We start from the raw sequence: 57,671 nt of genomic DNA, 5'->3' as shown, positions 1-57,671 counted from the left end.
CACTCGGATCTTGCTCATGCCTCTCTCCTGGGAACCCATGGGGGCGGGGAAAGGGGGAGGATGGCATCGCAGGCAGTGAAACCCTCGTGATAAGGCCTATCACACGGGCGCTTCGGCCTTGTGGCATGCTGGTCCCCTAGCCTTCCATACGGCTCGACGTAAATCGCGTCACCTGATCCAGCGAGGCGGGCCGCGTAGGCCCATCTCGACACAAGCAAGGACGACGCCCTGCCCGCGCCACCGGTAACGCGGGTTTCTACTCACAGGGACGACCGGATCGGCCATGAAGCTGCGCATGCCTCCAGGACAGGAGCCGTGCGAAGAAGGGGGACCGGTAATGGTTGGGGCTATCGCGACCACCGCGACGCGTGGCGTCGGGCGGATGCTGGGCATCCTCGCCCTGGCGTTGCTCGCCTTCGCGGCGCACGCCGGTACGGCCCTGACCGGTGCCTCGCGTGCCGTCGTGCCAGGCGATACTGCGCAGTCGGTGCTGGACGCCTACCGCCGGGGCGAGTTCGCCAGCTTCGATCCCAATCTACTTCAGCGTTTCTCCCGGTCTGGACTCGGTACCTGGGTGGTGCTGCAACCGCAGCCGCCGCTGGTGAGCGAAGAGCGGGTACTTTCCGTCTATCCGCCGCCGCTGGCCGCCGTCACGCTGTTCAACGCCGATGGCACCTCGCTGCGGATGTCGCTCGACGACTTCCTCGCCAGCGCCCACGGCAATGGCCGCCTCGCTTACCGAATCACCGTCGATACGCCGGCATCCGCACCGATCCTGCTGAAGATCGAGCCGGGAGCGATCACCCATGCCGTGGCGAGTTTCCACCTGCAGTCGTGGAACGAATACCTGCAGACCGATTCGCAATGGCTCGCTTTCGCCAGCGCATGTTTCGCGGTCATGGTGGCCATGGCGTTGATGGCGCTGTGCCTGGCGCTGATGCTGCGCGACAGCACCTTCGCCTGGTATGCCGGTTACGTGCTTTGCTACGCGCTGATCCAGGGTGTCCAGACGGGGTATCTGTTCCATCCGCTGGAATTGACCTGGCTATCTGGCGCCGCCGCCATGATCAGTTCGTCGGCCATGGCGCTGTCGCTCGCCTTTGCCGCCATGTTCGTTTCGCGCTTCTGCGAATTGCCGCGCTACGCACCGGTGCTACAAACCCCCATCGTTGCGCTTGCCGTCGGCATGCCGCTGGTGGTGGTGCTCGACAACAGCCAGGTCGCGGTGTTGCAGCAAACGGCGCAGGTGCTGGTGACGCCGCTGCTGGTCATTGGCACGTTGCTGCTGCTGGGTGCCGCCATCGTCGCAGCCGTGCAGGGTTCGCGGCCCGCGTGGTTCTTCCTGGTGGGCTGGACGCCCTTGCTTGCCCTCACCGCGCTGTACAGCTCGCAGATGACCGGCGTGCTGCCGGACGTCACCTGGCTGGGCGATGCCTGCCTCGCCGCGGGTGCCTTCGAAGCCGTCGTGCTGTCGCTGGGCCTCGCCGATCGTGCGTTGATGATGCGGCGCGATCGCCACATGGTGCAGGAACTGGCCGATACCGACGCCCTCACCAACGTGCTCAATCGCCGCGCGTGGACCGAAAGCATGCGCAAGGTCCTTGCCAGCGCAGGCTCGCAGCCGATCGCGCTGCTATTCCTCGACCTCGATCACTTCAAGATGCTCAATGACCGGCAAGGCCACGCCGCGGGCGATCGCGCGCTGGTGGCCGTGGCCGAAGCCTTGCGCAACGAGCTGCGCCCGCACGATCTGCTGGGGCGCTATGGCGGCGAGGAGTTCGTGGCCATGCTGTTCGGCGTGGCGCAGAACCAGGCGATGCAGGTGGCCACGCGCCTGTGCCGTCGCGTGCATCGGCTGGATATTCCGGTGAACCAGGACGGCCTGGTGCTCAGCGTGAGCATCGGTATCGCCATGCATACGCCGGAAGACACAGTCGATTCGCTGGTCGAGCGCTCGGACCTGGCCATGTACCGGGCCAAGCTGGCCGGCCGCAACCGCGCCAGGCTCGATGAAAAGCTGGAGCCCCCCATTCGCCGCAGTTGGCCCCGCGCGGTGGAAAACGACCGCACGCCCTGACTGACTCGGAAAATCGACAAGACACGGCCACGGCACGGGCTACGCTGTGAGCATCCTCGTCCACGGAGCAAAGCCATGAGCACGCCCCGGGTTTCCGGCAGCACCATCATTCCCTGTCTGCGCTATCGCGACGCGCACGCGGCCATCGACTGGCTGTGCAAGGCCTTCGGTTTCCACAAGCAAGCCGTCTATGACGATGACAAGGGCGGCGTGGCGCACGCGCAGCTCACCTATGGCAATGGCATGCTGATGCTGGGCTCGGTGAACGACAACGACTTTGGTCGCCGCATGGTGCAGCCCGACCAAGTGGATGGCCGCGAGACGCAATGCCCCTGCGTGATCGTGAAGGATTGCAGGGCGCACTACGAACAGGCCAAGGCCGCCGGCGCCACCATCATCGACGAGTACGCCGAAAAGGAATACGGCGGCGCAGGCTACAGCTGCCGGGACCTCGAAGGGCATCTGTGGTGGTTCGGCAGCTACGATCCATGGGCCGAGCAGGCGGGCTGACCTATCTGCCCATGTCGCACGGCGCGACCGGCAAATAGACGTCCGCGCGCAGGACGGCTTCCGGTACTTCTTCGGGATCATCGAAGAAACGGCGGAATGGAAGTACATCGCGCAGCACGTAGCCGCTGTCCGGCAACCACTGCTCGATCAGGCGATCGGACAACGCAGTGAGATGGTCGTACGGACCCACGTGGCGCCAGCGCGCCCACAGCCCGCCACCGAGTTGCAGGGGATAGGCGGATCCATCCACATGGCCGTCGATGGCACCCAGGTCGAGTGCGCAGTCGTAGCTGCCCTGGCCGGGCACGGCGTCCAGCGCGTCATCGTGCGGGATACCGTAGATGCCCGCCAGCCGCTCGAGCAAGGCATGATCGGCCGCCCAGGCATAAAGACGTCCATAACTTTTCGCCAGCTCGCGGTAGTCGCCTTCGTGACGCGTGGCGATCACGCGGAACGGTTCCACCGAGACCACCTCCACCTGAAATGCCGGGGCCGCCGCATCGGCATCCACGGCGGGCCGCCGAAGTCGGTGCATCGCGGCATCCAGTTGCTCCTTCTGCCCACGCAACTCGCTCGGCGTCGCGCCGAGGGCCTGGCGGAACGCGCGCGCGAAAGCCTGGGGCGTTTCGTAGCCTACCGACAGCGCGGTCTCGGTCACCCGTTCCGCCGGTTCCGCGAGCAGCCGCAGGGCGCGCAAGAGACGCAGCCGCGCCACCGTCTGGCCCACCGTCTCGCCGGACAGGGCGCGATAGATGCGGTGAAAATGGAACGGGGAAAAATGCGCGACGGCCGCAAGCTGCGACAGCTCCGGCAAGGGGCCGCCCTGCTCCACCGACGATTGCAACACCGCGACGACGCGGTCGATGCGCTGCAAATAATCCTGGCGTGTATTGGCTTTCATGGCTCGGCTTCCTGGGGGAGTGGGAGCCAGTGTGGCCGGCGAGGGCGATGGCAACAGTCCCATTCTTGCGCAATCGGGCGTATAGGCAGGAAGTCATGGTGGGAGCCCGGAGGCTGCTCGCTTACAGTCCCTTGTGAACCACCCACCCGCTTCACTCACCGGAACGGCCCATGCCTGGCCGTTTGCCTGGAGGATTCATGTCCATTCGCCGCACCTTGCTCGCCGTCGCCACCTTCAGCGCCTTCGCTGCCACGCTTGCGCACGCGCAGACGGCACCGCTCACGCCTGATGTTCCGTCCAAGGCCTTCGTTGCCGATACCGCGAGCTACGACTACGTGAAGCGCGAGGTGATGATCCCGATGCGCGATGGCGTGAAGCTGCATACGGTCATCGTGATTCCGAAGAACGCACGCAACGCGCCGATCCTGCTGACGCGCACGCCGTACGACGCGAGCGGTCGCGCCGAGCGCTTCGTGTCCCCGCACATGGATGCCACGCTGCCGCAGGGCGACGAGGTATTCGTGCACAGCGGCTACATCCGCGTGTTCCAGGACGTGCGCGGCAAGTACGGCTCCGAGGGCGACTACGTGATGACGCGGCCGCTGCACGGTCCGCTCAACTCCAGCGACGTGGATCATTCCACCGACGCCTACGACACCATCGACTGGCTGGTCAAGAACCTGCCCGAATCGAACGGCCGCGTGGGCATGCTCGGTTCCTCGTACGAAGGCTTCACCGTGGTGATGGCGCTGGTCCACCCGCATCCGGCGCTCAAGGTGGCCGCACCGGAAAGCCCGATGGTGGATGGCTGGATGGGCGACGACTGGTTCCACTACGGCGCGTTCCGCCAGACCAACTTCGACTACATCTACGGCCAGACCGCGCAGAAGGGCAAAGGCGGCAGCATGGGCCGCGCGGGCTACGACGACTACACCAACTTCCTCAACGCCGGTTCCGCAGGCGACTACGCGCGCAGCCGCGGCTTCGAGCAGCTGCCGTTCTGGCGCAAGCTCGACGAACATCCGTCCTACGATGCGTTCTGGCAAGGCCAGGCATTGGACAAGGTAATGGCCGAGCAGCCGCTCACCGTGCCCACCATGTGGCTGCAGGGCCTGTGGGACCAGGAAGACATGTGGGGCGCCATCCACAGCTACGCCGCCACCGAATCCAAGGACAAGGGCAACGACAAGAACTACCTCGTGATGGGTCCGTGGCGCCATAGCCAGGTCAACTACGACGGCCGCTCGCTGGGTCCGCTGCAATGGGATGGCGATACCTCGCTGCAGTTCCGTCGCGATGTGCTCAAGCCGTTCTTCGATCAATACCTCGTGGCCGGCGCGCCCAAGACCAACACACCGCCGGTGCTGATCTACAACACCGGCGAAAACCATTGGGATCGCTACAAGTCCTGGCCGCTCAGCTGCGACAAGGGCTGCGCGAACAAGCCCAAGTCGCTTTACCTGGGCGCCAACGGTGCGCTCTCCTTCAATGCGCCGGCGACGGATGCGCCGAAGTACGATGAGTACGTCTCCGATCCCGCCAAGCCCGTGCCCTACCAGCCGCGTCCGGTGCATTTCGCCGACCACGACGCGTGGACGCGCTGGCTGGTCAACGACCAGCGCTTCGTGGATGGACGTCCGGACGTCCTTACCTATGTGAGCGAACCGCTGACCGCGCCCGTCCACATCGGCGGTGCGCCGCAGGTGAACCTATACGCCTCCACCAGCGGCACGGACAGCGACTGGGTAGTGAAGCTGATCGACGTGTATCCGGACACGGTGCCTTCCAACCCGGAGATGGGCGGCTACGAACTGGCCGTGTCGCTGGACATCTTCCGCGGCCGCTACCGCACCAGCTTCGAACATCCGCAGGCGCTCACGCCCGACCAGCCGCTGCTCTACAGCTTCGGCTTGCCCACCACCAACCATGTGTTCCAGCCGGGCCACCGCATTATGGTGCAGGTGCAGTCCAGCCTGTTCCCGCTGTACGACCGCAACCCGCAAAAGTACGTGCCGAACATCTTCGACGCGAAACCCGGCGACTATCAGAAGGCCACGCAGCGCGTGTGGCATACACCGGGCACGGCCAGCTCCATCAGCCTGCCGGTGGTGCCTGGCGGCTGAGCTTCAACCCATCGCTTGGTTCCAAAGGCCGGCCTAGTGCCGGCCTTTTTCTTTGGCTTGTTTGTCCGTCATTCCGGCGCAGGCCGGAATAACGAGCCAGGCCCCACCTCGCACTGGCCGCAAGCGGCTCCGAATCCCACATCAATCTCTTTCACACCAACCACTTGCAAATTAATTAAAGCTATGATTAATTAAAAGACATGACGATCAAAACCACTCCCCCGAAGCCCGCCAAGCGCCGTTCCCCCGGGCGTCCCACCACGGACAGCCCCGACTTGCGCGCCCGCCTGATCGAAGCGGCGCTCGCCTGCTTCGTGCGCGACGGCATCGCCGCCACCTCGTTGCGCAGCATTGCCAAGGAAGCCGGCGTCACACCCGCCATGCTCAATTACTACTTCGGCAGCAAGCTGGCTCTACAGGACGCGGTCTTCGCGGAACGCCTGCTGCCCGCGGTAATGACCCTGCGCGAGATGGTGGCCGGCGTGGGCGACGACGTGCACGCGATGGCACGGCAATTCGTGCAGGGGGTGTTGGGGCTGGTCGATACCTTTCCCTGGTTTCCCTCGCTGTGGGTCCGCGAAGTGCTGTGCGAAGGCGGCGCGCTGCGCGAGCTTCTGCTCTCGCGCATCGGCCCCGAATTGCCGCAGATGCTGGCCGGCCGCTTTGCGCAGGCGCAGCAGAACGGGCAGCTCAATGCCGCGCTCGATCCGCGCCTGCTGGTGGTGTCGCTGATCGGACTCACGCTGTTCCCTGCCGCCAGTGCACCGATCTGGCGGCAGATATTCCAGGCGGACCTGGGCACGGAGGTCTTGGTTCGCCACGCACTTGCCCTGCTTGGACACGGCATGGAGCCCGCTCATGAAAACTGATCGCCGCTTTCGCATCGCTTTGATCGCCGCGCCGCTGCTGCTCGCGGGATGTCACAACGCGCCACCCGACGTGCTCGGCACGGTGGAATTCGACCGCATCACCCTGCCCGCGCCCGCCGCGGAGCACATCGTGAAAATCGATGTGCGCGAAGGCCAGTACGTCCCCGCCGGCACGCGCATCATGCAGCTCGAAACCACGCGCACGCAGGCGGCGCTCGACACGGCGCGCGCCGACCTGCAACAACAGCAACAGGCCTTGCTGGAACTCCAGCGCGGGCCGCGCGAGGAATTGATCCGCCAGGCACGCGCCAATCTCGTGGGCGCGCAGGCGCAATCGCGCGATGCGAATGCCTACTACCAGCGGCTTGCCGCGCTGGGCACGCAACAGTTCGTCGCCGCAGCCGACCTCGACCGCGCCAAGGCTTCGGCCGGCAATGCCGACGCGGCCGTCGCCGCCGATCGCGCCGCACTCGATCAACTGCTCAACGGATCGCGCGTGGAAGACGTGGCACAGGCACGCGCCGCGGTCGCTGCGGCCACGGCCAACGCCGCCTCCCGAGCGGTCGACCTGGACAAGCTCGACTTGACCGCACCGCGCGACGTGCGCGTGGACAGCCTTCCCTACAAGCTGGGCGACCAGGCCCAACCGGGCACGCCGCTGGTCATCCTGCTCGCCAGCGACACGCCGTATGCGCGCATCTACGTGCCGTCTTCGCTGCGCCCGTCGATCAAGGTGGGCGACAAGGCGGTCGTGCACTTGCACGACGGAACGCGGCAGTTTCACGGCACCGTGCGCATGATCCGCAGCGAACCCACCTTCACGCCCTACTACGCGTTGAACGGCGAGGACGCCACGCGACTGAGCTATCTGGCGGAGATCGCCCTTGACACCGATGCACGCGATCTTCCGCAGGGCTTCCCGGTCGCGGTGGCATTCCCGGGCAAGAGCAGCCATGACTGAGTCTGCTATCCACGTGCGCGGATTGACCAAGCGCTTTGCTGCGCTGGTCGCCGTGAACGGTGTGAACCTCGACGTGCCGCGCGCCTGCGTGTACGGCTTCCTCGGCCCGAACGGCTCGGGCAAGTCCACCACCATCCGCATGCTGTGCGGGTTGTTGACGCCGAGCGAAGGCGACATCGACGTGCTGGGCCTGCGCGTTCCCGAACAGGCCGAAGCGTTGAAGCGACGCATCGGCTACATGACGCAGAAGTTCTCGCTGTTCGACGACCTCTCGGTGCGCCAGAACCTGGAGTTCCTCGCTACCGTGCAAGGCCTCTCGCGCCACGACACGCGCACGCGCGTCGATGAGTTGTTGAAGCGCTACCACCTGGACGATCGGCAGGAACAACTGGCCGGCACCATGAGCGGCGGCCAGAAGCAGCGCCTGGCGCTCGCCGGCGCCATCGTGCACAAGCCCGAGCTGCTGTTCCTGGATGAGCCGACCAGCGCGGTCGATCCCGAATCGCGCCGCGATTTCTGGGAAAAACTGTTCGAACTTGCCGACGCCGGCACCACCATCCTCGTCTCCACGCACTACATGGACGAGGCCGAGCGCTGCCATCGCCTCGCGTTTCTCGACACCGGCAACCTCGTCGCCGACGGCACACCCAAGGAGCTCACCGACAAGCTGCGTGGCCGCACCTTCGTCATACGCGCCCAGTCGCCTCGCCAGGCCAAGGCAGCGCTCGATGGCCATCCCGACGTATTGAGCGTGGCCCAGATCGGCAACGAACTGCGCGTGCTGATGCGCAAGGACAACGTCACCGTGGATGAACTGCGCGGCGCGACGCACGACGTCGATGCCACGATGGACATCGAAAGCGTCACGCCGAATCTCGAAGACGTCTTCGTCGTCGCCACGCGCAAGCATGCGCAACGCGAGGAGCAAGCCGCATGAACCTCCGACGGCTGTGGGCCATCATGGTGAAGGAGCTGCGCCAGCTTCGGCGCGACCGCATCACGCTCGCCATGATCATGGGCATGCCGATCCTGCAATTGGTGCTGTTCGGCTACGCGATCAATCTCAACCTCCGCAACCTGCCGGCCGCCGTGGCCGACCAGGCGCAGACCACCGGGTCGCGCGCCGCCGTGCAGGACTTGCTGGCCAGCGGCGTCATCGCACTGAGCGCCAACGCGCAGTCTCCACAGGAACTGGTCGACCTGCTGCGCGAGGGCCGCATCAGCGTGGGCATCGCCGTTCCGCCGGATTTCGAACGCCGCAAGCTGGATGGACGCGAAGCCATCCAGGTGATGGTCGACGGCAGCGACAACGTCGTGCAGTCGGCGGCCGCGCAACTGGCGCAATACCCGCTCAACCAGCCGGACAATTTCCATGCGCGCGCGCAAACGCCGATCAGCGTGGTGAGCTTCTACAACCCGGAGCGACGTTCGCCGGTCAACATCGTGCCGGGACTCATCGGCGTCATCCTCACCATGACCATGGTGCTGTTCACCGCCGTGGCCATCGTGCGCGAAACCGAGCGCGGCAACATGGAGTTGCTCATCACCACGCCGCTCAGCCGCACCGAACTGATGATCGGCAAGGTGCTGCCGTATGCGGCCATCGGCCTGGTGCAGACCACGGTGGTGCTGTTGCTGGGCGTGTGGCTGTTCCGCGTGCCCATTCGCGGCAGCCTGTGGGACGTCTACATCGCCTCCAGCCTGCTGATTCTCGCCAACCTCTCGCTTGGCCTGCTCATTTCCACGCGGGCACGCTCGCAGTTCCAGGCGATGCAGATGACGTTCTTCGTCTTTCTGCCGTCGATCCTGCTCTCGGGTTTCATGTTTCCCTATGCCGGCATGCCGGAGCCGGCGCAGTGGATTTCCGAGGCGCTGCCGTTGACGCACTTCATGCGCCTGATACGCGGCATCATGCTGCGCGGCGCCGACATCAGCGATCTGTGGCACGACGGGCTCGCGCTGGTCGCCTTCATCGCGATCATGCTCACGTTGGCCATTCGCCTGTTTCATAAGCGTCTGGACTGAAGGGCAATCGCCAGAACGTGTTTACTCGCGATCCCTTCGAGCTGAAAAAAAGGCCCGCCTGAGCGGGCCTTTTTTCAGCGCAACGGCGTCCTACTGCGTACACGCCTTGCCGTGATCCGCGTGATATCCCTTGGCCTTCGCGTCGGCCTCGCTCATGTACGCGCCGGCCTTGGTCTTGCCGTACCACTTGTCACCCTGGCAGTGATAAACCTTGCTGCTGTCGTTCACCCACACCATGCCCGGACCACCGCCCGGCGCCGCATTTGCCGGCGGCTGCGGACCCGCGGGCTTGGCGGCCGCAGCCGGCGCTGCCGCCGCGCTCTTGCTGGCGGGAGCAGTGGCTGCCGCGGGAGCTGCCGCAGGCGCCGCGGCCGGTGCGGCGGTGGCTGCCGCGGTGTACCACTCCTTCACGCCCTGGTGGCCAGAGCACGCGCCCTTCTTGGTGGCGTGGTTGGTGTAGCTGCCGTCCTTGCACTGTCCCGTCGAACCGGCGGGCGCGGCGGACTGCTGTGCGTAGACGGCCGGTACGGCCAGAAGACCTGCAAGCAAGACTGCGATCAAACCATGCGATTTCATCTTCGATCCCTCCCGTGCGATTCGCCTGCCCCGTGGGGAACATGCCTGCCTGGCGGGAATGTTCCCCTTCGTGCCATCCGCATCGACGAATGCATCGCGAGTGCGTGGCACTTCCCAAGCGCCTCGGCGCCTGCGCGCACACTATGCGCCGGCCTCGTGACGCTTCATCACGCTGCCGCACGCGGCGTTTATCTGGCGTGATGCCATTTCGCAACTTTCTACGACGAGGGCCGCATCGCGCCATGCGGGCGATGCGGCCCGGGCGATCAGTGGTTGATCACCAGGTCGGCGATCACGCCGGTAGCCACGGCAACCAGCAGGAAATCGCCGGTATCGCTGCGCACCCATACGTGCTCCGGCGGCGGCGGTGCGAGGTGATAGGCGTGGTAGTCCACGTAATAGCGGCGGTCGTGGTAGTACTCCTCGGGCACGCGCCCGCCACGGTGATACCAGCCTTCGTGATTGCCGCGGTCATGCACGATCACGTAGTCGTGGTGATCGCGATCGTGATCGTAGCCGCGGTCGTGGTCATGGCCCTGATCATGATGATCGTCGCGGCGATCCTGATCGTGCTGGTCATGATGGTCGTCGTACTGAAACGGTGCCGCTGCGACGGTGGACGAAGCCATCACGGCGCCAAGCATCAGTGCGAACAAAGTCTTCTTCATGCGAACTCTCCATGGGGTAGAGCCGTAGCTGGGCGCGCCCCCTGGCGCACTTTTCCACGGCGGCGCCATGATGTGATTCGCAACGATGCACGATGAGTGAATTCCCTCGCAAAACGATGCGCTAGCCGCGCGTAAGTTCATGCGTTGATGCGGCGTTTGGTTTGGGTGATGCGATGCACCAGCCCAGCCCCATGTGCCACGCAAAGTAAAAGCCATCCCTGGCCATCCCCTGTTCCATGTTCGTCAAAGCAAGGGTTCATCCAAACACGTGGGATCAATGCACCATCTGGCTGCCAAGGCGCTCCTTGAGCGGCGCGGCATCGAGCAGCAGCAGCGTGCGCTGATCGGGCAGTTCCACCACTTCGCGCATGTCGTTGCGCAGCGCCAGGTCGAGCTGGTTGCGCAATACGCCCGGCACGCCGATCTTGTCGCCGGCGTCGATGGTCACGATGTTCTCGATGGCATCCACGATCAGCCCGAACTTTTCCTCGCCGTTCTCCACCACCAGCACCTTCGCGCCTTGCAGATCCGCGTAGCCCTTCATGCCATAGAGCGCACGCAGGTCGATGATGGTCACCAGCTTGCGGCGCAGGTTGAGGATGCCACGCACATAGTCCGGCGCACCCGGCGGCTGCATCACGTCGGGCGGAAAATCGATCACCTCGCGCAGCTGGTCGATACGCATGCCCATCAGCTGATCGAGCTTGAACGTGACATAGGTTTCGCGCACGCCACGGCGACGCTTGCCCTGGCCGCGATCCGCCACGGACTCGATCGCGTACAGCTCGCGGTGCCCCTGCGTGAGATCGGCCACAGTGGCGTCACTCAACAAGGCCGATTCGTTGATCAAGATGATGTCCGGCGCGCCTTCGCGACTGATGCAGCCGGTGAACAGCTGCGGGCGATCCGCATTGAACGACGGGATGGCCAACAATTCCTCATCGCGATAGCCGACGATGCTCTCCACATCATCCACCAGCAAACCGAAGTCCATCTCCTGCTGGCGAATGACCACGATGCGCCGCGCATCCTCGAAATCGCCGATGCACGCCGTCGTCGATGCCGTGCACGGCAAGCCGAGGAAGCGGGCGAAATCCACCACCGGCACGGTGTTGCCGCGCAGGTTCAGCATGCCCAGGCACAGGTCGCTTGCGAGCACCGACTTAAGCAATTCCGGCACGCGGATGATCTCGTGGATGGCGCCCATCGGCAGCGCAAGACGCGTGTCGCTCACGCGAAAGGATACGCCCTGGCGGCGCTGTCCCAATGCGGACCGCCGCGCGGCCGGTTCGTGCGCTTGCGCATCCACCTTCGGCACCGGCATGTCGTGCAGCCGGCGCAGCGCGTCCACGTTGAGTATCTGCAGAATGCGGTTGCCGCCATCGAGCTTGAGCGCACCACCGATCATCGAGGCGCCTTCGCTGTCGTTGAAGGTCACTCTCTGCTCGGGCTGTATGCGCAGGATCTCGCCCGTTGCATCGAACAACAGTCCGATGCGCCCCTGGCGGAATTCCACGATGGCGATCTTCGAGGCCTCGCGCGCGCCATGGTCGGGCAACTGCAGCAACTGCCCGAGATGCACAATGGGAATCAGGCGACCACGCAGGTTGAACAGACCCAGCAGATAGCTCGGCGCCAGCGGCACCTGCGTGACCACGGACGGATAGTTCACCACTTCCTGCACGGCCGTCACCGGCAAGACGAGTTCGGTGTCGCCAAGGTGAAACGAACCGAACAATTCAGCGCCATCCTGGCGCGTCGGTGTAGCGATGGGAGATGCCATGGCCTTGCTCCGGATCACGTGGCGCGGCCAATCGTCTTGACCACGAATTGGTGTTCCGCGCAATCGATCACGAGCTGGCGACCGCTGTCGCCGCCCACCTCGACGTGCACGACCTTGATGCGGGTCTGGGCAAGCAGCTGCAACGCCATGCGTGCGTTCTGTTCGCCGATCAAACCATGCCGCGGTGCCTTGGCGTGCTGCACCATGCATGCGCCGCCGGCAATCACTGCCTCCACTTCGTCCTGCCGGGCGCGGTCGAGTTCCATCATCGACAGCAACGTGGGCACGGCGTCGGTAACGTATTTCGCGCCATCGCCAGGCGCTCCCTGTGGCGATTCGGGCAGCAGGCAATGCGCCATGCCGTACAGCCCGCGTCGACGCCACAAGAGGCCGATGCCCACGCACGAGCCGAGGATCGCGCGCAGCACGTCGTCGCCGCTGCCGATCTTCACTTCGCACATGCGCACCTGGATATCCGATCCATCAGGCATGCGCGCCTTCCTGTCGTCGATAGATCAGCGGCTGCTCGAAATCGAAGCCGACGTTCAGTCGCGTCAGCGATTCGGATTCGCCGATGATGAGCACGCCGCCCGGCGACATCGCACGACGCACGTTCTCCAGCACGTTGCACTGCCCTTCCTCGTCGAAATAGATGAGGACATTGCGCAGCAAGGTGATGTCGAAGCGCGAGGCGCCATCGAGCCGCTTGTGCAGGTGATGCTCGCGGAATAGCACATGCGAACGGAGCATGGGCGACGCCAGGTAGCCATCGCTGCTCGGCTGGAAGTACTTGGCCAACCACTCGGGCCGGGTACGCTTCAGCCCTTCGATGCTCTTGCCCTGATAGAAACCCGCCTTGCCCACCGCCAGCACCTGGCTGGCGATATCGGTGGCAAGGATCTGGTACTTGAACGCCGGATGATGCTCGCGGAATTCCTCGCACATCATCGCCATGGAATACGCTTCCTCGCCGGTGGACGCCGCGGCGGACCACAACTGCAAGGTGGCGCCGCGATGTTGCCGGAACCACTCTGGCAACAACTGCTGCCAGAAGTGATCCCATATGCGCGGCGTGCGGAAGAACGAGGTCTCGTTGGTGGTCACCAGGTTGATGAAGCTGCCCACTTCCTCCGGCTGCGCATCCAGCACCGCGAGATAATCGCGATACCGGTTGAGCGCCAGGGCCTGCAGGCGACGGCGCAACCGCCCCTGCAGCAAGGTCCATTTGCGGTCCGCCATGTGGATGCCCGTATGGCGGCGCACCTTGTCCAGCAATGCACGCTGGGTTGCCTGGTCGATCTCGCTCTCGATGTCCATGGCCTTCCGTCCTCAGACCACGAACCGCTGGACCGTCCGGTTCAACTCTTCGGCGCCTTGCGTGAGCGCCGTGGTGGAACGGGCGATGGTGTCGCAGGCGCCGGCCGATTTCTCGGTTTCTTCGGCCACCTGCTGGATCGCCGCGCTCACTTCGCGCGCCGCCACCAGCTGTTCGTCCGCACCGCAGGAGATCTCGGAAATGGCCTGCGTGGTGCGGCCCACGCCGGCCACGATCTTCTCGAACGCTTCGCCGGCCTGCTTGGAGATGTCGCTGCCCTGAGCCACGCGCTTCACCGATTCATTGATGAGCTTGGAGATTTCCTTGGTGGCCTGCGAGGAACGCTCCGCCAGCTTGCGCACTTCGTCCGCCACCACCGAGAAACCCAGGCCATGCTCGCCTGCGCGCGCCGCCTCGATGGCTGCGTTGAACGCGAGCAGGTTGGTCTGGCTGGCGATTTCGCCGATCACCTTGATGATCTCGCTGATGTCTTCGGATGACTTGTTGATCAGGTCCATCGCCTCGATGGAACGCGCGATGGCCTTGGCGCCGCGCTCGGCTTCCTGATGCGTGTCCTTGGCGAGCTGGTCGGCGCTGCGCGAATTGGTGGCGATGGAGTTGATCGAGGCGGTAAGCTCTTCGATGGACGCATTCATTTCTTCCACGGTGGCACCGAGCAACTGCGCGCCACTGGCGACGCCGCTGGCACGGCCGGCGATCTCCTGCGAACTGCCAGCGAAACCACCGGCGGAATCGACCACCTTGCCGATCACGCTGCGCAGGTCGCTCATCATCTGCTGGATGCCGTCGGCGAGCTGATCGATCGGATCGCTGCCTTCCACCCGTATTTCACCGGTGAGGTCGCCTTCCGCCGCGAGCCGCACGGTCTTGAGCAGCGCTTCGACCTTGCGCTGGTCTTCGGCGGCGCGACGCTTCACGCTCTCTTCCAGCTCCACCTGCGCGGTGACGTCGGTGGCGAACTTCACCACCTTGCAGAGGCGACCGTTGCCGTCGTAGATCGGGTTATACGAGGCCTGGATCCAGATCACGCGACCGCCCTTGCCCAGGCGCATGTAGCGGCCGGCGTCGAATTCGCCGCGATTGAGCTTGACCCAGAAATCGGCATAGGCCGCGCTGGCCGCGTAACTGTCCGTACAGAACATCCGGTGATGGCGACCCTGGATTTCCTCCAGTTCGTAGCCCATCGCCTTGAGGAAATTGTCGTTCGCGTGCAGCACGTGGCCGGCCAGGTCGAACTCGATCATCGCCTGCGCCTTGTCGATGGCGTTGACCTTGCCTTCGAACTCGGCCTTCTGCTGTCGGGTGGCGGTGACGTCCGTGGCGAACTTGATGACCTTGTATGGCTTGCCGTGCTCGTCGAACACCGGGTTGTAGGACGCATTGATCCACACCTCGCGCCCGTCGCCGCCGATGCGCTTGTATTCGCCGCGGTCGAGCACGCCCTTGCCGAGGCTTTCCCAGAACTTCTTGTACGCCGCGCTGGCCGCGTAAGCCGGCTCGCAGAAAATGCGATGGTGCTGGCCGCGAATGTCCTCCAGCGTGTAGCCCATCGCCTTGAGGAAGTTGTCGTTTGCGTGAAGGATCTTGCCCTTGAGATCGAATTCGATCACCGCCTGGACGCGGTTGAGCGCCTCATTGACGGCCCTGAGCTCGTGCGGCACGAGCTGCATATCCGGTGTCTCTTTTCCCATCGCCCTCTCCCCGTGATTGGGAACGCAGGTCACTACGTGCCCGTGAAATCCTCGCGGGAGGGAGATGGAGCGCGCTGCGCGAACAGCGCACAACCGACTGGCCCGCTCTTCCGACAAACCGAAGGCGCGCCGCGATACGGCCCCTTGCGTTCTCGCATGGGCTCAGCCGGCAACCGTGCATTTGTCCTCTCCCGCGTGAGGGATATCGGCGTGGCGAGGATGGCCTTAAGGCGTAAAAAACCCCGGAAAACCCGGGGTTTTCGCACGCCTCGTGAGATTCGCGCCTAAATCGATCCAGTGGCGTTGGTTTCACGAAAGTTGGATCGAGGCAGTGTGATGGGCGTCTCAGAAAGCGACGTCTCATCACAGCGGACAGCACCAACGGCCTATGGCGTAAGGCTTAGGGTGCAGCCACCCGTTTCAGCGTCGATTGCGGTCGCGCCACTGCATACATGTCCCACGCGATCTGCTTGAGCAGCGCATTGCGATCGTCGCCCACGGCGTAGAGATCGAAGTGCGTCTTGTTGGGCAGGAAGCGGATGTCCGCATGCGCATGCAAGCCGTCAAGCACGCTCTTGAGACGATGCGCGGCGCCATCGAGGTAGAACGTGTCGGCCGTGCCCACGTAGAGATGGATCTTGCCGTCCAGGTCCGGCGCCAGTTGCGGCCAGTTGGCCTGCAGGCGATGGGCGATGTCGTAATGGTCACGCCAGTAGTCGACCACGCTGGCGTTCACCTCGCCGGTGTCGCGATCGAACATGGCCAACGGACGGCCATCCGCGCCGCGCGGCGAGAACACCCATTCGAACGAGGCGATCTGTCCACCGTAGCTACCGAACACGCGCTCCATCTGCGCGAACTGCTGGAAGGTGGCCAGCACCTTGCCCTTGTCGCGAATCAGCGGGTACGCGGTGCCGTCGGGCTTGCGATAGATGTTCGCGTGCGGCGCATACAAGTCCACGCCGGTGAAATCATGGAAGTCGCTCGGGTCGGGCGAGGTGGACCAGGTGCCGCCGAACACTTTCGGGTAGCGCGTCTGCAACCACAGCGTGGCCCAGCCGCCGGAGGAATGGCCGTTGAGGAACCGGCCCGTCGCCTTGGCGTCCATGCGATAGGTCGATTCCAGCTGCGGAATGAGTTCCTCGGTCAGCGCCTTGCCCCAGGGTCCGTTGTTCACCGAATCGGCAAACTCATGGGTGCCGGTGGGCAGCGATTCGTCCAGCAGCACCCAGATCATCGGCGGCATCTGGTTGTTGGACATCGCCAGCCAGAGGTTGGCGATGACGCCGGCGAAACGATTCAGGCCGCCGGTAAAGCCGTGGGTGTAATACACCACGGGATACGTGGTGCTGCTCTTGGCGTCGTAGCCTGGCGGCAGCAAGACGCGGCCCCGCATATGGATGGGCCTGCCCCAGAACGCCGTGAGCGCAGGACTGACGAAGTCGATGTCCTGCACATGCTTGCGCGCTTCGGGTAGCGCCGCGCTTGCGGCAGGGTCGAACGAAGGCGGCAACGCCCACGGATCGGCGGGAGGCAACCGCGAAGCCAGTTTCAGCGACGGCAGGCCAGCCGCAGGCAGATGCACCTTGGTCACCTCACTGACCAGGTCGCCCTCACTCCGGCCGTTGTAGTTGTAGCTGTGGTTGGTGTCCAGCACGGCCTGTACGTAGTAATCGCCGGGCGGCAGCTGGCTGAACGCCTTGGGGAAAGACTCATTGTCCGCATCGATATCGACGCCCTGCCCCGCGACCAGACGATTCACTTCGCGCGCCGTCACGCTCACCTTGTCGGGCGAGAGCGGATCGAGATCCACCGCTTCCACCTTGCCGTTCTTCGCGCCCGCTTCCGCATCTTTGGCCGGTTCGGCGAACACCAGCAGGCGGCCGGACGCTACGTCCGTACCGGCCACGGCCAGGTCCACATGGAAACGTGGTGCCGCGCAGTCTTGTTCGGTAGCTGCGCAAGTGGTGGCGGCCAGTCCAAGGCAAAGCAGGACGGCAAGCTTGAAGCGATGTGACACCATGACTCACTCCCGGTGGATGACCTCGTCCAAACGAACCTTCAGGCTAATCGCCGACAAAGTCCATCACCGGGCCTTCATCGCGCAGTCAGCGGATGCGCTGGCCGCTGCCATACGGTGGCGTGTCCTGCTGCCGGATCCCGTCCGAGAGCAACATGAAGGCGACGCGGCGATCGCGGCGCCCGCAAACGACAAGCACAGCAAGCCTGCAACAAGACGTTTCATGCAGAGAAACACCATCGCGGGGACGCCGCCACTATAGACAGCGTCCCGCACGCATCGCCCCGCTATGGGTCAGGGCGTGCCGGAGGTCTTGGCCTTGCCTGGCGTGAGGCGCAGATCCTGGAAGTCGAAACTGAAATCGGTGAGCGGCGACACCGGCTGCATGCGCACATCGCGAATCTTGCCGTCGGCATCCAGCGCGTAGTTCACGAACGCATCGGCATTGAGCGCACGATCGTCCCAGCGCACGATGAAGGTGTCGTGCTGCCACGGTGTCATGGTGCCCACCAGTGCGGCGGTCTTGGAAAAGCGCATGCGCAGCTTGCCGTTCTGCTGGCTCACCACGATGTCGCCGTACCACGGATCGTGGAACGTGCCCGCATAACCCGACAGCGGCAGCGACGGCTTGCCGTTCTTGTCGCGCGCCGCCTCGTGCGTCTTCCAGCTGTCGTCGGCGTTGCCTTCGGACTTCTTCACGGCAGCGGCGTAGGCTGCCAGCCAATCCTTCTTGTCCTTGCCCAGATAGGCATCGAGCACGCGGTACGTCACCGCGTTGAACGCGGCGCCCGATTCCTGGCTGGTCAACACCACCACGCCGAGCTTGAGCTCCGGCACCAGCGTGACGCGCGACACCATGCCGGGCCAGCCGCCGGTGTGCCACACCAGGCGTTGCCCCTGGTAATCGGAGAGGAACCAGCCTTCGCCGTAGCCTGCAAAGTTGGGGCGCGCGGCCTGCAGCTCCGGCACCGGCGGCTCGGAAATCTTCATGGGCGTGAGCATCGACCACATCTGCTTCTGGCTGTCTTCGGAGAACAGCGCCTTGCCATCAGGCAGCTTGCCGCCCGCGAGCTGCACGTTCATCCACTTCGCCAGGTCGTGCACGCTGGCGTAGATGCCGCCCGCGCCCGAGTTGTTCGACCACGCCATCGGCGGCACGGGCTTCAACTCGGTGAAGTTGAACTTGGCGTGGCCCATGGCCACGTCCATGCCGGGCTTGAGCTGCGTCATGTCGATCAGCGATTCGTCCATGCCCACCGGCTTGAAGATGCGCTGGCTGATGAAGTCGGCGTAGCTCTGGCCCGACACCTGCTCGATCACCAGCGTGGCCACGGCAAACAGGATGTTGTCGTAGGCATACGCGCTGCGGAAGCTGGTGGCCAGCGGCACGTCGCGCAGGTGCTGCACCACTTCCTTGGTGGAATACGACGTCGGCGGCCAATACAGCAGATCGCCCGCACCAAGGCCCAGGCCACTGCGATGCGCGAGCAGATCGCGGATGCGCATTTCGCGCGTCACGTACGGGTCGGACATCTGGAACCACGGCAGATGATCGATCACGCGATCATCCATGTTGAGCTTGCCTTCCTCCGCCAGCATCTGCAGCGCCGCCGCGGTGAATGCCTTGGTGTTGGAAGCGATGGCGAAGCGCGTGCGCGCATCCACCGGTTCGGGCTTGCCGAGTTCGCGCACGCCGTAGCCTTGTTCCAGCACCACCTGCCCGTCCTTGACGATGGCCATGGCGATGCCAGGCACGTCGAACTGCTTGCGCACGGCGTCCACGTAGGCGGTGAAATCCTGCAACTGCGCCGGCAAGGCCGGCTGTGCGATGGCCGCGGCAGGTGCGGTGGAAGTCACCGGCGCGGTCTGGGCCCAGGCCGGCGCGATCAGCGTCAACATCGCACAACAACCCACCAGGCGCGGGGAAAGGGTTCGCAGGAACATTCGGCGGCTCCACAACGGCAAAGCTCAGCACTATCGCGGCAAAGGCCTTCCTGATCCAGCACTGAAAGTCATGTTGCCAACCACCTCGACGCCAGCCGTCGCGATCCGGATCATGGGCCGCTGCATCGAGGAGTCTCAATGAACGACCTGGTCGAATGGATCGCCACGCACGCCTTGCCGATCTGGGCAGCGCTGCTGGTAGCCGCCCTGCTGGTGGGCGATGCGGCATGGCAATGGAATCGCCAGCATGGCCTGAAGACGCTTGCCGCCGGCCGCGAACCGGTGGCGATACGCGGCGTCACCGCCCTGCTCCTGCTGGTGTGCCTGTGCCTGCTGTTCGCGGCCATCGCCCTGGCGCTGAAGGAAGAAGCCATGCGCTGGCTGCCATCGTTCGACGAAGCGCTGGCCGAGGACCTGCGCGCAAGCATGCAGCCGGGCACGCTACGGCTCGTCGCTGCCGTCTCTCACCTGGGCGATATGGGTTCGGTTGCCGCGATCACCGTGGTGGTCCTCGCCGTGCTGCTGCTCACGCGCCAGTTGCGGCTTGCCGCCTGCTGGACCGTGACCATGGCCGGCATCGTGCCCATCAACAGCGGCCTGAAGGCCGTGTTCGAACGACCGCGTCCGCTGCACAACCACGGCTTCATCGTGGAGCATGGCTGGAGCTTTCCCAGCGGCCATGCCTTCGGCGCCATGGTGTTCTACGGCATGCTTGCCTATGTGTTGCTGCGCCTGCTGCCGCATCGCTGGCATCGGTGGATCGTCGCCGGCGCGGTGGCGATGATCAGCGTGATCGGTCTCAGCCGCATCGTGCTGCAGGTGCATTACTTCAGCGACGTGGTGGCGGGTTACATCAGCGGCATGGCGTGGCTGGTGGTGTGCATCGGCGGCGCGGAGTGGTGGCGATTGCGCGCGCCCGCCACGTCCTGACGCTGCAGCGCGACGATTTCAGTGCGGCGAATAGAGCTTCTGTTTCAATAGCTGCCTTGAGGCGTCGTCAGGCGATCCCAGCCAGATGAAGTCGTCGTTGGCCGGATCGTTGCTGTCCGCATCGTTCAAGGCATTGGCCTTGCGCCGCGCGAACAGGCCGGACATGGCATGCGTGTTCTCGTCATACAGGATGAGGATGCGTTCGGCGGGACAATCGTGCGGCTTGCACGCGGTGGCGAGCAGTTGCACGTGCCCGTTGATGGTCACCTGCTGCGCGGGCGTGGCGACGCCGCCCTGGCTCGCCCATGCGGGCAACTGGTCAGCGCCGTACAAGGCGGCGAAGGCCGTGGAGAAATCCGGGCGCTGCATCAGGTCGTAGAGGTAGGTGAGCCCGCTCGGGCTGCTCGCGCTGGTGGCGAGCACCGGAGGCGATGACACCGCTGGCGACGGCGCAGCGGATGTCGCGCCCTCCTCGTGCTGCTGCGAACACGCAGCACAGGCGAGCGCGAAACCCATCATGACAACGGAACGATGATCCATGAAGCCTCCTCGCGTGGCGGCAACGCCGTGCCCGATGGAGGCCAGGCGACGCCGGAAACCCGGCGCCGCCATGCGTTCGATCAGGCGAGCTTGCGGGCCGCGGCGACCACGTCCGCATCGCCCGGCAACACCAGCAACGCCGCGCCAGCGAGCGGCGTGTAGGTATCGGCACCCACCACGCGCTCCAGCGGCGTGCCGCCACAACCGCCTTCGACAATGGCGGTGATGATGCCCTCGCCCACGCCCGCACTCTTGCGGCCTTCATCCAGCACGATGATGCGCTTGGCGGACTGTGCCTGCGCCGCGATGAAGGCATCGTTGAGAGGCGCCAGCCAGCGCAGGTCGACCACGCGCACCTTCCAGCCGAGTTCTGCTTCGATGGTGCGCGCCGCGCGCAGCGACATCGGCACGCCGTTGCCGAAGGTGAACACCACCAGATCGTTGGCCTCGTCGTTGTACACGCGACCCTCGCCCAGCGTCATGGCCTCGCCCGGCGCGGGATAGCCGAATTGCCACTGGCCATCGCCGGCTTCGTACAGATCCTTGGTCATGTAGAGCGCGATGGGTTCGAGATAGGCGCACACGCGACCGTCGACCTTCGCCAGCGCCGTCATCGTGCGCAGCATGGTCGCGGCATCGTCGCCACGGCTCGGGCAGCCCACGACGAGGCCAGGAATGTCGCGCAGTGCCGCAATCGAGTTGTCGTTGTGGAAGTGGCCACCGAAGCCCTTCTGGTAGCCCAGGCTGGCCACGCGCATCACGATGGGGTTGCGGTACTGGTCGTTGGAGAAGAACTGCAGCGAGGCCGCTTCGCCGCGAATCTGGTCGCACGCATTGTGGAAGTACGCCAGGTACTGGATTTCCGGCAGCGGCAGCATGCCCATGTTGGCGTAGCCCTGCGCAAGGCCGAGGATGATGGTTTCATCGAGCAGCGTGTTGAACACGCGGCTGCCCTTGAAGGTCTTGTGCAGGCCCTTGGTGACGGTATACACGCCGCCCTTCATCGCCACGTCTTCGCCGAACAGCAGCGACTCCGGATACTTGGCCATGATGTCGTGCAGCGCCTGGCCGATCTGGATGGCCAGATGACGCGGCGGCTGGTTTTCCGGCAGTTTTTCCTCGCTGCCGAACGCGGCGAGGCGGCGGTCCTGGTAATCGGCGCGTTCGGCTTCCGCCTTCACGGCGGCCGGCGTGTACGGCGCGAGCGGCTTCATCACCTGATCCAGCGTGCTCAGGCGCGGACGGCGGTCGGCATCTTCCGCTGCTTCGAAGCAGCGCTTGCGCGTGGCCTCGTACAACGCGAGCAGCGATTCCTTCGTATACAAGCCGGAGGACAACGCGATCTCCGCCGAACGCAGCAGAGGATCGGTCGCCTCCACTGCGAACAGTTCTTCCACGCTGCGCCACTCGATCTCGAAATCGGTGCCGGCGTGACCCATCACGCGCGTGGTGCGCAGATGCAGGAAGGTGGGGCGGCGCGTAGTGCGGCAGTGTTCCACCGCTTCCTGCACCTGCGCGTAGCCGTTGGCCAGGTCCAGGCCATCGGCATAGAAGTAATCGAGGTCGGCGCGATGGCGGAAGTTGTTCGCCACCCAACCGCTCGGCGTCTTCACCGAGATGCCGATGCCGTTGTCCTCGCACACGTAGAGCACGGGCGCGGGCAACTTTTGATAGGCCGTCCACGCGGCGGCGTTGAAGGCCGTCTGCGCGGTGGCGTGGTTGGACGAGGCGTCGCCGAACGAGCAGATGGCGATGCTGTCTTCGGGAATCGGCAGCTTGTGGCCGATGCGTCGCGCCTGCTCGATGGCCACGGCCGTGCCCAGCGCCTTCGGCAGATGCGAGGCGATGGTGGAGGTCTGTGGCAACACCCACAACGGCTTGCTGCCCCACACCTTGTGGCGGCCGCCGGAGGCGGGATCTTCCATGCTGGCGGCGAAGGACAGCGCCGAATCCATCACCGGATCCATGCCCGGCAGCTTGCGGAAGCGCTCGGCCATGAAACCGCCGGAGCGGTAATGCAGGAAGGCCGGATCGGTGTGGCGCGTGAGCCGCGCCACCATCGCATTGCCCTCGTGGCCGCTGGAACCGATGGTATAGAACACCTTGTTCTGCACGCGCAGCACGCGCGCCATCAGGTCGAGATGACGGCTGATCAGCTGCGATTCCAGCAACTCGCGAAAGCCTTGCGCGTCGAGCGTGCTGCCCGGAAGCACCGGCGAATGGCCGCCGTGCGGCGCCTGCACGTCGCCCTGCCACAGCTGCACGAACTCGGTGAAGTTCTGATCGACGATTTCGGCGCGGTTGAAACCCTTGTGGCGTGCCGTGAGGGAATACGGGATGGCAGTCATGATGGCTAGGTGTCTCGTCAACGAACGAACGTCGGTGGATTCAAGGTTGGATGATACGAAGTGGCGCGAGGCTGATGGCGCGCAGTTTTGCAGCGCGCTGCACATCCTTCTCGCGTCCGAAACTCTCGAGGATGCGAATCTGCTCTTCCAGCGAAGGCACCGGCACGGCGAGGCCATTGAGGCCCACCAGCGTCAGGCGTCCGGCTGCCACCGGCTTCCATCCGGCGCCCTGGTTGAGCTCGAGGCCGCCCATCACTTCGACAGGCAGGCCGGGAAAACGGAAGCGCGCGAAGTGCGAACGAAAGCGCTCGCCATCGGCGGGTTCGTAGATGGACTCGCGGCGATCGGCCCACAGCGCCATCAATGCATCGGCGTCGCCGCGCGACACCAGCAGATCGACGTCGGCCACGCCAACATCCGCGCCCGCCAGCAAGGCCGCGGCGCTGCCGATTACGCACCACGGTTCCACGCAATGCACATGCAGCTCCGGGATGATTTCCGCCAGCGTGGCGTAGAGCGCAGGGGTGACGTGACTCATGCGCGTCGCTTCCATTCGTCGCGGGTCTGCCCCCAGATTTCGACGGGTATGTTTTCGAACGGCGCAGGCAACCGGCCCTGGCCGCGCAGTCGCGATCCCAGCCTTTTGGCCACGGCTTGCGAAGGTGTGTTGGTGGGTTCGATGCTGTGGATCACCTCGTCCCACCCCAGTTGGTCGAACGCGAAATCCATGCACGCGGTGGCGCCTTCCACCGCATAGCCCTTGCCCCACGCTTGGCGCGACAAGCCCCAGCCGATTTCACGACCCGGCCAGCCTTCGGGGAACCATGGGCCCATGCGGCCGATCCACAGGCCGGTGCTTTTTTCGATCACCGAAAACATGGCGAAGCCCTGCATGGACCACGCGCCGGCCATGGTGAGAAAACCGCGCCACGCGATGGCGCGAGGTTGTGGGCCGCCGATGTGGCGCGAGTTTTCTTCGTCGGCCATCAGCGCGGCCCAGCCGTCGAAATCTTCCGGCTGGGTGGGACGCAGGATGAGGCGTTCGGTTTCGATGCGGATGTTTTGCCAGGTCATGCGGGACACTCCGGCCTCAGCCTCCATCTTCCCTCACCGTCATTCCGGCGGAAGCCGGAATCCAGTGCCTTCCGGATGTCCCTGACAAGGCACTGGATCCCTGCGTTCGCAGGGATGACGAACAAGGAGGTTGGCTAGTACCCAACCTCAGAACGCGTTGATCCCCGTCAATTCGCGGCCCACCACCAGCTGATGCACCGTCTCGGTGCCTTCATAGGTGATGACCGATTCCAGGTTCAGCGCATGGCGAATGGCCACGTGCTCGGTGGTGATGCCGGCGCCGCCAAGGATGTCGCGGCATTCGCGCGCGATGTCGATGGCCATGCGGCAGTTGTTCCACTTGGCCAGCGACACCTGCGTGGGCTGCATGGTGCCGGCGTCCTTCAGGCGGCCAAGCTGCAACGACAGCAGCTGCGCCATGGTGATGCGGCGTGCCATCTCGGCCATCTTGATCTGCACGGCCTGGTTGGAGGCCAGCGGGCGACCGAACAGGATGCGTTCCTGCGTGTAGTTGAGCACTTCCTGCAGGCAGGCCTGCGCCGCGCCGATCGGACCCCAGGTGATGCCGTAGCGCGCCTGCGTGAGGCAGCCCAGCGGACCCTTGAGGCCCTTCACGTTCGGCAGGCGGTTGGCTTCGGGCACGCGCACGTTGTCGAAGAACAGGCCCGACGTCACCGACGCGCGCAAGCTCATCTTCTTGTGCACTTCCTGCGCGGTGAAGCCCTTGCTGTCGGTGGGCACGATGAAGCCCTGGATGCCGTCCTCGGTCTGCGCCCACACGATGGCGATGTGCGCGACATTGCCGTTGGTGATCCACATCTTGGCGCCGTTGATGACCCAGTCGCCGCCGTCCTTCTTGGCATGGGTCTTCATGTTGGCCGGGTCGGAACCGCCGTGCGGTTCGGTGAGGCCGAAGCAGCCGATGATCTCGCCCGCCGCCATCTTGGGCAGGTAGTGCATTTTCTGCTCTTCGGTGCCGTACGCGTAGATCGGGTACATGCACAGCGAGCTCTGCACCGAGGCGAAGCTGCGCAGGCCCGAATCGCCGCGCTCCAGTTCCTGGCAGATCAGGCCGTAGCTCACGCCGTTCATGCCGGCGCAACCGTACTTCTCCGGAAGCGTGGCGCCCAGCAGGCCCAGGCTGGCGATTTCCGGCACCAGTTCCTTGGGAAAACGGGCCTGGTCGAAGCAGTCCCCGATGATCGGCAGCACGCGCTCGTCGACGAAACGACCGACGGAGTCCTGCACCATGCGCTCCTCATCGGAAAGCATCGAGCGGATGTCATAGAGATCGAGGGGATTCAGGCGAGCGGGCATGCTTGAAGTTCCGTGACGTTGGGGACAAACCGCCATTCTAGCCCGGCCCTTGGGGCGGGTCATGGCGGGGTGCAACAGGGCCGGGGTAGGCGCACGCGGCGGCCTGTGGGACCATGCATGCTCCCATCGTCCCAGCCCCGGCTGGGACGGAAGCGTCGCCTGCCCCGCCAGCCAGGCCCGGAACGACCGCAGCGGCGCCCCAGGGCACCTGCACGCGGCGCGCCGGACCCGGCCCACGCGGGCGCCGGGCACCCCGCTCCCCGCCGGACCGTCCATGTTCAAAGGTGTTCTCCTCGGCTTCGCCTGCTACGCCGCCTACGCCATCAGCGACGCGTTCGTGAAGTCGCTGCGCGGCACGCTGCCGGCCTACGAAGCGGTGTTCTTCGGCGCGGTGCTGATGCTCAGCGCCCTGCCCTTCATCAAGCACGCGGGCGATCGCTACGTCGAGGTGTTCCGCGCGCGCAAGCCGCACCTGTGGTGGATACGCGCCATCACCGGCGCGATCTGCAACATCTCCGCGGTGATCGCCTTCACCGCGCTGCCGATGGCCGAAGCGTTCGCGCTGATCTTCCTGCTGCCCATCTTTGTGACGCTGCTGTCGGTGATTTTCCTGAAAGAGCACGTGGGCTGGCGACGCTGGTCCGCGGTGATCGTGGGTTTCATCGGCGTGCTGGTGGTGCTGCGACCGGGCTTTCGCGCTCTGGGCATCGGCCACCTGGCAGCGATGACCTGCGGGCTTTCCGGCGCCGTGTCCGTGGTGGCGCTGCGCATGGCGGGCCCGCACGAAAAACGCATCAGCCTGTATGGCGCGGGCGTCGTCGGCCCGCTGGTGAGCGGTGGCGTGCTGATGCTGCCGAGCTTCGTGTGGCCCGACCTGCATCAATGGTTCCTGCTGGCCGGCTACGGATTGCTTGCCGGTCTTGCCGGCGTGCTCTTGATGCTCGCCACGCATCATGCGCCGGCCAATCGCATCGCGCCCACGCAGTACAGCCAGATGCTGTGGGCGATCTTCTTCGGCTACTGGTTGTTCGGCGACCAACTCGACTGGCCGATGCTGATCGGCATCGCGCTCATCCTCGGCTCGGGCCTTTTCACGCTGGTGCGCGAAGAAAAGGTCACGAGCTGGTGGAAGCGCACGCGCATGGTCTGAGCGGCCGTCGAAAACATCCCGTGTAGATGAATATTTCTTAATGAAGCGAACGCGGATGCGCGTGTTGCCGTGAGGCATCACTCGTCCGTGACGACGCTTGTGCCATCTCTTTTTCCCATGATTCGCCAACCCAGCGCCCGCGCGCACCTCCAGGGAAGGCCATGTCCGCGTATGCCTGTGACCGGGTCAACCACATGGACAACGGATCGTTAGAAGTCAGTCGACACGTTTCCGCCGCGAGCCATCGTTGCGGAAACGTTGCTGCGAACAACGATATGACCTTGCCTGTCTTGTGAATTGCGCATTTGAGTTGCTGGGAGATGCTGGATGAGTGCCGACAATGCCCAAACGTCCGGGCACCCTCGTAGGAAGCGCGGCGTACTGATCGCAGCGGTGATCATCGTGCTTCTGGTGGTGTTGATCGTGGTCCACATCCTCACCGGGCAGAAGACGCGAACCGGCCAGCCGCCACAAGTGGTGAGCGCCGCCACCGCCTCGCTGGGCGACATGCCCGAAGTGCTCACGGCGCTCGGTACCGTGACGCCGGTGGCCACCGTGAATGTGTTGCCGCAATTGAGCGGCTACCTCACCGCGGTCGGTTACCAGGAAGGCCAGGACGTGGAGAAAGGACAGTTCCTCGCGCAGATCGACCCGCGCCAGTTCGAGATCAGCAAGCAGCAGGCCCAGGCACAGCTCGCCAAGGATCAGGCCACGCTCGACCAGGCGCGTTCCGATCTTGCCCGTTTCACGCAACTGCATGAGCAGAAGTCGATCGCCGAACAGACCTACGTCGACCAGAAGTTCACCGTGGCGCAGACCGAAGCCGCCGTGAAAGCCGACAAGGCCGCCATCGCGCAGGACGATCTCAACCTCATCTATTGCCACATCACCGCACCGGTGGCCGGGCGCGTGGGTCTGCGACTGGTCGATCCGGGCAACTACGTCACACAGTCGACGTCGCCTGGCATCGTCACCATCACGCAGATGAAACCCACCACGGTGCAATTCACCGTGCCGCAGAATTCGCTGGGCAAGGTGCTGCAACGCGTGAATGGCGGCGCGACGTTGCCGGTCACGGCGTACAGCAGCGACAACAGCAAGAAGATCGCCAGCGGCACGCTGTACGCACTGAGCAACCAGATGGCCACCAGCACGGGCACGGTGACGCTGCGCGCTACGTTCGCCAACGACGACGAAGCGCTGTTCCCGAACGAATTCGTCAACGTGCAGATGCTGGTCGACACGCTGCAGAAAACCGTGCTCGTTCCCACCGCTGCCGTGCAGAGCGGCGCGCCGGGCGACTACGTCTATCTGGTGAATGCGGACCAGACGGTGTCCGTGCACAAGGTGACGCCCGGCCCCAGCGACGGCAAGGTCACCGCCATCCTCGCCGGCCTTTCCGCCGGCCAGCAGGTGGTCACCGATGGCATGGACCGCTTGAGCGACGGCGCGAAGATCCGCATTTCGCAGCCGCATCCTGCCGGCGCCAGCAGCACGGGCGCGCCCGCCGCCGCGCACGGCGGCAGGCGTTCGCACGCTGCCAGCGCGTCGTCGTGAGTCGCAGGCGCGAGATCCAATGAATATTTCCCGCCTGTTTATCATCAGGCCGGTAGCCACCTCGCTGCTGATGATCGCCCTCGTGATGGTGGGCCTCGTGGCGATGAAGTTCCTGCCGGTGTCGTCCCTGCCCAACGTCGACTACCCGACGATCCAGGTGCAAACGTTCTATCCCGGCGCGAGCCCGTCGGTGATGGCCACCACGGTGACCGCGCCGCTGGAAGTGCAGCTGGGTGAAATTCCCGGCCTGCAGCAGATGACGTCGAACAGTTCGGCGGGCGCATCGATCATCACGCTGCAGTTCGACCTGTCGCTCAACCTCGACGTGGCCGAACAGAACGTGCAGGAGGCGATCAACGCAGCGAACAGTTTGCTGCCGAGCGGCCTGCCCGCGCCGCCGACCTATGCGAAGGTGAATCCGGCTGACCGCCCGATCCTCACGCTGGCGGTCACCTCCAACTCCATGTCGCTGCCGCAATTGCAGGACGTGGCGAACAACCGCCTCGGCGCGAAGATCTCCCAGGTGCCGGGCGTGGGCCTGGTGACGCCGGCCGGCGGCAACGTGCCGGCGATCCGCATCGAAGCCGATCCGAAGAAGCTGGCCGGTTATGGCCTCAACATCGACGACCTGCGCTCGCTGATCGCCAACGTCAACGTGAGCCAGCCCAAGGGCAACTTCGACGGACCCGATCTCGACTACACCATCAACGGCAACGACCAGATCCAGAATCCGCAGGACTATCTCGACACTGTCATCTCCTACCAGAACGGTGCGCCGGTGTATCTGCGGGATGTGGCGCGCGTCACGCAGGCCGCGCAGAACACCGAGCAAGGCGCGTGGTTCAACAAGACCCAGGCCATCGTGCTCAACGTGCAGCGCCAGCCGGGCGCCAACGTGATAGCCACCGTCAACCAGATCATGAAGACGCTGCCGCAGCTGGAATCCACGCTGCCGGCCGGCATGAAGGTGGAAGTGGTGACGGACAGCACCGGCGTGATCCGTTCGTCGGTGAACGATGCCGCGTTCGAGCTGATACTGGCGGTGATCCTGGTGGTGCTGGTGATCTTCGTGTTCCTGCGCAACCTGCCGGCCACCATCATTCCCAGCATCTCCGTGCCGGTGTCGCTGATCGGCACGCTGGCGCTGATGTACGAACTCAACTATTCCATCGACAACCTGTCGCTGATGGCGTTGATCATCGCCACCGGCTTCGTGGTGGACGACTCGATCGTGATGATCGAGAACATCGTGCGCTACCTGGAGGAAGGCAAGACACCGATGGAGGCCGCGCTGGAAGGCGCCGGCCAGATCGGCTTCACCATCCTCTCGCTGACCGTGTCGCTGATCGCGGTGCTGATCCCGCTGCTGTTCATGGGCGGCGTGATCGGCCGTCTCTTCAGCGAGTTCGCGGTGACGCTGGCCATCACCATCGTGCTGTCGGCCGTGGTGTCGCTGACGTTGGTGCCGATGATGTGCGCGCGCATCCTCAAGGCGCAGCACGATCGCCACCCCAGCCGTTTCGAGCGCTTCAGCGAAGGCCTGTTCGACAAGACCCTGGCCGCATACAAGCGCGGCCTGCACTTCGTGATGGAGCGTCAGCTGGCCACGCTGCTGGTGTTTTTCGGCACGCTCGCGCTCACCATCGTGCTGTACATCGTCATCCCCAAGGGCCTGTTCCCGGTGCAGGACGTGGGCGTGCTGCAGGGCATCAGTGTCTCCGACAACTCGGTGTCGTACGGCGTGATGGTGGATCGCCAGAAGCAACTGGCCGACGCCATCCTCAAGGACGAGGACGTGGCCAGCCTCACCTCCTACGTGGGCATCGACGGCACCAACACCACGCTCAACAACGGGCGCTTCCTGATCAACCTCAAGCCACGCGACGACCGCTCGTCCACTGCCGAGGTGATCGCGCGCCGCATCCAGCAGGAAGTGGCGACCATCCCGGGCATCAAGCTGTACATGCAGCCCGAGCAGGACCTGACGCTCGATACCACCATTTCGCCGAACCAGTACCAGTTCGTGCTGCGCGGCCCGAACCAGGAAGCGTTCCAGCAATACGTGCCCGATTTGATTACGCGACTGAAGGGCGTCAAGTCGATCACCGACGTCACCAGCGACCTCAACAACGACGGCCTCGCGGTGAACGTGGAAGTGAATCGCCAGTTGGCGGCACGCTACGGCATCACTTCCGCCACCATCGACAACGCGCTCTACGACGCGCTGGGCCAGCGCATCGTCTCCACCATCTTCGAACAGGCCAGCCAGTACCGCGTGATCCTGGTGGCGAAACCGGAAAGCATTCCCACCGTGGAATCGCTGGGCGATCTCTACCTGCCCAGCCAGACTGCGAGCACCGGCCAGGTACCGCTCAAGGGCATCGCCACCATCAAGGTGACCAAGTCGCCGCTGGTGATCAGTCACCTCGCGCAGTTCCCGGCCGTGACCGTGTCGTTCAATCTCGCCAAGGATGCCTCACTCAGCAAGGCGGTTAAGGAAGTGAACGATGCGGAAGCTGCCGTGCATCTGCCCTCCTCCATCACTTCCACCTTCCAGGGCGCGGCGCAGGCGTTCCAGGATTCGCTTTCCAGCGAGGTCTACCTGCTCATCGCCGCGCTGGTGGCCGTGTATATCGTGCTGGGCGTGCTGTACGAGAGTTTCATCCATCCGGTGACGATACTATCCACCCTGCCCTCGGCGGGTATCGGCGCGCTGCTCGCGCTGATGATCGCGGGCAGCGACCTGGATGTGATCGGCATCATCGGCATCGTGTTGTTGATCGGCATCGTGAAGAAGAACGCGATCATGATCGTGGACTTCGCCCTCGAAGCCGAACGCGAACACGGCAAGCCGGCGGAAGAAGCCATCTTCGAAGCCTCCCTGCTGCGCTTCCGTCCCATCCTGATGACCACGCTCGCGGCCATGCTCGGTGCGATGCCGATGCTGCTTGGCACGGGCACGGGTTCGGAACTGCGCCGTCCGCTGGGTTTGGCCATCATCGGCGGCCTGCTGCTCAGCCAGTTGCTCACGCTGTTCACCACGCCGGTGATCTATCTGTACTTCGACCGGCTGGCCCAGCGATTCGGCCGCAAACGCCAGCCTGAGGCGGCCGCCGGGGAAACGGCGTGAACATCCCCGGCCTGTTCATCCGGCGGCCCGTGGCGACTACGCTGCTGGCCGTTGCGATCCTGCTGTCGGGCATGCTGGCGTATTTCCATCTGCCGGTGGCGCCGCTGCCGAACATCACGTTTCCCGTAGTGGTGGTGCAGGCGAACATGGCAGGCGCCAGCCCCAGCATCATGGCGGCCACGGTGGCCGCGCCGCTGGAGCGTCGCCTCGGCACCATTGCCGATGTCACCGAGTTGACCTCCACCAGCACCGTCGGCGCAGCGCAGATCGTGATCCAGTTCGGGCTCAATCGCGACATCAACGGTGCCGCGCGCGACGTGCAGGCCGCCATCCAGGCCGCACGCGCGGACCTGCCGACCACGCTGCGCAACAACCCGACCTATCGCGAATTCAATCCTGCCGATTCGCCGATCATGGTGCTCGCGCTCACCTCCAAGACGCTGACGCGCGCGCAGCTGTATGACTCGGCCGATTCGGTGATCCAGCAGCAGTTGTCGCAAGTCGACGGCGTGGGCCAGATCACGCTGGGCGGTAGCGCGCTCCCCTCTGTGCGCGTGGAACTGGAACCGGATCAGCTCAACAGTTACGGCATTGGCCTGGAAGACGTTCGTGCCGCCATCAGCGCCGCCAACGCGGACAGCGTGAAGGGCCACATCGACGAGAACGGCCAGCGCTACGAAGTGCTGTCCAACGACCAGATCAACAAGGCTGCGCCGTATCGCGACCTCGTCGTGGCGTATCGCAACGGCTCGGCCGTGCAACTGCGCGATGTGGCGCAAGTGGTCGATTCTGCGGAAAACCTGCGCAATGCCGGCCTCTACAACGGCCAGGACGCGGTGCTGGTCATCGTGTATCCATTGCCCGGCAGCAACATCGTGAAAACGGTGGCGCAGATCCGCAAGACGCTGCCGTCGATCGAAGCCACGCTGCCGCACAACGTGCACGTGGGCGTGGCGGTAGATCGATCGCAGTCGGTGAACGCCGCGGTGAACGACACCGAGCGCACGCTGGGCATGGCCATCCTGCTGGTGATTGGCGTGGTCTACGTCTTCCTGCAGTCGCCGCGCGCGGTGCTGGTGCCCGCCGTGGCGTTGCCGCTGTCCATCGTCGGCACGTTCGGCCCGATGTACCTGCTGGGCTACAGCATCGACAACCTCTCGCTGATGGCGCTGACCATCGGCACGGGCTTCGTGGTGGACGATGCCGTGGTGGTGCTGGAAAACATCGTGCGCCACGTGGAAGCCGGCATGGACGTGCGCGAAGCGGCCATGGTGGGCAGCGCGGAAGTAAGCTTCACGGTGATTTCCATGAGCCTCTCGCTGATCGCCGTGTTCCTGCCCATCCTGCTCATGCCTGGCATCGTGGGCCTGCTGTTCCACGAATTCGCGGTCACGCTGTCCATCGCCATCCTGCTGTCGCTGGTGATCTCGCTCACCATCATGCCGACCATGGCCGCCTACGTCATCACGCGCAAGACGCTGCATTCCAAGGCACGCTGGGCGGTGTGGTACGAGCGCCAGTTCGAGCGCTTCCGGCAGGCGTATGCGCGATCGCTCACGCTGGTGCTCGACCATGCCTTTGCAGTGGCGTTGACGCTGCTCGGCCTGATCGTGCTCAACGTGGTGCTGATCCGCCTGGTGCCGTCGACTTTCTTCCCCGAACAGGACAACGGCATCCTGCAAGGCCAGATCATCGCGGACCAGAGCATCTCCTTCCAGGCGATGCAGAAGAAGCTCGCGCAATTGCAGGGCATCGTGCAGAAGGATCCCGCGGTGGCGTCGGTGGCCGGCTTCACGGGCGGACGCGCGCTCAACACGGCAAACGTGTTCATCGAACTGAAGCCACTGGCCGAACGCAAGATCTCCGCGGCGCAGGTGGTGGACCGCCTGCGTCCGAAACTCAATGCGGTGTCGGGCGCCAAGCTGTTCCTGCAAGCGGCGCAAGATCTGCGCATCGGCGGCCGGCAATCGGCGTCCGAATACCAGTACACGCTGACCAGCGACGATCCGGAGGCGCTATACACCTGGGTGCCGCGACTGGTGACAGCGCTGGGCAAATACCGCGACCGCATCACCGACGTGAATTCCGACCTGCAGCAGAACGGCTTGCAGCTCTACGTGAACATCGATCGCGCCACCTCGGCGCGCTACGGCTTTGCGCCCAACCAGATCGACAGCGTACTCTACGACGCCTTCGGCCAGCGCACCGTGTCCACCATCTACAACCAGTTGAACCAGTATTTCGTGGTGATGGAAGTGGCGCCGAAGTACTGGCAATACCCCGAAACGATCAACCGCATCCGCTTCAGCACGGCGGCCGGCAATGCCACCGGCACGCAGCAGACGCAGATGTCCCGATCCATCGTGTCGGGCGTCACCTCGTCGACCATGAGCAGCACCACGGCCAACACCAACTCACGCAACAGCGACGCCGAGGCCAACCAGCTCACCAACGCCATTGCCAATGCCAAGGGCGGCAGCTCCAGCGGCAGCGCGGACAGCACGGCGGCCGAAACCATGGTGCCGTTTCCCGCACTGGCATCGTATGTGAGCAATCACACGGCCACGCAGGTGAACCATCAGGGCGGACTGGTCGCCGGCACCATCTCCTTCAATCTCCCGCCGGGCGGTTCGTTGAGCAACGGCCTGGCCGCCATCAACGAAGCGGCGCAGGAACTGGGCATGCCAGCGTCCATCCATGGCGCCACGGCGGGTGCCGCCCAGGTGTATGCGCAATCCATGGGTACCATGCCGCTGCTGATACTCGCGGCATTGGCGGCGGTGTATATCGTGCTCGGCATCCTGTACGAAAATACCGTGCACCCCATCACCATTCTCTCCACCCTGCCCTCCGCGGGCATCGGCGCGACGCTGGCGTTGCTGATCTTCGGCACGCCGTTCTCGGTGATCGCGATGATCGGCATCATCCTGCTCATCGGCATCGTGAAGAAGAACGCCATCATGATGATCGACGTCGCCATCCGCCTGCAGCGCGACGAAGGCATGGAAGCGAGGAAAGCCATCCACGATGCCGCCGTACTGCGACTACGCCCCATCATGATGACCACTGCCGCCGCCGTGCTCGGCGCCGTGCCGCTGGCCATCGGCATCGGCCAGGGCGCATCGCTGCGACAGCCGCTGGGCATCACGGTGATGGGCGGCTTGATACTCAGCCAGGTTTTCACCTTGTACACCACTCCGGTGATCTATCTGTATCTCGACCGACTGCGCGCACGGCTTGCGCGGTGGTCGGAAACCTTGCCGTGGAACCGATCGGACGCAAGCGCATGAACAGGATCATTTCCCGCAACGTACTTTGCCTGTCATTGGCCACGATGCTGGGCGGCTGCATGGTCGGCCCGGATTACCACCGCCCGCAGGTCAACGTGCCCACGCAGTACAAGGAGTTGCCCGGATGGACGTCCGCCGCGCCCGCTGACGACGCGCCGAAGGGCGACTGGTGGACGGCCTTCAACGATCCATTGCTCAACGAACTGGAACCGCAGGTGGCGGTATCCAACCAGACCGTGGCGCAGAGCTACGCCAACTACCAGGCCGCCATGGCCGAGGTACAGGTGGCGCGCAGCGCGCTGTTCCCCACCATCGGCGTTACCGGTTCGGGCAGCAAGCAACGCTCGGCCGCCGGCAACGCGGGCAGCGGCGTCGAACATCTGCGGCCGGTAAGCACCTCCGGTTCATTGGAAGGCAACGTGAGCTGGGCGCCGGATTTGTGGGGCAAGGTGCGCCGCACCGTGGAAGAGAACAAGGCCAACGCGCAGGCCAGCCAGGCCACGCTGGCCAATGCCACGCTGTCCGAACAGATCGCGCTGGCCACGGCCGTGGTCGACCTGCGCGTGGCCGATGCGAACATCGACCTGTTGCAGAAAACCGTGGACGCAGACAAGGAATACCTGCGCGTGGTGGACAACCAGGACAAGGCCGGCACCGTCGCGCCATCCGATGTCATCACGGCGCGCACGCAGCTGGAAAACGCGCAGTCGAAGCTGATCGCGCTGGGCGTGTCGCGTGCGCAGAACGTGCACGCCATCGCCGTATTGGTGGGCAAGAACCCGGAAGAACTCGATATTCCGCACAACGCGACGCTGCCCACCTTGCCGCAAATACCCACGGGCGTGCCCTCGACCTTGCTGCAACGTCGCCCGGACATTGCCGTAGCCGAGCGCCAGATGGCGGCCGAGAACGCCGCTGTGGGCGTGGCGATTGCCGCGTACTATCCCTCGGTGACGCTGTCCGCCGCCGACGGCTTTGCCCAATCGCCGCTCGCGGGCCTGCTGCAGGCCGCCAACCACGTATGGTCGCTGGGCGCCAATGCGACGGAGACGGTGTTCGATTTTGGCGCACGACACGGCGACGTAGCCGCTGCCCGCGCAAACTACGAAGCGGCCGTCGCCAACTATCGCGGCACCGTGCTTGGCGCGTTGCAGAACGTGGAGGATGACCTTTCCGGCATTCGCATCCTTGCCGAGCAGGCGCAGGTGCTGGATGCAGCGGTCAAGGATGCCACGCGCGGCGCCGAAATCGCCTTCAACGAGTACCAAGCAGGCACCGTGGACTACACGACGGCCGCGTTGGCGCAGACGACGCAGTTGAGTACCCAACAGGATGCGTTGAGTGTGCAGCAGCAGCGGTTGCTGGATGCCGTGTCGCTGATTGGGGATGTGGGTGGTGGCTGGTCGGCGGATGAGTTGGCGCATGGGCCGGTGGCTTCGTCGAAGTGAGCTGGGTGGTGTTTTGATTTCGCTTGCCTGCTCTTTTTGCGACGCTTGTGCGCCATTTGAACAAGCGCAGAGCGTGCGGGATACCGAGGCTGATCTTCGATTTTCTGTTCGTTGTTCCTGCGGGGAAGGAGGCGCTCCTCCGTAGCCGAAGGCGGGTCTTTGCTCGTCGTTCCAGCAAGCCCGCGCAGGGGCGAGAGCAGGGGGCGCCTTTCAGCAGCCGAAGTCGTCTTAAGCTCGTCATCCCGACGAAGGCCGGAGGCGCTTTTCAACAGCCGAAGGCTGGTCATCCAGTGACTTTGCACTTGATTGCCGCGGCACCGCTGACTGTTCTTTTTGCAGTGCTTCCGCCAGCGTGCCGCCTACGCGGCGGGCGTTTCGATCGGCTGCCGCCGCTCGAGTCACTTTTCTTTTGCTAGCCCAAAAGATCCCACGGGGACTAGCTTCGCTTCGAAAGTAACCCAAAGAAAATGGCCTTTAGAGCAAAGGCTCGCAGCATCGTGTTGGGATAAGCCCGAGCGCTAGAGGATGGTTGTGGCGGGACCCCCATGGGAGGCCACACAGCGGGTACGCCAAAGCGCTGCGCAACGCGCCCGAATCGCAGAGGACTTAAAGCGGAGCCTCGCTTTGCATCGGCCTTTGCTTTGGCTTCGCTCTTCACGCCCTCTCTGTGCACCGCACTTCTCCTTCTCCCCAAAAGGGGAGAAGGCCGGGACATTGCCACCTTTACGGTGGTGAGGGGTGGGCGCTCGCGAAAACACTACTACTGCGAGCTTTGGCTCTCGCTCTGGGGTCCCCGCATGACAGCGGCGGGCGGGTGGAGGAAAGCCCGCAGGGTGGCCGGCATGGATGCCGGCCAGTTTTTCGACAGGACACGGATGTCCTGTCGAAAAACCCCGTAACCCGCACGCGTACCTGGAGGGCCGCAGGCCCGGAAGGCGCGTCATCCGGGGGACCTTTTCTTTTGGCATTGCCACCATCTCGGTGGTTACTTTTCTTTGGGCAAGCAAAGAAAAGTGACCCGGGCCGCGGCAGCGGCTCGGGAGCTCGCCGCAGGCGAGCCCCGATCGCGATAAAGCAAAAAATAGGAGCTGGCGACAACCACCCCAGCTTGGCACACTGCCGCCTCTCCCTTCGTAACCAGCACCCATGACGACAGCGCCCCTTTCCCTCTCCCCCATCGTCGCCGGCCTCTGGCGTATCACCAGCTGGCAACTCAGCGTGCAGGAGCGCGTGCGCTGGATCGAGCAGGCGCTGGAGCTCGGCATCACCTCGTTCGATCACGCCGACATCTATGGCGACTACCAGGCCGAATCACAGTTTGGCGAAGCGCTGAAAGCATCGCCGGCATTGCGCCAGCGCATGCAACTGATCACCAAGTGCGGTATTCGTCTTCGTTCCGCACAGCGTCCGTACCGCATCAACTACTACGATACTTCGGCGGCCTACGTGCGTGCGCAAGTGGAGCAGTCACTGCGAAACCTGCACACCGAACAGTTGGACCTGGTGTTGATCCATCGTCCCGACTACCTGATGGACGCCGCCGCGCTGGCCGACACCTTCGCCACGCTCACGCGCGAGGGCAAGGTCGCAAACTGGGGCGTGTCCAATCACACGACCAGCCAGTTCGCCTTGCTGCATCAGCATTACCCGCTGACCACCAACCAGATTGAACTGTCGCCGCTGCAGATGAACGCGCTGGACGACGGCACGCTCGACCAGGCCCAGCAACTGGGCCTGCGTCCGATGATCTGGTCACCGCTGGGCGGTGGTCGCCTGTTCACCGGCGACGACGAACAGGCCATGCGCGTACGCGCCGAGATGACGACCATCGCACACCGCCATGGCATCACGCTCACCACGCTGGCCTTCGCGTGGGCGCTGCGCCATCCGTCGCGCCCGCACGTGATCACCGGCACCGGTCGCATCGACGGCCTGCGCGAAGCGGTGGCGGCGTTGAACGTGGTGCTGGATGCTGAGGACTGGTATGCCATCTGGACGGCGAGCAAGGGCCATTCGGTCCCCTGATGCCGGCAGATACAGAACGGCGCTAGCGGTTGCTCACACCGTGCGGCACGTGGCCCGTCGCCACGTGCTTGCGCGCGGACTCCACGTTCGCCGGCGAGTCGTCGAAGAAGATGTCCGCGCCGAAGGCATCGAGGAACGGCCCCTTGTCACGCCCACCGAGGAACAGTGCCTCGTCGATGCGCACGCCCCAGCGACGCAAGGTAAGGATCACGCGCTTGTGCGCCGGCGCGGAGCGTGCGGTGACGAGCGCGGTGCGGATGGGTGAATCTTCCGCCGGGAATGCCGCCTGCAGGCGATGCACGGCGGTGAGGAAGCCGCGGAACGGCCCCACGGAAAGTGGCTCGTTGGCGAGCTTGTGTTCGCTGCGATGGAACGCTTCCAGCCCTTCCTCGCGCGACACGCGTTCGCCTTCGTCGCCGAAGATCACCGCGTCGCCGTCGAAGGCGATGCGCAACTGCTCGGTAGCACGTGGCGGCGCCGTGGAGGGAAGAATCGTTGCCGCGGCCACGCCCGCAGCCAGCGCGCGGCCCACGTCTTCGGCATTGGCGGAAAGGAACAGGTCGGCCTTGAACGGTGCGATGTAGTCGGAGGTCGGCGCACCGCTGGTGAACGCCGCGCGGCTGATTTCCAGGCCGTAATGCTGGATCGCATTGAAGATGCGCAGGCCGGTGTCGCCCGAATTGCGCGACAGCAGGATCACCTCGACCGGCGGCACGTCACCCGCCAGCTTGTTCAGGCCCAGCAGCTTCTGCACCAGCGGAAACGCCACACCCGGCTTGAGCAGCTCGTTCTCGTGCTCGATCTGGAATGCGCGATACGCGTCCAGCCCCTGATGCTCGAACAGTTCGTGGCTGTCGCCCAAGTCGAAGAGGGCGCGCGAGGAAATGGCCACCACCAGGCGGTTATCGCCGGCGGAGGAAGGGTCGTGCGCGTCGGACGCGGTGCGGGTCATGGGGGCAATTTAGCGCAAAAGGCGAGGAGTGAGTTAAGAGGAGTGAGTAGTGGGAGTAGAGCGACTCGGTCGCATGCCTTCTCTCACTACTCACTCCTCTTAACTCACTCCTGTTCTCTCAATCGGGCGCGAATTGCTCATCCAGAATGCGCTGCTCCAAATTGTGCTCGGGATCGAACAGCAGGCGCACGCCCTGCCCCGCCGACTGGCGGATTTCCACTTCGCGGATGTCGCGCACTTCGTGGTAGTCGGCGGTGGCGCTCACCGGGCGTTTGCCGGGATCGAGCACACGCATCGAGACCAGCGTGCGATGCGGCAGGATGGCACCACGCCAGCGACGCGGACGGAACGGGCTGATCGGCGTGAGCGCCAGCACGTTGGCATCCAGCGGCAGGATCGGCCCGTGCGCGGAAAGGTTGTACGCGGTGGAACCGGCCGGCGTCGACACGAGGATGCCGTCGCAGACGAGGTTCTGCAGCTTCACGATGTCGTTGAGCTTCACTTCCAGATGCGCCGCCTGGTTGCTCTGGCGCAGCAGCGACACTTCATTGAAGGCGAGTGCGTGACACACCTCACCGCTGACATCGACCGTGCGCATTTCCAGCGGATACAGCACCGCGGCATGCGCGCGCGAAATGCGCTCTTCCAGCTCGTCGATACGATGCTTGTTCATCAGGAAGCCGACGCGTCCCAGCTTCATGCCGTAGACGGGTGCCGGCAACGCGCGATAGGCATGCAGCGTGCGCAGCATGAAGCCGTCGCCGCCCAACGCGACGATCACGTCCGATGCTTCCGGCTCCGCATCGCCGTAGCGATCGATGAGCTTGCGGCGAGCCTGCTGGGCGACGTTGGTTTCGCTGGCGACGAAGGCGAAGCGCATGGGGTCGGTCAACGGTCAGGGCGAGGACGTCAGTTGAACGTAGATAGACGAAGGGCGCAAGACCGTTGCCGGCTTGCGCCCTGCCTACCCGTTCTCGCAACCCGTCGCCCCTGCGCCGGAATGACGGTGAGGAGTACCAACGATAACGGACCGTTGAACACCCTGGCCCGGAAGCTGCCCGGCACTGCCGGGCAGCTCCAGCGTGACTTACTGGTTCACCGGCACCTGCGCCAACTGCGCCAGGCGACGGACGGCGACCGAAGCGATCGGGTAGTCCGCGTTCTGGGTGAGGATTTCCGCCAGCATGCTGCGCGTGTACTTCAGCGTGGCGTCGTCACGCTGCAGCCACGCCTGTACCGGCGAGATGTCCTTGGAGCTGCCGGTCATCGTCAGCACCTGCAGGGCCAGCGCGCGATGCTGGTGGTTGAGCTCGTCCAGCAGCGAACCGCGTGCCTGTGCGTGCCACGCACCTTCCACCGGCAGCGCTTCGATCTGGCTGCGCAGCCATTCCAGGTCGAGTGCCTCCCCCAGTTCGTAGAACACGCCGGCCACCTTGGCGATCGGCTGGCCGCCCTGCGTGGCCACTTCGACGATGTCGAGCATGGCGCGCAATTCGGGCAGTCGCGCCATGCGCAGGGCGAGTTCGCCCGGCATGCCCAGGCCTTCCCACTTTTCCTGGCTGGTGGCGAAGTCCTGCTTGCCGGTTTCGGTGAGGGCCACCGGCAACGCGGCGCGCAGTTCGGTCACGCCGGTCTGGTAACGCGCCACGTTGGCGTTGATGTCCAGCGTGCCGCCCGGGCGGTTCAGCAACCAGCGCGTGGTGTGACGCAGCAGCGACCAGATCTGCAGGATCGCATCGATCTGGGTGTTCTCCGCCACCTTGCCGTCCAGCGCCTCGATCTGCGCCCACAGTTCGCGCGCATCGAGAATCTCGCGTGCAGCCGTGTACGCCTTGGCGATGGCCGCCGGGCCCTGACCGGTATCCTCCTGCATGCGCATCATGAAGGTGGCGCCCATGCGGTTGATGGTGGAGTTGGTCACGGCCGTGGCGATGATTTCGCGCTTCAGGCGATGGCGCTGCATGTGCTCGGCGTACTTGCCGTGCAGCGGTTCGGGGAAGTAGCGCACCAGTTCCTTGGAAAGGTACGGATCTTCCGGCACGTCCGAATCGAGCAGCTGCTGGTACAGCTTGATCTTGTCGTACGACAGCAGCACCGAGAGTTCCGGACGCGTCATGCCGATGCCACGCGTCTTGCGCTCCACCAGCTCCGCTTCGCCCGGCAGGTTTTCCACCTGGCGATCAAGCAGGCCTTCCGATTCCAGCTGGCGGATGAAGTGCGCCATCGAACCGATGCGGTGCACCGACTGGTGTTCCATCAGCGTGATGGCCTGGTTCTGGCGGTAGTTATCCCACAGCACCAGCTGGCCCACTTCGTCGGTCATGCTGGCCAGCAGCGTATTGCGCTGCTCGGTGGTCAGTTCGCCGCGCTGCACGGCGTCGCCGAGCAGGATCTTGATGTTCACCTCGTGGTCGGAGGTGTCCACGCCGGCCGAGTTGTCGATGAAGTCGGTGTTGAGCAGCACGCCGTGCTGGGCCGCTTCGATGCGGCCCTTCTGCGTGAAGCCCAGGTTGCCGCCCTCGCCCACCACCTTGCAGCGCAGCTCCACGCCGTTCACGCGCAGCGCATTGTTGGCGCGGTCACCCACGTCGGCATGCGTTTCGGAACTCGACTTCACATAGGTGCCGATACCGCCGTTCCACAGCAGGTCCACCGGCGCCTTCAGGATGGCGCTCAGCAGGTCGTTCGGCGCCAGCTGCGTCACGTCCGGCTTGAGGCCGAGCACCGTGCGCACTTCCGGCGAGATCGGAATCGACTTGAGCGTGCGCGGATACACGCCGCCGCCCGCAGAGATGAGCGACTTGTCGTAATCGTCCCAGCTCGAACGAGGCAGCTTGAACATGCGCTCGCGCTCGGCGAACGAACGCTCGATGTCCGGATTCGGATCGAGGAACACGTGGCGATGGTCGAACGCGGCCAGCAGGCGGATGTGGCGCGACAACAGCATGCCATTGCCGAACACGTCGCCCGACATGTCGCCGATGCCCACGCAGGTGAAGTCCTGCGACTGGCTGTCACGGCCCAGCGCACGGAAGTGACGCTTCACCGATTCCCACGCGCCCTTGGCGGTGATGCCCATGCCCTTGTGGTCGTAACCGTTCGAGCCGCCCGAGGCGAAAGCATCGCCCAGCCAGAAACCGTGCTCGACCGAAATGGCGTTGGCTATGTCGGAGAACGTCGCGGTGCCCTTGTCGGCCGCCACCACCAGGTAGGGGTCGTCGTTGTCATGGCGCACCACATCGTGCGGCGGCACCACCTTGCCTTCGATCAGGTTGTCGGTGATGTCGAGCAGGCCGCTGATGAACATGCGGTAGCACGCAATGCCCTCGGCCAGCTGCGCGTCGCGGTCGCCGTTCACCGGCGGACGCTTCACGAAGAAGCCGCCCTTCGAGCCCACCGGCACGATCACGGTGTTCTTCACCATCTGCGCCTTCACCAGGCCCAGCACTTCGGTGCGGAAGTCTTCGCGGCGATCGGACCAGCGCAGGCCGCCGCGCGCCACCGAACCGAAGCGCAGGTGGATGCCTTCCACGCGCGGCGCGCTGACGAAGATTTCGCGGTACGGCACCGGCTTGGGCAGGTCCGGCACGCGATGCGAGTCGAACTTGAAGCTGATGTAGCTGCGGTACTGGTCGTTCCACTGCTGGAAGAAGCTGGTGCGCAGCGTGGCGCGGATCAGCGCCATGAAGCTGCGCAGGATGCGGTCGTCATCGAGGCTGGAGACGGTTTCCAGCAGCGTGCCGATGGTTTCCTCCACCACCGAGAGCTGCTCGGCGCGCGGCTTCGACAACGCCGCGACCAGGTCGTCGATGAGCGCCGGATGCGCGTGGCGCAGCGACTCGGGAATGAGCACCTGCATTTCGTTGCGCAGCAGGTCGCCCGCGCGCTTGAGCTCGTCGCTGGACAGCGATTCGCGGCGCGGATCGAACTTGGCCAGGAACAGCTCCACCAGCAGGCCGGCAATGGCCGGATAGCGGTTGAAGGCGTCTTCCATGTAGCTCTGCGAGAACGCCACGCCGGTCTGCAGCAGGTACTTGCAGTAGCCGCGCAGCATGGCGATCTGGCGCCAGTTCAACTTCGCGCCGAGCACCAGGCGATTGAAGCCGTCGTTCTCGGCGTTGCCGCGCCAGATCTGCTCGAAGGCGTCTTCGAACAGCGTGCCCACCTGCTCCACGCTGAAGGCGAGGCTGCCGGCGGTCTGCACTTCGAAGTCCTGGATGTACAGCACGGTGCCGCCGACGTTGATGTCGTACAGGTGCTCGGTGAGCACGCGCAGACCCAGGTTCTCCAGCTGCGGTAGCACTTCGGACAACGCAATGTCGCCGCCGCTGCGGTAGATCTTGAAGCGCAGTTCGTCCGGACGAGCGTCCGGGTGATAGAACGACATGCGCACCGCGTCGTCGCCCTTCAGCAACGACAACTGGCGCACGTCCTCGGCGGCGGCGGCGGGCGCCACGTCTTCGATGTAGCCGGCCGGCAAGGCCTTGCCATAGCGATTGGCCAGCACCACGCCGTCATGGTCGCCCAGTTTGGCCACCAGCGCGTCGCGCAGGTCGTCCTGCCAGTTGCGCACGATGGTCGCCACGCCCTTTTCGAGCTCGACGGCGTCGAACTGCACGTGGTCGCCGATCTTCGGACGCACCACCACATGCAGGCGCACCAGCGCGGCCTCGCCCATCAGCACGGACGAATCCAGATGCTCGCCGCGCATCGCGTCGCGCAGCAGCGCTTCGATGCGCTCGCGCACCGAGGTGTTGAAGCGGTCGCGCGGCACGAACACCGTGCAGGTGATGAAGCGGCCGTAACGGTCGCGGCGCACGAACAGGCGCGTGCGTGCGCGCTGGCGCAACTCGAGGATACCCATCGAGACGCTGTAGAGCTCATCTTCGCTGGCCTGGAACAGCTCGTCGCGCGGCAGGATTTCCAGGATGTGGCGCAGCGCCTTGCCCGAGTGCGAATCGCGCTTCAGGCCGGAGTGATCCATGACGTATTCAAACTTCTGGCGCACCAGCGGCACGTTCTGCGGACGCGACATGTAGGCACTGGACGTGAACAGGCCAAGGAAGCGCTGCTCGGCCACCGGCTTGCCGTTGGCGTCGAACTTGAGCACGCCCACGTAATCCATGTAACCCGAACGGTGCGCGTGCGAGCGCGCATTGGTCTTGGTAAGGATGATGGCGTCGGTCGAGCCTGACTGCGGCAGGTCGTGCGCCACCAGGGTGCGCAACGAACGCGGCGCCAGCGAACGCTCGCTCTTGTGCAGGATGCCCATGCCCGAGGCATCGTTGGCGCGCAGCACTTCTTCGCCGTCGGCCTCGGTCACTTCGTATTCGCGATAGCCAAGAAAGGTGAAGTTGTCGTCGGCGAGCCAGCGCAGGAATTCCGCCGCCTCCTTGACCGAAGCGGCATCCAGCGGCATTTGGCGCGACGGCAGTTCGTCGGCGATGGCGATGACCGTGTCGCGCATCTTCATCCAATCGTTGACCGCCGCGCGCACGTCTTCCAGCGCGCCTTCGAGCTGCGCCTTGAGCTTGGCCTGCTCGGCCTCGTCCGCCACACGGTCCACTTCGAAGTGCATCACCGATTCGGGCTGCCCGCCTTCGGTGCCGATCTTGACCAGCTTGCCGGCGGTGTCGCGCGTCACCTCCACCACCGGATGGATCACGGCGTGGATCTGCAGGTGTTCGGCCGCCACCATGGTGACGGTGTCGACCAGGAACGGCATGTCGTCGGTGACGACCTGGACGTAGCTGCGGCCGGCGTGGCCCGTTGCCGGGTTGACCACGCGCACCGAGGCGCGGCCCGGCTGGCGCTGCTGCATGAAGTCGAGCAGGTCGGCGATCAGCGCGGCCCACTCGGGTGCGGTATGGAGTTCGAGATCGCCGTCGGCGATACGCGCGAAGAAAGCGCTGATAAAAAATTGCGCCTCATCAAGGCGCCCGGTAGGAAATCCGCTTTGCTTCAGTTCTTCGAGAACAACAGTGGGGAACGAGCTGTTGCTAGCCGCACGAATCGCGTTCATGGCATCTACTGTGTTAGGGAGACGGATGAGGCTAAAAAAACCCTCAAAAGGATACGCCTCGCGTCATACCTATTCCACCTTTGCGAATGGCGTACTTCAGCTAGCGGCAGGCCATGACGCCCGTGCAGCAATCGAGGCGGCGGCGGTTTTCGCGACGTTTGCGTGACAGCGCGGAACAGACCTGCGCTCGCATGCGGCGAAGAAAAACTTGCCGCGCTCGCGTGTTGCCCGCGCGATGCGCGCAGCACGCGCATCGATGCGGCTACGCAGTACCAGGCCGTATGTCGCCGTAGCGAGGTGTTCAAAACGTTGCAGCGCAGCAGATGAAATCGCGTTGTCACGGCGTACGGAAAAAGTGGCGCGCAACGCGGGCGTGGCCAACCGGTGGTCATTGAGCTTGTTGCAAGCAAGCGCGATTTCGATGCAACCGGACCATCGGCACAGGCTTTCCCCCGAGGTCGCTGGCACCATGCACGCGCTGGCCAAGGTCCGCATCTCGATGGCCGACACCCTTCCTTCACGGAATTCAGCCAAAATTAGTACCCACGATCCACGCGAGGGGTACAGCAACCAGGCTCCACAGAGCACGCGAAGCGCGCGGAGCGGCCCTGGAGGCCCAACCAGCGTGTCAGGGGTGGCTCTACAAATTGTAAACTGTACGGTATAGTCCAAGCTCGCTTGTCTGAACGAGCCATGGCTTCCCGGTCCCCGCCCATCCCGGTTTCCCGTCGTCGGGACCTCCGGATACGCGGGGTTGCTGTGTGTTCGTCGCAAGCCCCTTTTGTCGTCGCCCGGAGAGGCGCCGACGCGCTGCATCCCCCGACCACATTAAGAAGAATGGAGCCCACATGAAGTCCACGTCACTGCGCACACCTCTGCTGTGCCTTGGCCTGCTCTCACTGGCCGCCTGTGGCAAAGGCAAGGAACAAGGTCCGCCGCAGATGCCACCGCCCGAAGTCGGTGTCGTCAAGGCGCAGGCCCAGAGCACGCCGCTGGCCAAGGACCTCGTGGGCCGCGTGTCCGCCTTCCGCAGCGCCGATGTCCGCGCCCGCGTCTCGGGCGTGCTGGTCAAGCGCGTCTATCAGGAAGGCACCGACGTCAAGCAAGGCCAGGTGCTGTTCGAGATCGACCCGGCCGTCTACCAGGCCGCGCTGGACTCGGCCAAGGCCAACCTGGCCGCGGGACAGGCCAACTACGTGAACTTCCACAACCTGGCCGAGCGCGACCGCAAGCTGCGCCCGCAGAACTACATCTCGCAGTCCGACCTGGACGCCGCCGAAGCCAACGAGCGCAGCAGCGCCGCCACGGTGAAGCAATTGCAGGCGGCAGTGGAGAACGCAAAGATCAACCTGGGCTACACGCGTGTGGTGTCGCCCATCGACGGCCGCGCCGGTCAGCAGCAGGTGACCGAGGGCGCCATCGTCGGCGCCGGTGCCGCCGATACGGGCTCCAACTCCACGTTGCTCACCACGGTCGACCAGCTCGATCCGCTGTACGTGAACTTCACGGTCAGCGCGGCCGATCTCGATCGCCTGCGCGCCGCCCAGGCCGCCGGCAATGTGTCGCTGAGCGACCAGGCCAAGACCTCGGTGAAGGTCACCCTGCCCGACGGCAGCAAGTACGACCAGGACGGCGCGCTGGACTTCTCCGGCGCCACGGTCGACCCGACCACCGGCTCGGTGAACCTGCGCGCGTTGCTGGCCAACCCGCAGCGCCGTCTGTTGCCGGGTACGTACGTCACCATCACCGCCAACCTCGGCGAGCTGCACAACGTCTTCCTGGTGCCGCAGGCGGCCGTCCAGCGTGACGTGGTCGGCGCCTATGCGCTGGTGGTGGGCCAGGACGGCAATGTCGTCCGCAAGAACGTCAGCGCCGAGAACCAGGCCGGTCCGAACTGGATCGTCACCAAGGGCCTGAGCAACGGCGACCAGGTGATCGTCTCCGGCCTGCAGACGGTGCAGCCCGGCAAACCGGCCAAGGCGGCGCCGTTCCAGCCCGACCAGAAGCCCGGCGAGCAGGGTCAACCGGCAGCAGCGGGACATGCTGCTGGCGGCCAGCAGTAAAGGGAGTCGACCGACATGCCGAGTTTCTTTATTGACCGCCCCATCTTCGCGTGGGTGGTAGCCATCCTGATCACTCTGGTTGGCACCATCTCCGTGTTGAACATGGGTATCGAGTCGTACCCGAACATTGCGCCGCCGCAGGTGGTGGTGTCCGCGACGTACCCGGGCGCCAACGCCGACACCATGGAGAAGAACGTCACCCAGGTGATCGAGCAGCAGCTCACCGGTATCGACCACCTGCTGTACTTCAGTTCCTCGTCCAACTCCAACGGCACCACCTCGATCACGCTGAGCTTTGAAACCGGTACCGATCCGGACATCGCCCAGGTGCAGGTGCAGAACAAGGTGCAGCTCGCGCTGCCGCGCCTGCCTACCGCCGTGACCCAGCAGGGCGTGGTGGTGGCCAAGAGCAACCCGGACTTCCTGATGTTCGTGTCGCTGGTGTCCAACAACCCGGACATCGACGGCAACCGCCTGGCCGACGTGATTGCGTCGCAGGTGGCGGACCAGGTCGGCCGCATCCCCGGCGTGGGCGCCACCCGCCTGATCGGCGCCGAGTACGCCATCCGCATCTGGCTCAACCCGGACAAGATGCACGGCTACGGCTTGTCGCCCAGCTCGGTCTTTTCCGCCGTGGCGGCGCAGAACGTGCAGTTCGCCGCCGGTTCGCTGGGTGCCGATCCGTCGCCGAAGGACCAGGGCTTCACCGCCACGGTCTCCGCTGAAGGCCGTTTCTCCTCCCCGCAGGAGTTCGGCAACATCATCCTGCGCGCCAACAGCGACGGCACGGTGGTGAAGCTCAGCGACGTGGCGCGTCTGGACTTCGGTCCGCAGAGCTACGGCCTGGGTGCGACGTGGAACGGCCAGCAGGTCGGCGGCCTGGGTGTGCAGTTGCTGCCCGGCGCCAACGCGCTGGACGTGGCCGACGCCGTCAAGGCCAAGATGAATGAGCTTTCGAAGGACTTCCCCGAAGGCGTCACCTGGTTCGCCCCCTACGACACCACGCCGTTCGTGACGATCTCCATCAAGGAAGTGGTGCACACCCTGATCGAGGCCATCATCCTCGTCTTCCTGGTGATGCTGATCTTCCTGCAGAACTTCCGCGCCACGGTCATTCCGACCCTGGTGATCCCGGTGGCTTTGCTCGGTACCTTCATCGGCCTGGTGGCACTGGGTTTCACCATCAACCAGCTGACCTTGTTCGGCATGGTGCTGGCCATCGGTATCGTGGTGGACGACGCGATCGTGGTGATCGAGAACGTCGAACGCATCATGACCGAGGAGCAACTCTCGCCGAAGGAAGCCACGCGCAAGGCGATGGGCCAGATCACCGGTGCGGTGGTTGCCATCACGGTGGTGCTGGCGGCGGTGTTCGTGCCGTCCGCGCTGCAGCCGGGAGCGTCGGGCGTGATCTACAAGCAGTTCGCGCTGACCATCGCGGTGTCGATGGGCTTCTCCGCGTTCCTCGCGCTGTCGTTCACTCCCGCGCTGTGCGCCACGCTGCTCAAGCCGGAGCACGACCACAAGAAGAACATCGTCTACCGCAAGTTCAACCAGGTCTTCGACTGGGTCACGCACACCTACAGCGGCCACATCGGCAGTGCGACGCGTCATGCGCCGCGCTGGATGATCGTGTTCGCGCTGGTGGCGGTGCTTGCCGGCTTCCTCTATACGCGCCTGCCGACCAGCTTCGTGCCGAGTGAAGACCAGGGCTTTGCGCTGGCCATCGTCAACCTGCCGCCGGGTGCCACCCTGCAGCGCACGCAGGCCGTGATGGCCGAGATGCGCGAGCGGGTCAAGAAGAGCCCGTACAACGACGACATCATCGGCATGTACCAGATCAGCGGCTTCAGCTTCATCGGCCAGAGCGAAAGCACCGGCATGGCCTTCATCAAGCTCAAGGACTGGGACGCGCGAGCGATCACGGCCGATGACTTGATCTTGAAGTTGAACGGCGTGTTCCACGGTATTCGCGACGCGCAGATCTTCGTGGTCAACCTGCCCACCATCCGCGGCTTGAGCCAGTTCGGCGGCATCGACATGTATCTGCAGGCCCGTGCCGGCCAGACGCACGGCGAGCTGATGCAGGCGATGGCCACCACGGTGGGCAAGGCGAAGGACAACAAGGCCCTGTTCGGCGTGCGTCCCAACCAGCTGCCCGATGCACCGCAGTGGAACATGAAGGTGGATCGCGTGCAGGCGCAGTCGATGGGCATGTCGGTGAGCGACGTGTACACGGCCATCCAGCTCACGCTGGCGCCGGTGTACGTCAACGACTTCGTCTATGGCGGCCGCGTGAAGCGCGTCTACCTGCAGGCTGACCAGGCCTACCGCATGGGCCCCGACGCGTTGCAGCACATCTACACGCCCAGCAGCCTGGCGCCGGGCCCGGCGGCCTCGAACGGCTCGTCCACGTCCAGCTCCACGTCGACGTATCAGGCCACGGTCAATCCGTACAACATGATTCCGATCTCCAGCGTGGTGAAAACCGACTGGGGCATGGGCTCGCCCGCGCTGACCCGCTACAACGGCTACGCCGCAGTGGAAATCGTGGGTAACGAAGCGCCGGGGTATTCCACCGGCCAGGCCATGAACGCCTTGCAGGGCATCGTCGATCACGACCTGCCCAAGGGCTTCGGTGCGGACTGGACCGGCCAGTCGTACCAGGAAATCCTGGCGGGCAACTCGGCCACGCTGCTGCTGGCGCTGTCGATCCTGATCGTGTTCCTGTGCCTTGCCGCCCTGTACGAGAGCTGGTCGATTCCGGTCGCCGTGCTGCTGGTGGTGCCGCTGGGTCTGCTCGGTACGGTCGTGTTCTCGATGTTGCGCGGCTTGCCGAACGACATGTACTTCAAGATCGGCATGATCACGGTGATCGGCCTGGCCGCGAAGAACGCGATCCTGATCGTGGAGTTCGCGGTGGAGCAGCAACAGGAAGGCAAGTCGCTGTTCGAGGCCGTCATTACGTCGTCCCGCCAGCGACTGCGCCCGATCCTGATGACCTCCATGGCCTTCATCCTCGGCGTGTTCCCGCTGTTCATTTCCACCGGTGCCGGCGCGAACTCGCGTCACGCCATCGGTACGGGCGTGATCGGCGGCATGATCTTCGCCACCTTCCTGGGTCTGCTGCTGATCCCGGTGTTCTACGTGACGGTGCGCCGCGCACTGGGCGACAAGCTGGACGAACCGTCCCGCAAGATTCGCCCGGCACATGGCGGTACCGCCACCGATACGCCGCAGGGTGGCGGTGGCAATGGCGGTACGCCGAGCAGTGCCATGCAGCCGTTCGATTCGGATCCGCGCCGCGGCGCGTAATCCGAGTCTCCGGCAGTCAAACGAGAAAGCCCCGGTCGCGAGACCGGGGCTTTTTTCATGCGTCACTCGCGTCACCCTGCGTTTCCGAAAAGGCCGCGCGTGCCGGCTGCTGATAATGTGCGGCTACGGCCATCCCTGCTTTCGCCCGCATGCGCTCATTCGTTGACTGGCTCGAACAACGCGATCCCGGCACGCATCGCCGCATCAAGGGACTGCGGCTGGTCACCGCCTATGGCCTGGCGGCGGCGATCGGCACCTTGCACGATGTGGCGCATCCGTTCGGCAGCCTCGTCGCCGTTGGCTCGTTGGCAGCGAATATGGCGTTGTGGGCCAGCGTTTCCGAAGCGCGGCATACGCGCTTTGAATCCAGCCGCGATCTCGCCCTGCTCTGCCTGGCCGCCACGCTGGGCGCACTGATGCAGGCGATGCTGGTGCCGGCACTTTCTCCGCTAGGGCAGAACGGAGCGGAATTCACGCTGGTCAGCGGTGCGTTCCTCGCCAGCTATCTCAAGCGCTATGGCATCACTGGCGCGGGCGTCGGTTCGCAGATCTACATTGGCCAGTTGCTGGCCTACACCATGCGGCTCGACACATCGGCATGGCCGGCGATCGTGATCGCGGGGTGCATCGCCATGCTTGCATCCATCGTGCCGCGATTGCTGTCCGGTCCGGCCGAGCGGCCGGCGGAACTGGCCGTGCTTTCGCCAGCGGATGTGCCCGGCCGCTGGCACCTGTCGGCGCCCTTCATCATGGGCGTGCAGGCCGCCGTGGCATCGCTGATCGTGGTGGCGCTCAATGCGCGCCTGCACCTGCCCGAGTCGGCATGGGCGGTCACGGCGTGCACCTATGTGGTGGCCGGCAGCGCCACGGGCACGGCGCAACGCGTGCGCAGGCGCATCGTGGGCACGCTGATTGGCGTACCGCTGGGCCTTGCCTGTCTTCCGCTGGCCGAGCATGCGCCGCTGGTGATCTGGACGCTGGCCGCCGCGGCGATGGTGGTCTATGCGATGGCGCTGCCGGAACGCTATGACATTGCCTGCGCCGCGTTCGCCTTCACCCTGATCGTCACGCTTGCCGCGTCGGGCGAACACTCGATCATGTTCTTGAGCGCGCGCATCTGGCAGACGCTGCTCGGTGGCTTGCTCGGCCTGCTCGCCGCGCACCTGATCCTGCCGCTGCGCACCGCGGAATCACCCGCGGTGCGCGCGTGATACCTCAGTCGTCACTGCTCACCGTGGTGTTGCGACCGCGCTGCTTGGCCTGATACAGGCGCCGGTCGACCAGTTCGAGGAACGACAGGCGCTCATCGCCGTGCATCGGCACCACCGTGCCCGCGCCAATGCTCATGGTCAGCGCCTTGCGTGCCATGGAGCGTTCGTGCGGAATCCACTCGTGCTCGATCAACGCGTGGCAGCGCTCGGCCACCTCGCGTGCGGCGGCCGCATCGGTATCGGGCAGCACCAGCACGAACTCCTCGCCGCCGAAGCGCGCCAGGAAATCGTGTGAGCGACGCACCGCTTTCTCCAGCACCTTGGCCACCAGCTTGAGGCAATAGTCGCCCTGCACGTGGCCGTAGTGGTCGTTGTACTGCTTGAAGTAATCGATATCGAGCATCAGCAGCGACAGCGGCTTGCCGCTGCGGCGCGCCTGCTCCCAGTCTTCGTCGAACACGGTGTCGAAGCGGCGGCGGTTGGCGATGCCGGTGAGGCCGTCCTTGAACGACAGCGCTTCCAGCTCGCGCTGCAATTCGATCAGACGCTGCTCGGTGCGCTTGCGCTCGCTGATGTCGAACATGAAGCCGACCAGCGCATCCACGCTGCCGTCGTCCTTGCGCACCACGTGCACCACGTCGCGTATCCACACGTAGCCGCCATCTTTGCGCAGGGCGCGATAGTCCGCTTCGTGGTCCACGCCGGCCTTCGATTGCGCCACGCAGAAATTCACCGCCCAGTCGCGGTCTTCCGGATGAATGCGCTCGGCCCAGTCCTGCACACTCACCCAACTGTCGGGCGCCCAGCCCAGCAGGTGCTCGATCTGCGGACCGATATAGGAAAACGACAGGCTGTCCCACTGGATGCGCCAGGGAATGGCCTTGGTGGACTCCAGCAAGGTCTTGTAGACCATGCTTTCTTCTTCCAGCTTCTCGACGATATCGGTCATGGGCAGCTCGCGGTACGTGGCTTGGGACCTGACCGTGAAGCAACCATCGTGCCGCGGCCGGACGGCCGTTCGCGAAAGCGCCAACCAGCGCCACTGGACGCGCTTTCTGCCATCAGGTGAGCTGGCGACCAGAGCGGCGCGTCACATCGAGATAGCCCCGCGCCGTCAGTTCCCGACGTGCCGGGACGAATGCATTCGCACGCCACGCGATGCAGGGTCGATCGGGGAGAAGGAAAGAAGTTCGCCATCCTTGGCGGGAGGGGTGGCCTGCTCCCTGGCTGTCCGCAAGTATTTGCGATCGATCTTGCGGGAGTCAATCGAGTCGATGCCAGCAAATGAGAACCCCCGGCCGCGACGCGACCGGGGGCTCTCATGGATACCACTTAGCGCAGGCCGGTTTCGGCGCGCGCGATCACGATGCGCTGGATTTCACTGGTGCCTTCGTAGATCTCGGTGATCTTGGCGTCGCGGAAGTAACGCTCCAGCGGCATTTCGCGGGAATAACCCATGCCGCCGTGGATCTGCACCGCCTGATGCGAAATCCACATCGCCGCTTCCGATGCCACCAGCTTGGCCATGGAAGCCTCGGTGCCAAAACGGCCGCCGTTCTTTTCCGCCTCGCCCTTGGTCCATGCCGCGCGCAACGTCAGCAGCGTGGCGGCGTCGAGCTTGCACTTCATGTCAGCGATCTTGGCCTGCGTCATCTGGAACGTGCCGATGGGCGTGCCGAAGGCCTTGCGGTCGCGCGACCACTGCACCGACGCCTCGTACGCGGCACGCGCAATGCCCACGGCCTGCGAAGCAATGCCGATGCGGCCGGCGTCGAGCAGGCCCATACCGATGGCAAAGCCCTTGCCTTCCTCGCCCAGCAGGTTTTCCTTCGGGCACACGTAATCGTGGAATTCGATTTCGCAGGTGGCCGACGCGCGGATGCCCAGCTTGGGTTCGCTCTTGCCGGCGTGGAAGCCCGGCAGCTGCGTGTCGATGATGAAGGCCGACACGCCCTTGGCGCCGATGCCCGGCGTGGTGATGGCGAACAGGATGATGTAGCGCGCCACCATGCCGGAGGTGATCCAGCTCTTCTTGCCGTTGATCACCCAGTCGCCGTTGGCGTTCTTCGTGGCGCGCGTATGCATGGCCGAGGCATCGGAGCCCGACTGCGGCTCGGTGAGCGCGTAGGCGCCAATGCCCTCGCCCTGCGCAATGGCGCGCACGTACTTCTGCTTCTGCTCCTCGGTGCCGTGCTTGAGGATGCCGGTGCAGAACAGCGAATTGTTGACCGACATGATGGTCGCGGTGGCGGCGTCGGCCGCGGCGATCTCGATCATGGCCAGCACGTAGGCGATCGGGTCCATGCCCGCGCCGCCGTACTCGGTGGGCACCTCGATGCCCATCAGGCCCAGCTGCCCCATCTCGCGGATGTTCTCCAGCGGGAACTCCCCCTTCTCGTCCAGCTCCGCCGCCACCGGCACGATGCGCTTCTGCGCGAAATCGCGAGCAATGGCCTGGATGGACAGCTGGTCGTCGGTAAATCGGAAATCCATGAAAGGCTCCAAGGGGATCAGGGAAGCCCTCCATTTTATCCCGGCTAGCCGCGCGACCTCTGTGCGGGTGCAGCAAGAGCCAGGAGCAAGCGAAGAGGAGCGAGAGAAACAGAGCCAGGCCGTCTCTCACTTCTCACTTCTCTCCCCTCACTTCTCACCTCTCTCCCCTCACTTCTCGCTCCTTGACGCAGGGCGCGCCCAGTTCTAGCCTTATGTATCTCTGCATCGCGATATAAGGATAACGATGGACCTGGCTACCGCCTCCAGCGTGCTGCGCCTGCTGGCGGACCCCACCCGGGTACGTCTGCTTGCCTTGCTCGAACGCGAAGAGCTGACCGTGGCCGAGCTCGCCGCCGTGCTTCACCTGGCGCAACCCCGCGTGTCCACGCATCTGGCCAAGCTCAAGGAAGCCGAACTGGTGCGCGACCGCCGCGCCGGCGTTTCCGCCTACTACCGGGCCAACGCCGAAACCGACGAACACCTGCAGGTGCTGCTGCGCTCCCTGCGCGAGAACATCGACGACGCGCTGCTGCGCGAAGACGCCGCCCGCCTTCCCGGCGTGCTGGCCGAGCGCGCGCGCGAAGAAGGCTGGGCCGACACCGTGGCCGGCGACATGGAACGCCACTACTCGCCCGGCCGCACCTGGGAAACCCTGGCGCGCTCACTGCTGCAGCTGCTGGAAACCGGCGACGTGCTGGACATCGCCTCGGGCGACGGCATCACCGCCGAACTGCTGGCGCCGCACGCGCATTCCATCGTCTGCGTGGACAGCAGCGAACGCGTGACCGAAGCCGCCGCGCAGCGCCTCAAGTCCTTCGGCAACGTGGAAGTGCTCAAGGGCGACATGCACGCGCTGGAACTCGGCGATCGCCGTTTCGACCTTGTGCTGATGCTGCACGCCCTCACCTATGCGGAACACCCTGCCCAAGCGGTTGCCGAAGCCGCGCGCGTGCTGCGCAGCGGCGGACGCCTGCTCGCCGTGACGCTGGGCAAGCACGACCACCGCGCCGTGGTGGAACCGTTCGATCACCGCAATCTTGGTTTTTCTGCCGACGAATTGACCGGCTTCGCCAAGAAGGCCGGCCTCGAATCCATGAGCTGTACCCGGCTGAGCCGCGAGCGCAAGGCACCTCACTTCGAAGTGATCAGCCTGCTCGCACGCAAGCCGTAAAGACTCATCCCATGTCTACGCATGCCTCCCATACCCCTCACCGTCATTCCAGCCCTCGCCGTCATTCCAGCGAAAGCTGGAATCCAGCGACTTTCAGGCGTGACGGAACAGAGCGAAGGCACTGGATGACCAGCCCTTCGGCTGTTGATAAAGCACTTCCAGCTTTCGCTGGAATGACGAGCGAAGGGTGTCGAGCACTGCATCCATTTCCGCGTGAGGAATTCTCCCCATGAGCACGCTCCCCTGGCTCCACCCCGAACGCGTTGCCCTGTTGGAGCGACTGCTGCGCGAACGCATCCTCATCATCGACGGCGGCATGGGCACCATGCTGCAGGGTCACGCGCTGGACGAGACCGCTTTTCGCGGCGACCGCTTCGTGGACGGCCACGACAGCGCACACACCCACGATCATCCCGGCAGCTGCGACCTGAAGGGCAACAACGACCTGCTCACGCTGACCAACCCGGACATCATCCGCGGCGTGCACGAGGCCTATCTCGAAGCCGGTGCGGACCTGGTCGAAACCAACACCTTCAACTCCACGCGCATCAGCCAGGCGGATTACCACCTGGAACACCTCGCCTATGAGTTGAACCGCGAGGGCGCCCGCCTTGCACGTGCCGCCTGCGACGCCGCGGAAGCGAAGACGCCGGACAAGCCGCGCTTCGTGATCGGCGTGCTCGGCCCCACCAGTCGCACTGCGTCGCTGTCGCCGGACGTCAACGATCCAGGCTTCCGCAATGTCACCTTCGAAGAGCTGGTCGACAACTACGTGGAATCGGGCAGCGGGCTCGTCGATGGCGGCGCCGACCTCATCATGGTCGAAACCATCTTCGACACGCTCAACGCCAAGGCCGCGTTGTTCGCGCTCAGCGAGCTGTTCCGCCAGCGTGGCGCGCGCCTGCCGGTGATGATCTCCGGCACCATCACCGACCGCTCCGGCCGCACGCTCTCGGGCCAGACGGCCGAAGCGTTCTATTACTCGGTGCAGCACGCGCGCCCGATCTCCGTCGGCCTGAACTGCGCGCTGGGCGCGGCCGACCTGCGTCCGCACGTGCAAGTGCTGAGCAACACGGCGACGTGTTTCGTCAGCACGCATCCGAATGCCGGCCTGCCGAATGCGTTTGGCGAATACGACGAAACACCCGAGCAAATGGCCTCCGTGATCGGCGGCTTTGCCCGCGACGGTTTGCTCAACCTGGTGGGCGGCTGCTGCGGCACCACGCCGGCGCATATCAAGGCAATTGCCGAAGCGGTAAGCAACATCGCGCCACGCACCATCCCTGCCGAAACGCAGGAGGCCGCGTGAAACTCCCTCTCCCCTTGCGGGAGAGGGCTGGGGAGAGGGGGGCATTCGGCTCCATCCTCGCACCTTTAACAAGCGTTACCGCAAGCCCCGCCCCCTCACCTCAATCCTCTCCCCGCCGGCGAGAGGAGGACAACGCATGATGCCTCGCTACACCCGACTCTCCGGCCTCGAGCCGCTGGTCATCACGCCCGACCTGCTGTTCGTCAACGTCGGCGAACGCACCAACGTCACCGGCTCGGCGCAGTTCCGCAAGCTCATCAAGGAAGAACGCTACGAGGAAGCCGTGGACGTCGCGCGCCAACAGGTGGCCAACGGCGCGCAGATCATCGACGTCAACATGGACGAAGGCCTGATCGATTCGGAAGCGGCGATGACGCGCTACCTGAATCTGATCGCCGCCGAGCCGGACATCGCCCGCGTGCCGGTGATGGTCGATTCCTCCAAGTGGACGGTGATCGAAGCCGGCCTGCGCTGCCTGCAGGGCAAGGGCATCGTCAATTCCATCTCGATGAAGGAAGGCGAAGAGGTTTTCCTCGAACACGCGCGCAAGGTGCAGCAGTACGGCGCCGCCGTGGTGGTAATGGCGTTCGACGAACAAGGCCAGGCCGACACCTGCGAACGCAAGGTGGAAATCAGCTCGCGCGCCTACGAACTGCTCACCACCAAACTCGATTTCCCGCCCGAAGACATCATCTTCGACCCCAACATCTTCGCCATCGCCACCGGCATCGAGGAACACAACAACTACGCCGTGGACTTCATCGAGGCCACGCGCGAGCTGAAGCGCCGCTTCCCGTATTCGCATGTGTCGGGCGGCGTGTCGAACGTGTCGTTCTCGTTCC

At 64.7% G+C, this 57,671-nt stretch carries 41 protein-coding genes (2 of these 41 only partly in view); 20 read left to right on the top strand and 21 right to left on the bottom strand.

The genetic code is table 11. The features are described 5' to 3' along the window. Positions 1-18, bottom strand: partial view of an NADPH-dependent FMN reductase gene (locus ABIC75_RS18600; protein ID WP_354015394.1) — the start only. 534 nt of this gene lie to the left of the window's left edge; the window shows 18 of its 552 coding nt (coding positions 1-18); it begins with the start codon at positions 16-18; the stop codon falls past the left edge of the window. Between the two features lie 319 nt (positions 19-337). Here ABIC75_RS18600 and ABIC75_RS18595 point away from each other — a divergent pair, with 319 nt between their 5' ends. Both ABIC75_RS18595 and ABIC75_RS18590 read left to right on the top strand, forming a co-directional pair. Continuing rightward, positions 338-2,077, top strand: a complete 1,740-nt coding sequence (locus tag ABIC75_RS18595) for a GGDEF domain-containing protein (protein WP_354015393.1) — start codon at positions 338-340, stop codon at positions 2,075-2,077. A 75-nt stretch (positions 2,078-2,152) separates the two neighbouring features. Continuing rightward, on the top strand, positions 2,153-2,587 hold the full coding sequence (locus ABIC75_RS18590; RefSeq protein ID WP_354015392.1) for a VOC family protein: 435 nt from the start codon (positions 2,153-2,155) through the stop codon (positions 2,585-2,587). Between the two features lies 1 nt (position 2,588). Here ABIC75_RS18590 and ABIC75_RS18585 read toward each other — a convergent pair whose 3' ends face one another. Continuing rightward, positions 2,589-3,488 (bottom strand): AraC family transcriptional regulator, encoded by a 900-nt coding sequence (locus tag ABIC75_RS18585; protein WP_354015391.1) that lies wholly within the window; start codon positions 3,486-3,488, stop codon positions 2,589-2,591. 197 nt (positions 3,489-3,685) lie between these two features. Here ABIC75_RS18585 and ABIC75_RS18580 point away from each other — a divergent pair, with 197 nt between their 5' ends. The 5 genes from ABIC75_RS18580 (at position 3,686) to ABIC75_RS18560 (ending at position 9,466) form a co-directional block, all read left to right on the top strand. Beyond that, the gene (locus tag ABIC75_RS18580; protein ID WP_354015390.1) at positions 3,686-5,611 is read left to right on the top strand and encodes a CocE/NonD family hydrolase; all 1,926 of its coding nucleotides are present in this window, start codon (positions 3,686-3,688) and stop codon (positions 5,609-5,611) included. 200 nt (positions 5,612-5,811) lie between these two features. Further along, entirely contained in the window at positions 5,812-6,480 is a 669-nt protein-coding gene (locus ABIC75_RS18575) for a TetR/AcrR family transcriptional regulator (RefSeq protein WP_354015389.1), read from the top strand. Next, positions 6,470-7,441, top strand: coding sequence for an HlyD family secretion protein (locus ABIC75_RS18570; protein ID WP_354015388.1), 972 nt, complete (start codon positions 6,470-6,472; stop codon positions 7,439-7,441). The genes ABIC75_RS18575 and ABIC75_RS18570 overlap by 11 nt, the downstream gene beginning before the upstream one ends. A 7-nt stretch (positions 7,442-7,448) precedes the next feature. Further along, positions 7,449-8,378, top strand: coding sequence for an ABC transporter ATP-binding protein (locus ABIC75_RS18565; RefSeq protein ID WP_354015776.1), 930 nt, complete (start codon positions 7,449-7,451; stop codon positions 8,376-8,378). Beyond that, on the top strand, positions 8,375-9,466 hold the full coding sequence (locus tag ABIC75_RS18560) for an ABC transporter permease (RefSeq protein WP_354015387.1): 1,092 nt from the start codon (positions 8,375-8,377) through the stop codon (positions 9,464-9,466). Before ABIC75_RS18565 ends, ABIC75_RS18560 begins: the two co-directional genes overlap by 4 nt. Before the next feature lie 90 nt (positions 9,467-9,556). On the opposite strand, the gene ABIC75_RS18555 is transcribed toward ABIC75_RS18560, so the two are convergent. From ABIC75_RS18555 to ABIC75_RS18520, 8 genes are all read right to left on the bottom strand, one after another. Continuing rightward, the gene (locus ABIC75_RS18555; protein WP_354015386.1) at positions 9,557-10,015 is read right to left on the bottom strand and encodes a DUF3761 domain-containing protein; all 459 of its coding nucleotides are present in this window, start codon (positions 10,013-10,015) and stop codon (positions 9,557-9,559) included. Between the two features lie 293 nt (positions 10,016-10,308). Then, positions 10,309-10,710, bottom strand: a complete 402-nt coding sequence (locus ABIC75_RS18550; RefSeq protein WP_354015385.1) for an RcnB family protein — start codon at positions 10,708-10,710, stop codon at positions 10,309-10,311. Positions 10,711-10,984: 274 nt separating this feature from the next. Continuing rightward, on the bottom strand, positions 10,985-12,493 hold the full coding sequence (locus ABIC75_RS18545) for a chemotaxis protein CheW (RefSeq protein ID WP_354015384.1): 1,509 nt from the start codon (positions 12,491-12,493) through the stop codon (positions 10,985-10,987). A gap of 14 nt (positions 12,494-12,507) precedes the next feature. Continuing rightward, on the bottom strand, positions 12,508-12,984 hold the full coding sequence (locus ABIC75_RS18540) for a chemotaxis protein CheD (RefSeq protein ID WP_354015383.1): 477 nt from the start codon (positions 12,982-12,984) through the stop codon (positions 12,508-12,510). Further along, entirely contained in the window at positions 12,977-13,810 is an 834-nt protein-coding gene (locus tag ABIC75_RS18535) for a CheR family methyltransferase (protein ID WP_354015382.1), read from the bottom strand. Before ABIC75_RS18535 ends, ABIC75_RS18540 begins: the two co-directional genes overlap by 8 nt. 12 nt (positions 13,811-13,822) lie before the next feature. Beyond that, entirely contained in the window at positions 13,823-15,520 is a 1,698-nt protein-coding gene (locus ABIC75_RS18530) for a methyl-accepting chemotaxis protein (RefSeq protein WP_354015381.1), read from the bottom strand. Between the two features lie 400 nt (positions 15,521-15,920). Further along, entirely contained in the window at positions 15,921-17,543 is a 1,623-nt protein-coding gene (locus tag ABIC75_RS18525) for an alpha/beta hydrolase (protein ID WP_354015380.1), read from the bottom strand. A gap of 291 nt (positions 17,544-17,834) precedes the next feature. After that, positions 17,835-19,484 (bottom strand): serine hydrolase, encoded by a 1,650-nt coding sequence (locus tag ABIC75_RS18520; protein WP_354015379.1) that lies wholly within the window; start codon positions 19,482-19,484, stop codon positions 17,835-17,837. Between the two features lie 138 nt (positions 19,485-19,622). Here ABIC75_RS18520 and ABIC75_RS18515 point away from each other — a divergent pair, with 138 nt between their 5' ends. Continuing rightward, positions 19,623-20,414 (top strand): phosphatase PAP2 family protein, encoded by a 792-nt coding sequence (locus tag ABIC75_RS18515; protein ID WP_354015378.1) that lies wholly within the window; start codon positions 19,623-19,625, stop codon positions 20,412-20,414. 18 nt (positions 20,415-20,432) lie between these two features. Here the strand turns inward: ABIC75_RS18515 and ABIC75_RS18510 are convergent, their stop codons facing one another. The 5 genes from ABIC75_RS18510 to ABIC75_RS18490 form a co-directional block, all read right to left on the bottom strand. Further along, the gene (locus tag ABIC75_RS18510; protein ID WP_354015377.1) at positions 20,433-20,954 is read right to left on the bottom strand and encodes an Ivy family c-type lysozyme inhibitor; all 522 of its coding nucleotides are present in this window, start codon (positions 20,952-20,954) and stop codon (positions 20,433-20,435) included. 80 nt (positions 20,955-21,034) lie between these two features. Beyond that, positions 21,035-23,302, bottom strand: a complete 2,268-nt coding sequence (locus tag ABIC75_RS18505) for a thiamine pyrophosphate-dependent enzyme (protein ID WP_354015376.1) — start codon at positions 23,300-23,302, stop codon at positions 21,035-21,037. A 40-nt stretch (positions 23,303-23,342) separates the two neighbouring features. Next, complete coding sequence (locus ABIC75_RS18500; RefSeq protein ID WP_354015375.1) at positions 23,343-23,840, bottom strand: hypothetical protein; 498 nt, start codon at positions 23,838-23,840, stop codon at positions 23,343-23,345. After that, positions 23,837-24,376: a GNAT family N-acetyltransferase gene (locus tag ABIC75_RS18495; protein ID WP_354015374.1), complete on the bottom strand. Its 540-nt coding sequence runs from the start codon at positions 24,374-24,376 to the stop codon at positions 23,837-23,839. Before ABIC75_RS18495 ends, ABIC75_RS18500 begins: the two co-directional genes overlap by 4 nt. 147 nt (positions 24,377-24,523) lie before the next feature. After that, positions 24,524-25,693, bottom strand: a complete 1,170-nt coding sequence (locus tag ABIC75_RS18490) for an acyl-CoA dehydrogenase family protein (RefSeq protein WP_354015373.1) — start codon at positions 25,691-25,693, stop codon at positions 24,524-24,526. 274 nt (positions 25,694-25,967) lie between these two features. Here ABIC75_RS18490 and ABIC75_RS18485 point away from each other — a divergent pair, with 274 nt between their 5' ends. The 6 genes from ABIC75_RS18485 (at position 25,968) to ABIC75_RS18460 (ending at position 38,293) form a co-directional block, all read left to right on the top strand. Further along, the gene (locus ABIC75_RS18485) at positions 25,968-26,843 is read left to right on the top strand and encodes a DMT family transporter (RefSeq protein ID WP_354015372.1); all 876 of its coding nucleotides are present in this window, start codon (positions 25,968-25,970) and stop codon (positions 26,841-26,843) included. Positions 26,844-27,236: 393 nt separating this feature from the next. Further along, a complete protein-coding gene (locus ABIC75_RS18480; protein ID WP_354015371.1) occupies positions 27,237-28,400 on the top strand; it encodes an efflux RND transporter periplasmic adaptor subunit in 1,164 nt (387 codons plus the stop codon). 19 nt (positions 28,401-28,419) lie between these two features. Next, a complete protein-coding gene (locus ABIC75_RS18475) occupies positions 28,420-31,530 on the top strand; it encodes an efflux RND transporter permease subunit (RefSeq protein WP_354015370.1) in 3,111 nt (1,036 codons plus the stop codon). After that, positions 31,527-34,820, top strand: coding sequence for an efflux RND transporter permease subunit (locus ABIC75_RS18470; protein ID WP_354015369.1), 3,294 nt, complete (start codon positions 31,527-31,529; stop codon positions 34,818-34,820). The genes ABIC75_RS18475 and ABIC75_RS18470 overlap by 4 nt, the downstream gene beginning before the upstream one ends. Then, positions 34,817-36,268, top strand: coding sequence for an efflux transporter outer membrane subunit (locus ABIC75_RS18465; protein WP_354015368.1), 1,452 nt, complete (start codon positions 34,817-34,819; stop codon positions 36,266-36,268). The genes ABIC75_RS18470 and ABIC75_RS18465 overlap by 4 nt, the downstream gene beginning before the upstream one ends. A 1,146-nt stretch (positions 36,269-37,414) precedes the next feature. Then, a complete protein-coding gene (locus tag ABIC75_RS18460; RefSeq protein ID WP_354015367.1) occupies positions 37,415-38,293 on the top strand; it encodes an aldo/keto reductase in 879 nt (292 codons plus the stop codon). Between the two features lie 22 nt (positions 38,294-38,315). Here the strand turns inward: ABIC75_RS18460 and ABIC75_RS18455 are convergent, their stop codons facing one another. From ABIC75_RS18455 to ABIC75_RS18440, 4 genes are all read right to left on the bottom strand, one after another. After that, entirely contained in the window at positions 38,316-39,245 is a 930-nt protein-coding gene (locus ABIC75_RS18455) for a 5'-nucleotidase (protein ID WP_354015366.1), read from the bottom strand. A gap of 118 nt (positions 39,246-39,363) precedes the next feature. After that, on the bottom strand, positions 39,364-40,125 hold the full coding sequence (locus ABIC75_RS18450; RefSeq protein ID WP_354015365.1) for an NAD kinase: 762 nt from the start codon (positions 40,123-40,125) through the stop codon (positions 39,364-39,366). A gap of 207 nt (positions 40,126-40,332) precedes the next feature. After that, positions 40,333-45,267, bottom strand: a complete 4,935-nt coding sequence (locus ABIC75_RS18445; RefSeq protein ID WP_354015364.1) for an NAD-glutamate dehydrogenase — start codon at positions 45,265-45,267, stop codon at positions 40,333-40,335. 96 nt (positions 45,268-45,363) lie between these two features. Then, positions 45,364-45,801 carry a hypothetical protein gene (locus ABIC75_RS18440; protein ID WP_354015363.1) on the bottom strand — a complete coding sequence of 146 codons (438 nt, stop codon included), beginning with the start codon at positions 45,799-45,801 and terminating at the stop codon, positions 45,364-45,366. A 314-nt stretch (positions 45,802-46,115) separates the two neighbouring features. Between ABIC75_RS18440 and ABIC75_RS18435 the strand changes: the two genes are divergently transcribed. The 3 genes from ABIC75_RS18435 to ABIC75_RS18425 all read left to right on the top strand — a co-directional run bounded on the left by ABIC75_RS18435 (position 46,116) and on the right by ABIC75_RS18425 (position 51,856). Beyond that, on the top strand, positions 46,116-47,330 hold the full coding sequence (locus ABIC75_RS18435) for an efflux RND transporter periplasmic adaptor subunit (RefSeq protein ID WP_354015362.1): 1,215 nt from the start codon (positions 46,116-46,118) through the stop codon (positions 47,328-47,330). A 15-nt stretch (positions 47,331-47,345) separates the two neighbouring features. After that, entirely contained in the window at positions 47,346-50,645 is a 3,300-nt protein-coding gene (locus ABIC75_RS18430; protein ID WP_354015361.1) for a multidrug efflux RND transporter permease subunit, read from the top strand. Positions 50,646-50,794: 149 nt separating this feature from the next. Beyond that, entirely contained in the window at positions 50,795-51,856 is a 1,062-nt protein-coding gene (locus ABIC75_RS18425) for an FUSC family protein (protein WP_354015360.1), read from the top strand. A gap of 4 nt (positions 51,857-51,860) precedes the next feature. Here the strand turns inward: ABIC75_RS18425 and ABIC75_RS18420 are convergent, their stop codons facing one another. Next, the gene (locus tag ABIC75_RS18420; protein WP_354015359.1) at positions 51,861-52,805 is read right to left on the bottom strand and encodes a GGDEF domain-containing protein; all 945 of its coding nucleotides are present in this window, start codon (positions 52,803-52,805) and stop codon (positions 51,861-51,863) included. A gap of 383 nt (positions 52,806-53,188) precedes the next feature. Further along, entirely contained in the window at positions 53,189-54,349 is a 1,161-nt protein-coding gene (locus tag ABIC75_RS18415) for an acyl-CoA dehydrogenase family protein (RefSeq protein ID WP_354015358.1), read from the bottom strand. A 244-nt stretch (positions 54,350-54,593) separates the two neighbouring features. Between ABIC75_RS18415 and ABIC75_RS18410 the strand changes: the two genes are divergently transcribed. From ABIC75_RS18410 to metH, 3 genes are all read left to right on the top strand, one after another. Further along, entirely contained in the window at positions 54,594-55,520 is a 927-nt protein-coding gene (locus ABIC75_RS18410) for an ArsR/SmtB family transcription factor (protein WP_354015357.1), read from the top strand. A 229-nt stretch (positions 55,521-55,749) separates the two neighbouring features. Continuing rightward, positions 55,750-56,829 carry a homocysteine S-methyltransferase family protein gene (locus tag ABIC75_RS18405; RefSeq protein ID WP_354015356.1) on the top strand — a complete coding sequence of 360 codons (1,080 nt, stop codon included), beginning with the start codon at positions 55,750-55,752 and terminating at the stop codon, positions 56,827-56,829. 136 nt (positions 56,830-56,965) lie between these two features. Continuing rightward, positions 56,966-57,671, top strand: partial view of a methionine synthase gene (gene metH / locus ABIC75_RS18400; RefSeq protein WP_354015355.1) — the 5' portion only. Its footprint extends 1,979 nt past the window's final position; 706 of the gene's 2,685 nt are visible here — the first part of the coding sequence; the start codon lies at positions 56,966-56,968; the stop codon falls past the right edge of the window.

Source organism: Dyella japonica, from assembly GCF_040545895.1.
GTDB lineage: Bacteria > Pseudomonadota > Gammaproteobacteria > Xanthomonadales > Rhodanobacteraceae > Dyella > Dyella japonica_D.
Note: the sequence above shows the minus strand (reverse complement) of the source record. Positions and strands in the feature narration are given on the sequence as shown.

What these genes read in the sequence shown, in the direction of transcription:
- ABIC75_RS18560 (WP_354015387.1), top strand. Translation starts at nt 8,375, where the DNA reads ATGAACCTCCGACGGCTGTGGGCCATCATGGTGAAGGAGCTGCGCCAG.
- ABIC75_RS18495 (WP_354015374.1), bottom strand. Translation starts at nt 24,376, where the DNA reads ATGACCTGGCAAAACATCCGCATCGAAACCGAACGCCTCATCCTGCGT.
- ABIC75_RS18490 (WP_354015373.1), bottom strand. Translation starts at nt 25,693, where the DNA reads ATGCCCGCTCGCCTGAATCCCCTCGATCTCTATGACATCCGCTCGATG.
- ABIC75_RS18550 (WP_354015385.1), bottom strand. Translation starts at nt 10,710, where the DNA reads ATGAAGAAGACTTTGTTCGCACTGATGCTTGGCGCCGTGATGGCTTCG.
- ABIC75_RS18570 (WP_354015388.1), top strand. Translation starts at nt 6,470, where the DNA reads ATGAAAACTGATCGCCGCTTTCGCATCGCTTTGATCGCCGCGCCGCTG.
- ABIC75_RS18405 (WP_354015356.1), top strand. Translation starts at nt 55,750, where the DNA reads ATGAGCACGCTCCCCTGGCTCCACCCCGAACGCGTTGCCCTGTTGGAG.
- ABIC75_RS18465 (WP_354015368.1), top strand. Translation starts at nt 34,817, where the DNA reads ATGAACAGGATCATTTCCCGCAACGTACTTTGCCTGTCATTGGCCACG.
- ABIC75_RS18460 (WP_354015367.1), top strand. Translation starts at nt 37,415, where the DNA reads ATGACGACAGCGCCCCTTTCCCTCTCCCCCATCGTCGCCGGCCTCTGG.
- ABIC75_RS18420 (WP_354015359.1), bottom strand. Translation starts at nt 52,805, where the DNA reads ATGACCGATATCGTCGAGAAGCTGGAAGAAGAAAGCATGGTCTACAAG.
- ABIC75_RS18515 (WP_354015378.1), top strand. Translation starts at nt 19,623, where the DNA reads ATGAACGACCTGGTCGAATGGATCGCCACGCACGCCTTGCCGATCTGG.
- ABIC75_RS18580 (WP_354015390.1), top strand. Translation starts at nt 3,686, where the DNA reads ATGTCCATTCGCCGCACCTTGCTCGCCGTCGCCACCTTCAGCGCCTTC.
- ABIC75_RS18505 (WP_354015376.1), bottom strand. Translation starts at nt 23,302, where the DNA reads ATGACTGCCATCCCGTATTCCCTCACGGCACGCCACAAGGGTTTCAAC.
- ABIC75_RS18425 (WP_354015360.1), top strand. Translation starts at nt 50,795, where the DNA reads ATGCGCTCATTCGTTGACTGGCTCGAACAACGCGATCCCGGCACGCAT.
- ABIC75_RS18500 (WP_354015375.1), bottom strand. Translation starts at nt 23,840, where the DNA reads ATGAGTCACGTCACCCCTGCGCTCTACGCCACGCTGGCGGAAATCATC.
- ABIC75_RS18510 (WP_354015377.1), bottom strand. Translation starts at nt 20,954, where the DNA reads ATGGATCATCGTTCCGTTGTCATGATGGGTTTCGCGCTCGCCTGTGCT.
- ABIC75_RS18520 (WP_354015379.1), bottom strand. Translation starts at nt 19,484, where the DNA reads ATGTTCCTGCGAACCCTTTCCCCGCGCCTGGTGGGTTGTTGTGCGATG.
- ABIC75_RS18590 (WP_354015392.1), top strand. Translation starts at nt 2,153, where the DNA reads ATGAGCACGCCCCGGGTTTCCGGCAGCACCATCATTCCCTGTCTGCGC.
- ABIC75_RS18435 (WP_354015362.1), top strand. Translation starts at nt 46,116, where the DNA reads ATGAAGTCCACGTCACTGCGCACACCTCTGCTGTGCCTTGGCCTGCTC.
- ABIC75_RS18455 (WP_354015366.1), bottom strand. Translation starts at nt 39,245, where the DNA reads ATGACCCGCACCGCGTCCGACGCGCACGACCCTTCCTCCGCCGGCGAT.
- ABIC75_RS18575 (WP_354015389.1), top strand. Translation starts at nt 5,812, where the DNA reads ATGACGATCAAAACCACTCCCCCGAAGCCCGCCAAGCGCCGTTCCCCC.
- ABIC75_RS18450 (WP_354015365.1), bottom strand. Translation starts at nt 40,125, where the DNA reads ATGCGCTTCGCCTTCGTCGCCAGCGAAACCAACGTCGCCCAGCAGGCT.
- ABIC75_RS18535 (WP_354015382.1), bottom strand. Translation starts at nt 13,810, where the DNA reads ATGGACATCGAGAGCGAGATCGACCAGGCAACCCAGCGTGCATTGCTG.
- ABIC75_RS18445 (WP_354015364.1), bottom strand. Translation starts at nt 45,267, where the DNA reads ATGAACGCGATTCGTGCGGCTAGCAACAGCTCGTTCCCCACTGTTGTT.
- ABIC75_RS18540 (WP_354015383.1), bottom strand. Translation starts at nt 12,984, where the DNA reads ATGCCTGATGGATCGGATATCCAGGTGCGCATGTGCGAAGTGAAGATC.
- ABIC75_RS18485 (WP_354015372.1), top strand. Translation starts at nt 25,968, where the DNA reads ATGTTCAAAGGTGTTCTCCTCGGCTTCGCCTGCTACGCCGCCTACGCC.
- ABIC75_RS18415 (WP_354015358.1), bottom strand. Translation starts at nt 54,349, where the DNA reads ATGGATTTCCGATTTACCGACGACCAGCTGTCCATCCAGGCCATTGCT.
- ABIC75_RS18475 (WP_354015370.1), top strand. Translation starts at nt 28,420, where the DNA reads ATGAATATTTCCCGCCTGTTTATCATCAGGCCGGTAGCCACCTCGCTG.
- ABIC75_RS18410 (WP_354015357.1), top strand. Translation starts at nt 54,594, where the DNA reads ATGGACCTGGCTACCGCCTCCAGCGTGCTGCGCCTGCTGGCGGACCCC.
- ABIC75_RS18525 (WP_354015380.1), bottom strand. Translation starts at nt 17,543, where the DNA reads ATGGTGTCACATCGCTTCAAGCTTGCCGTCCTGCTTTGCCTTGGACTG.
- ABIC75_RS18430 (WP_354015361.1), top strand. Translation starts at nt 47,346, where the DNA reads ATGCCGAGTTTCTTTATTGACCGCCCCATCTTCGCGTGGGTGGTAGCC.
- ABIC75_RS18585 (WP_354015391.1), bottom strand. Translation starts at nt 3,488, where the DNA reads ATGAAAGCCAATACACGCCAGGATTATTTGCAGCGCATCGACCGCGTC.
- ABIC75_RS18595 (WP_354015393.1), top strand. Translation starts at nt 338, where the DNA reads ATGGTTGGGGCTATCGCGACCACCGCGACGCGTGGCGTCGGGCGGATG.
- ABIC75_RS18545 (WP_354015384.1), bottom strand. Translation starts at nt 12,493, where the DNA reads ATGGCATCTCCCATCGCTACACCGACGCGCCAGGATGGCGCTGAATTG.
- ABIC75_RS18530 (WP_354015381.1), bottom strand. Translation starts at nt 15,520, where the DNA reads ATGGGAAAAGAGACACCGGATATGCAGCTCGTGCCGCACGAGCTCAGG.